Origin of the sequence: Streptomyces sp. NBC_01275 (assembly GCF_026340655.1) — a bacterium.
Taxonomy (GTDB): domain Bacteria; phylum Actinomycetota; class Actinomycetes; order Streptomycetales; family Streptomycetaceae; genus Streptomyces.
The window spans coordinates 9559534-9616758 of sequence record NZ_JAPEOZ010000001.1 but is presented as its reverse complement, the minus strand read 5'-3'; the positions used below and the strand labels follow the sequence as shown (position 1 = coordinate 9616758).

The window sequence follows — 57225 nt, the reverse complement described above, 5'->3', positions numbered from 1 at the left end:
GGCTCGTCGGGGCGGGCCGCGGTCAGGGCGGCGCGGCAGAGTTCCAGCAGGGTCGTGCCCGAGACGACGGTCCGGCCGAAGACGGCGTGGTCGGGCAGCCAGTCGGCGGTGGCCGGGGACCATTCGCCCCGGAAGGTCCAGCGGGTCTCGTCCGCCGACTGCAACTGGATGCCGAGCAACGGGTGCGCTGCGCGGTCGAAGAGCCCGCCGGTCCCGGTCGCGCCCTCGGGTTCGATCCAGTGGCGCTGTGCGTCCCAGGCGTAGGTCGGCAGGTCGACCGGGACCGTGGTGGCCGTGTCCGGGACCAGTCGGCGCCAGTCGAGATGCCGTCCATGGACGTGGAGTTCGGCCGCCGCGCGGTCCAGACAGGCGGGCCCGTCGGCGTCGCGGCGCAGGGAGCCGACGGCGACGAGGTCTTCGTCGATGGTGTGCAGGGCGGTCAACAGGGAGGGATGCGGGCTGAGTTCGACGAAAAAGCGGTATCCGTCGGCCGCCATGCGCGCGGCGGTGGGCGCGAACTGGACGGGCTCGCGCAGGTTGGCGTACCAGTAGTCGGCCTCGAGGTCCTCGGTGACGGGTTCGCCGGTGACCGTGGAGTACCAGGTGACGGAGGTCGGGGAGGCGATGACGCCGTCGAGTTCGTCGAGGAGTTCGGTGCGGACGCGTTCGACCTGGGCGCTGTGGGAGGCGTAGTCGACCTCGAGGCGGCGCACGAAGACCTGTTCGCGCTCGAGCGTGTCGAGCAGGGCCTGGAGCGGCTCCGCCTCGCCGGCGATCACCGTGGCGCGGTCGCTGTTCACGGCGGCGACGCAGACCCGGCCGTCGAGGCCGGCGAGGCGGTCCTCGACCTCGGTGCGGGGCAGGGCGACGAGGGCCATCGCGCCCGTGCCGGACAGCGCCGTCAGGGCCTGGCCGCGCAGGGCCACGACGGCGGCCGCGTCGTTGAGGCTGAGGGCGCCGGCGACGCAGGCCGCGGCGACCTCGCCCTGGCTGTGTCCGATCACCGCGTCCGGGCGGACCCCGCGGGCCCGCCACACGGCGGCGAGGGACACGGTCACCGCGAAGAGCACGGGCTGGACGACGTCCACCCGGTCCAGGGAAGGGGCGTCGGCGTCGCCGCGCAGCACGGCCGCGACGGACCACTCGGTGAAGGGGCGCAGGGCGCCGTCGCAACGGTCGAGTTCGTCCGCGAACACCGGGTCGGCGGCGAGCAGGTCGCGGGCCATGCCGGCCCACTGCGCTCCCTGGCCGGGGAAGACGAAGGCCACCTTGCCGGACGCGGGCGTCCGCTCGGGCCCGACGGTGTGCTCGGCATCGGGCCGTCCCCCGGCCAACGCGCTGAGGGCGGCGAGGAGTTCGGCGCGGTCGGCGGCCTGGACGACGGTCCGGTGCGCGAAGTGGGTGCGGTGCCGGGCGAGGGTCGCGGCGACGGCGGGGAGGGACGACTCGGGCCGCTCGGCCAGACGCTCGGCGAGCCGCGCGGCCTGCCCGCGCAGGGCGGGGAGGCTGCGGGCGGAGAGCGGGAAGAGGGTCGGGCCGGGCAGCTCGCCCCCTGGGGAGACGGGCGGCTCGCCCCCTGGGGAGACGGGCGGCTCGCCTTCGTCGGAGCCGGGGGTCTGCCCCGAGACCAGGTCCTCGGGCGCCTCCTCCAGGACCACATGCGCGTTGGTCCCACTGATGCCGAACGCGCTCACGCCGGCCCGTCGTACCCGGTCGGCGCGGCGCGGCCACGGTTCGGCGGCGGTGGGCACACGCAGTCCGCTGCCGTCCCAGGCGATGTGCTCGGTCAGGGTGTGCGCGTGCAGGGACGCCGGGATGCGCTCGTGGGCGAGGGCGAGCACGGTCTTGATGACCCCGCCGATGCCGGCGGCGGCCTGGGTGTGTCCGATGTTCGACTTCACGGAGCCGACGACCAGCGGCCGGTCGGCGGGGCGGCCCGGCCCGAAGACGGCGGCGAGCGCGCCGCCCTCGATCGGGTCGCCGAGCCGGGTGCCGGTGCCGTGCGCCTCGACGTGGTCGATGTCGTCCGGCCGGAGCCCGGCGGCGTCCAGGGCGGCCCGCACCACCCGCTCCTGCGCGGGGCCGTTGGGGGCGCTGAGCCCCTGGCTGCGGCCGTCCTGGTTGAGCGCCGAGCCCCTGACGACGGCGAGGACCCGGTCGCCGTCCCGGCGGGCGTCGGCGAGCCGCTTGAGCAGCACCAGACCGCAGCCCTCGGCCCACACCACGCCGTCCGCGTCGGCGGAGAACGGGCTGCACCGCCCCGACGGCGACAGCCCGCGCAGCCGGCTGAACTCGACATGGCCGCGCGGGGTCACCAGCAGGGTCGCGCCGCCCGCCAGGGCGAGGTCGCACTCGCCTGCGGCGAGCGCCCGCGCCGCGAGATGCAGGGCGACCAGAGAGGAGGAGCAGGCGGTGTCGACGGTGACCGCGGGCCCCTGGAGGCCCAGGGTGTAGGCGATGCGTCCGGAGGCCACGCTGGAGGCGGAGCCGGTGCCGACGTGTCCGTCGAGCTGCCCGAGGGAGGCCGCGGCGAGGTATCCGCTGTCGTACAGGCCGACGTACACGCCCGTGTCGGTGCCGTTCAGCGTGTCCGGGACGATGCCGGCGCGTTCCAGGGTCTCCCAGGCGGTGTGCAACAGCAGGCGCTGCTGCGGGTCCATGGCGGCGGCCTCGCGCGGGGAGACGCCGAAGAAGGGCGCGTCGAAGCGGTCGATGCCGTCGAGGAAGCCGCCGCGCAGGGTGTAGGCCTTGCCCGTGGCGTCCGGGTCCGGGTCGAGCAGGCCGTGGGTGTCCCATCGGCCCGCCGGGACGTCGGAGACGACGTCCAGTCCGGCGTCCAGGAGCCGCCACAGCGCCTCGGGGTCGTCGGCTCCGCCGGGGAGGCGGCACGCCATGGAGACGATGGCGATGTCGTCGCCGGCCGGACGCTCCGGCTGCCGCGCGGGGGCGCGGTCGGCGGGCCGTTCCTCGAAGAGGGCGGCGGCGATCGCCGCGATCGTCGGGTGGTTGAAGACGAGGGACGGGTCCAGCGGGCGGCCGACCTGCTCGGCGAGTCCGTTGCCCAGGGTCACCAACTGGCGGGATCCCAGGCCGAATTCGGCGATCGGACGGTGTGGGTCGACGGCCGACGGGTCGAGGTCGGCCGTCTCGGCCACGGCCGAGGCCAGCCAGGCGCGCACGCCCTCGACGGTCGTCACGGACGGCTCGGAGGTCTGGTGAGGGGACGCGTTCGCAGGCATCTGTCAGGGAGTCCTCGGAAGAGAAGAACAGAGGAAGAAGGCGGCGGGCGGCGCCGCCGGTCCCGAACGAGGGGACCGGCGGCGGCCGTTGTCATCCGCCGACGGCCGCGCCGACCACGCGGAGGGCGCCGTCGAGGTAGGCCGCGCGGGAGGCGTGGCGCTGGATCTTGCCGCTGGAGGTCTTGGGGATGGTGCCGGGGTCGACCAGGACGACGTCGTGCACGGACAGTCCGTGCGCCTCGCCGATCGCGGCCCGGATCAGGTCCGTGACCTGCTCGGCCTCGCCGACCGCGTCGGGGGCCAACTCGGCGACCAGCACCGGCTGTTCGCCCTCCACCCCGCTGTCGACGCAGAACGCGGCGGTGCAGCCGGGCCGCAGTGCGGGGTGGGCCGTCTCGGCGGACAGTTCGAGGTCCTGCGGGTAGTGGTTGCGTCCGTCGACGACCATCAGGTCCTTCAGCCGGCCGGTGACGAACAGCTCGCCGTCGCGCAGGAATCCGAGGTCGCCGGTGCGCAGGAAGCGTCCCTCGTGGCCGGGGAGGGTGGCGCGGAAGTGCTCGCGGGTGGCGAGGGCGTTGCGCCAGTAGCCCCGGGCGACGCTCGCGCCCTGGACCCAGATCTCGCCGACCTCGCCCTCGGGCCGCTCGCGGCGGAGTTCGGGGTCGGCTATGACGAGGGTGACGCCGTCGGCGGGTCGCCCGCAGCCGACGGCGGCCACGTCCTCGTTCCGGCCGCCGTGTCCCTCCGCGTTCCCGCCCCTGTCCACCTCCCCGTTCCCGTGCCCGTTCCCGCCGTGCAGGACCGGTGGTGCGCCCACCGTGCCGCCGGTGACCAGGAGGGTGGCCTCGGCCAGCCCGTAGCAGGGGTAGAGGGCTTCGCGGCGGAAGCCGGCGGGGGCGAAGGTCTCGGCGAACCGGCGCAGGGTGGCGGCGCGCACCGGTTCGGCGCCGTTGAAGGCGACCTTCCACGAGCCGAGGTCGAGGCCGTCGAGGAGTTCGGGGGTGGCGTGCTTGAGGGCGAGTTCGTAGGCGAAGTTGGGGCCGCCGCTGGTGTGCGGGCGGTAGCGGCTGATCGCGGTGAGCCAGCGGTCGGGCCGCTGGAGGAAGTGCAGCGGGGAGAACAGGGTGGCGGTGACGCCGAGGTACACCGTGTTCAGGACCGGCCCGATGAGGCCCATGTCGTGGTACACGGGCAGCCAGCTGACGAACATCTCGCCGTCGTGGGCGGCGATGACGTCCGGGGTGTGCCCCATGCGTGCGGCGATGATCCGCTCGTTGTCCGTCAGGTTGCCGTGGGTGACGACGACGCCGCGCGGGGCGGAGGTGGAGCCCGAGGTGTACTGGAGGAAGGCGACCGAGTCGTCGGCGAGGTCCGGCTCGCGCCAGGACGCGGCCGCCTCGTCGGGTATGTCCTCCGTGACCACGCAGGTGATCTCGTCGAGTTCGGGCAGGTGCTCGGCCGTCTCGCCGAGGGCGGCGATCACTTCGCGGCCGCCGAGGATCACCTTGGCGTCCGCGTCGGCGATCAGGCGCTTCATCCGGGTCAGCGCCCGGTGGTTGTGCGAGCGGCCCTGCGGGGGCACGCCGGGCACGGCGACGACTCCGGCCGCGAGGCAGCCGAGGTAGCCGCAGACGAACTCCAGGCCCGGCGGGTAGAGCAGCATCGCCCGGGAGCCGGCGAGGCCGCGTTCCTGGAGCCAGGCGGCGACGGCCCGGGAACGGACGGCCAGGCGGGCGTAGGAGATCTCCTGGATCTCGCCGTCACAGTCCCCCGTGGCGAGATAGCGGTAGGCGGTTCGGTCGGGCTGGTGCGTCGCGTGCATGGTCAGCAGATCGACCAGGGAACGAGCCATAGGAACGAGTCTCACCTGTCTGGATGCGGAGGCGAGGGGAACTGGAGTTCGATATTCAACCAACACGTCCGGCCGAACCCCGGGACGGTCGGCCACCGGGCCCTTCCCCCCACACGGCTTGCCGCCGGCCCAGCTTGCTACCGACGAGTAACAACATAGCAGCCGATCCGCGCAAAAGGTCGAGCGCGAGTAAACCCTATGTATCCAAATGGAGTTGAACCGACGACACGACGCCGTCGACCGACTGTCGACCTTGCCCCGCTCGCACCAAATGCCCGAAGGGTGAATCAGGCCTATCGTGCTGCTATGGAGCACGCACTCAGCCAGGCGACCCTCTCCGAACTACGCCGACCGCGCCCCTACCCCGCGGTGTCCGTGCTGACGCCGACGCACCGCCGCGAACCCGAGAACACCCAGGACCGGGTCCGGCTGCGCAACGTCGTGGCCGAGGCGAAGAAACAGCTGGAGTCCGATCCGGCGGTCACCCGCGAACGGCGCGCCGACGTCGCCGCCCAACTCGACCGGGCCCTGGCCGAGGTGGACCTGGCGCACACCGAGGACGGCCTGGCGATCTTCGCCGCGCCGGGCGAGCACCAGGTGTGGTCGCTGGCCCGCCCGGTGCCGGAGCGGGTCGTGCTCTCGGACACCTTCCTCACCCGCAACCTCGTCTCCGCGCAGGCCGCCGAGCGGCCGTTCTGGGTGCTGTCGGTCTCCGCCGACCACGTCACCCTGTGGAACGGCGGCGCGGACCGGGTCGCCGAGAGGCGCACCGGCGGCTTCCCGATGACCCTGAGCCGGGAGAACTTCGACGCCGAGCGCCAGGAACGCGTCGGCGACCAGCCCAGCACCTTCCGCGACGAGGACACCCGCCACTTCCTGCGCGAGGCCGACACCGCGATGGGCCGACTGCTGCGCGAGGACCCGCGGCCGCTGTACGTCACCGGCGAGCAGGCCGCCCTGTCCCTGCTGGACGAGTTCGGCGGGGTCACCCGGGACGCGGTGCACGTCCCGCACGGCGGTCTCACCCACGCCGCCCCCGACGCCGTCTGGCAGGCGATGCTCCCGCTGCTGGACGCGCAGGCCCGCCGGGACACCACGGCCGTGAGGCGGGAACTCGACTCCGCCCGCGGACACCGGGTGTTCGCGGCCGGCGTCGACGAGCTCTGGCAGAGCGCCCGGGAGGGCCGGGTCCGGCTGCTGGCCGTCGAGGAGAACTACCGCACCACCGTGCGCGACGACGGCGACCACCTCGTCCCGGCCGCGAGCGGCGACCTCGACGCCCGCGACGACATCGTGGACGAGATCGTCGAGCAGTGCCTGGAGACGGGGGCCGACGTGCGCTTCGTCCCGGACGGCTCGCTGGGCGACGCGGAACGGATCGCGGGCGTGCTGCGGTACTGACCCCGCCCGCCGTCAGGGGCTCCGACCGTCAGGGACCCCCGACCGTCAAGGGCTCCCGCCCTCGGCTGCTTCCGCCCACCGGCGTACGCTTCGGCGTGATCGTCGGCGTGGAGGGAGAGACGCACGTGGGTGACCTGCTGGGCGTGGCCGTACTGGGCGCCGGACACATGGGCGCCGATCACGTCCGCCGCCTCGATCGCGTGGTGAACGGAGCGAGAGTCGCCGCCGTGGCCGACCTCGACGCGACCCGCGCGAAGGACGCCGCCGCCGGGATCGAGGACGTGCGCATCCACACGGAGGCGGCGGCCGCGCTGGACGCCCCCGGCGTCGAGGCCGTCCTGATCGCCTCCCCCGGCCCCGCGCACGAGGAGGCGCTGCTCGCGGCCTTCGCGCGCGGACTCCCGGTGCTCTGCGAGAAGCCGATGGCGCCGGACTCCGCCGGGGCGCTGCGCGTGGTCGAGGCCGAGGCCCGGCTGGGCAGGCGGCTGGCGCAGATCGGGTTCATGCGGCGCTACGATGCCGAGTACCGTCGGCTCAAGGCTCTGCTGGACGAAGGACGGTTGGGCCGACCCCTGATGCTCCACTGCACGCACCGCAACGTCTCCTCGCCGCCGGACTTCACCAGCGCGATGCTGATCGACAGCTCGGTGTCGCACGAGATCGACGCGGCCCGCTGGCTGCTCGGCCAGGAGCTGACCGCGGTCACCGTGCTGCGGCCGCGCCCCTCCTCAGGCGCGCCGCAGGGCCTGCTCGACCCGCAGTTCGTGGTCTTCGAGACCGACGGGGGCGCCCTGGTCGACGTGGAGGTCTTCGTCAACTGCGGCTTCGGCTACCAGGTGCGCTGCGAGGCCGTGTGCGAGTCGGGCAGCGCGCGCATCGGCGACGACCACGGCATGCTCGTGAGCGCGCGGGGCACGGCCGGCGCGGAGGTCCCCCAGGACTACCTGGTCCGGTTCGCGGACGCCTACGACCGCGAGGTGCAGGCCTGGGTCGACGCCACCCGCCGGGGCCGGGTCACCGGCCCGACCGCGTGGGACGGCTACGCGGCCTCCGTCGTCGCCGAGGCCGGCGTGCGGGCACTGGAGTCCGGCGCGCGCGTCGCCGTCGAACTCGCCCCGCGGCCCGACCTGTTCGCCGCAGACGGCGACTGACCCCGGGCGTACCGGGGCAGGGCGCACCGCAACCGGGGCACTGCGACCGCGCGCCTCAGACGTTGCCGAGCAGCGCCTGCAGCCCCTTGTCGACGGCGGCGCCGACGTCCTCCTGCCCGGACGCGACCACGGCGTAGCTGCGCAGCAGGAACCGGCGCAGGGCGGGGGTGTCGAACTGGAGCAGGGCCAGCCCGAGCGGCGAGTGGAACTCGATCACCGTACGGGCCCGGCCGCAGGGCCAGATGTGCACGTCACCGCTGCCGGCCGGGCCGCCCACCCCCTCCTCCAGCAGGGCGCGGGCGAACGTCCAGGTCACCGCCTCGCCCGCGAGGGAGACCTCCGGCGGGAAGTCGAGGTGCACGGCGAACGGGTCGACGGACGCGTAGCGAAGCGTTGCCGGGACGGGCAGCTCCTGGTCCTCCGCCATGATCAGGCGGGCGCGGACGGGCTGTTCGAGAGTGATGTCCATGGTCGGTCTCCGCTGCGGTGAGAGGTCGGCCGTTTTCGGCGTGGTGCTTGTACGACCTCGCAGGGGCCCTTTGCATTACGCCAAACCGGGAACGAATTCCTGTGACCTGCGTCACGATGCCCGATCGCGGGAACAGAATGTCGTCGAACACGCGACTGACAGTCACCTCAGCCCCCTCCCCAGTCCCCCAAGTCACGTACGTCACCTACGACTTGATCCTCCGATCGACGTACGGTCACCAGCCCCGCGACCCCGCCGTGAAGACTGTGGCATATGCCAGAAGCACCACCGGATCGTGTGTTGCCAAATCCCTTACACGGCGTCGCGGGCTGTGCAACAGTCGTAACGCCCCTGCCGTCAGCCCTAGTCGCCATCGTTCCCGCATCGGAGTGCGTCATGCCGTCCCATCTCTCCGCGGACCGCTCGGCCGCCCAGCCGCCCGGGCGCGGCTCGGTCGACGAGCTGATCACGCGGACGCGACGGCTCAAGGGCGACGTGGACGCCGTACGACGGGACACGCAGGGGGACGCGGCGGACCCGCAGGGGCGCTGGCAGCGCGCGCTCTACGAGTTGGCGCTGCATCAACTCAACGACCTCGGCTCCCACTTGACCCAGTTGCGGGACGGCCCGCCGCCGGCGCCCTCCGCGCAGGCCCCCGCCCGGCCCGCCGCCGCGCCCCCTCCCCGGCGCGGCTCGCTGCTCAGCCGCGTCGGCAGCGCGGAGTGGAACCTGCTGACGGACGAGGCCGTGTGGTCCGACGAGTTGTACGGGATCCTCGGCCGCAACCCGGCCGCTCCCCCGCTGACCCTCGACGAGCTGCCGTCGGTCGTCCTCGACGAGGACCGGCCGAAGCTGACGGCGATGGTCACCGACTGCCTCGTCGACGCCCGGCCCATCGACGGGGAGTTCCGCGTCGTCCGCCCGGACGGCGAGGTGCGGACCGTGCACATGATGGGCGAGCCCGTGCTCGCCTCCGACGGCACCACCGCCACGATGTGGGCCGTGCTGCGAGACGTCAGCGAAGTGCGCCGCAGCCAGCGGGAGGTGCGCGAGACCCGTGACTCGCTACAGCGTCACCGGCACCGGGCGCAGACCGAGCACCGGCTCGCGGTCGAGCTGCAGGAAGCCGTACTGCCACCCGGGCGCGGCTCCCTTCGCCTCCCCCGCCAGGGCCCCCGCTCCCTCGACCTCGCCGCCCGCTATCTGCCCGCCCGGGCGAGCTCCCTGATCGGCGGCGACTGGTACGACGCACTCGAACTCCCCGACGGACAGACGCTGTTGAGCGTCGGCGACCTCACCGGGCACGGCCCGACCGTCACCACGAACATGGCGATGATGCTGGGCGCCCTGCGCGGCATGGCCATGGCGGGCGCCCAGCCCGCCCAGCTGATGGCCTGGCTGAACCAGTTACTCGACGCTACCGATCAACCGGCCCTGGGCAGCTCGGTCTGCTGCCGCTACCGGCCCGACACCCGCACCCTGACCTGGGCGCAGGCCGGACACCCCGCCCCGCTGCTGTTCCGCGACGGGACGGGACTCCGGCTGGACGCACCCGACGGCGTCCTCCTCGGAGCCACCGCCCGCGCCGCCTACGGACAGGCCGAGGAGTCCCTCGAAGAAGGCGACCTGCTCCTGCTGCACACCGACGGACTGACGCCCGGGCACGGCGACGACGCCGAGAGAGAGCGCCGTCTCCTCGACCTCGCCCCCCGCTTCCACGAGGCGCGCACCGCACAGGACTGTGTACGGGCGGTCGTGGAGGAGTTCGGCGAGGCCGATCGCGAGGACGACGCCTGTGTGCTCGTCGCCCGGGTGACCCCGTAGCGACTCCGGAATCCGCTGTCACCTTCCCGTGCCCCCGTGCCCCTACGCCTGGGCGCTGTTGCCGCTCCGGCCCCCCTTCGGCTTGGGCAGCGCCTGGCGGATCTCCTCGCGCAGCTCGCTGATCCTCGGGTAGCCCGCGTACTCCGCGGTGAGCCGGTACATCTGGCGCAGCCGGTCCCAGGTGCGGCGGGAGGAGTTCGACCCCATCGACATCAGGGCCAACCGGGCGTAACGGTCGGCCTGTTCGGGGTCGTCCGCGATGAAGCAGGCGGAGGCCATGGAGAGATGGTCGAAGATCTTCGACCGCTCCCGTCCGTCGACGCGCAGCGCCAGGGCCTTCTCCGCGTAGTGCTGGGCGTGCACGGCCGCCTGGGGATCGAACTCGGCCAGCGTGCGGTAGGCCAGGGCCTGCATGCCGTACAGGTCCTCGTCCTTGAAGGTCTGCATCCAGGACGGCGGCTTCACGTCGCCCCGGTCGGAGACGAAGAGGTCCTCCGCCTGACCGAGGGTGCGGCGCATGGCCTGGCCCTTGCCCATCGACGCCTGCGCCCAGGCCTCGACGGTGTGGAACATGGCCCGGGTGCGGGGCAGCACCTCGCCGCCGGAGCCGGACTGGGCGAGTTTCATCAGGTCGAGGGCGTCGTCGGGACGGCCGAGGTGCACCATCTGACGGGCCGCCCGGGAGAGCGCCTCGCCGGCCCGCGGCCGGTCACCGCCCTCCCGGGCGGCATGGGCGGCGATGACGAAGTACTTCTGGGCCGTGGGCTCCAGGCCGACGTCGTGCGACATCCAGCCGGCGAGGACGGCGAGGTTGGCGGCGACGCCCCACAGGCGCCGCTGGAGGTGGGTGGGGTGATGGTAGGCGAGCATGCCGCCCACTTCGTTGAGCTGCCCCACGACGGCCTTGCGTTGCAGCCCGCCCCCGCGGGCCGCGTCCCAGGCACGGAACACCTCGACCGAGCGCTCCAGTTCGTCGACCTCCTCCGTTCCGATGGGAGCGGCCTCATAGCGGTCGAACCCAGCGGGGTCGGCATGGTGGAGGAGAGGATGGTCGATGACGGGAGCGTCGGCGGAGAGGGTCGGATCGGTGTGCAGCCACTCGTACATGGCGCTGCTGAGTGCGGAGCCCGCCGTGAGCGCGACACCCGCGCCCACCAAGCCGCGTCGGTTGAGCATGAGGTCCATTCCCGTGAATTCGGTGAGGACCGCAGCCGTCCGTTCGGGCGCCCATGGCATGCCGTCGGGATGTTCAGCACTCCCGCCGCCGGGCCGTTTCCCGGGACGCCCGTGCCGGACCAGACCGAGGTCCTCTATGGTCACGACACGGCCGAGACGCTCGGTGAACAGGGCCGCCAGCACCCGAGGCACCGGATCGCGCGGGATCTCTCCCGTGTCGATCCACCGCCGCACCCTGGAGGTGTCGGTCGACAGCTGGGGGTGGCCCATGGCCGCCGCCTGCCGGTTGACCAGCCTCGCGAGTTCACCCTTGGACCAGCCGGCCAGGCCGAACAGGTCCGCAAGGCGGGTGTTGGGTTGTCCGCTCACGTCAAGCCCCCAGGTTCTCGGCTGAGTTGACAGTAGCCCCGGGACAGTTGCCGGGCGACTATTCGCCAGGGTTCGCCAGGGTGCGCCAGATGGTGTGCCAGTGGCCGACGGGTGTCAGGTAGGAACGCGCCACCCCGACCCGGTCGCCGAGGGACATTCCCCAGGGTGCACCCGGGGGGACCGGTCGGGGCAGCGTTCTGACGTCCGGCACACGAAGGGATCTGTTTCTCCCATGTACGCAGCATCGTCCTCCGTGTCCGCCCCGCCCCGGTCGCTGCACTCCCGCCCGGGCGGCGGCGGCCCCTATCTCGACCCGGCGCGGTCGGCTGCCCCCGCGCTCGGCACGGGTCCGACCCGGCGTCCCGCGGGGCTCGGCACACAACAGCTCAGCGGGAGACTCGACCTGTCCGGCCCTCAGGGCGCGCAGCTGCGCACGGCGATCGCCTCGGTGCACCGGATCTGTCCGGAGTTCGCCCCGGTCCAGGTGCTGCGCCGCAGCGGTCGCTCCGTGCTCCTGGTCGGCACGACAGGACGCAGCACCGCTGTCGCCAAGTGTTTACTGGACCAGTCGCCCGCGTGGGCCGAGCGGATCCGCCACGAAATAGCGGCGTACCGCACGTTCGTCCGACAGCGCCCCCCGGTACGGGCGCCGAGGCTGATCGCGGCGGATCCGGAGAACTGCACGCTGGTGATCGAGCGGATGCCGGGGCGGGTGGCGGCACTGCAGCGGCACCCGACCGAGGCCCCGCCCCGCGCGGACATCCGGGCTGCGCTGGGCGCGATCTGCCGGCTCAACGCCTGGCGGCCGCCGGCCGGCGCCTTCGACGCCCCGCTGGACTACGCGGCCCGGATCGCCCGCTACCACGAACTGGGTCTGCTCACCGACCGGGACATGGGCGACCTGCAGAAGCTGCTGCACGGGATCGCGGCCGGCGCGGGCCGACACGGCATGGGCCAGTTCAACCACGGCGACGCACTGCTCTCGAACATCCTGCTCTCACCGGCCGGTCCAGTGCTGGTGGACTGGGAGCACGCGGGCTGGTATCTGCCGGGCTACGACCTGGCCACGCTGTGGTCGGTCCTCGGCGACGCGCCGGTGGCGCGCCGCAACATCAGCCAGATCGCCCAGTCGGCGGGACCGGCCTCCCGGGACGCCTTCCTGGTGAACCTGATGCTGGTCCTGACCCGTGAGATCCGTACCTACGAGACGGCCGTGCAGCGTTCGATGCACGACACGACCCCGACGGCCCCGGGTGCGGCTCACCCGGGCGCCGCGCCGTCCGGCGAGGAACAGCGCCTGCTGCTGCGGCGGCTGCACGACGACTGCCAGCTGGCCCGCCGGGCCGTGCGCGCGGCGGTCGGCACTCGCTGAGGGGACGAAGGCCCGCGGTGCGCCAGAACGGCGGCGCACCGCGGGCCTTCGCACGTCCGCCGGGACAAGAGCCGGCAGGACGGGACGCGGCCGGAACCCCAAGACTCGCCGGACCCCTGTTGACATGGGAAATCGCCTCCCTGTGGGCATGATTGACGGATCGTCGGCAAGCCGTACCACGTGACTTACGTCCGGCCCCGCACGCTCCGGTCCGCTCGCTCGTCCCAGGAGGCTGCATTGCGAGGATCCGTCACCGACCCCAGACAACTGCACAGAGCCGCCGGCGCCGTCGCGTCGGCGGCTCTGCTGTTCCCGCTGCTCGGCGCGGCGCCCGCGCACGCCGCGGATCCCCCGGCGAGCCGCCTCCAGCGGGCCTTCGCCGCCGCGGCCGCCGAGTTCCACGTCCCGCAGAGCGTCCTGCTGGGCGTCTCCTATCTCCAGTCCCGCTGGGACACGCACGGCGCGGCCCCGAGCGTGACCGGCGGCTTCGGCCCGATGCACCTCACCGACGCCCGCAGCGCGCTCGCCTCGGCGGCGCACCACAGCGAGGGCACGGAGGACGCCCGGGGCGACTCCGCCCGGGCCCCGCTGCACCCCGAGGTGAAGGTCCCGCAGGACGCCGAGGTCCCCGCCCGGCTGAAGACGCTCCCGAGGGCCGCCGAGCTGACCGGGCTGCACCCCGAGATGCTGCGCACCGACCCCGCGTCCAACGTGGCGGGCGGCGCCGCCCTGCTCGCCGCCGCCCAGCAGGATCTGGGCGAGCCGCTGAGCGCCGACCCGGCGCAGTGGTACGGCGCGGTGGCGCGTTTCTCGGGCGCGGACGACACCGCCACGGCCGCCGCCTACGCCGACGACGTGTTCGACGTGCTGCGCACCGGCGAGCGGCGCACGACGGACGCCGGTCAGCTGGTCACCCTGGCCGCGCAGCCTGGGCTTGCCCCGAAGACGGCCCAGCTGGCGCGGACCGGCCTGCGCACGGTGTCCGCCGCGGGCACCGAGTGTCCGACCACCGTCTCCTGCGAGTGGATCGCGGCGCCGTACGAGGAGTTCGGCGACGACGACTACGGCAATCACGACGTGGCGGACCGGCCGACGTCCGCGTCGATCCGGTACATCGTCGTGCATGACACGGAGGGCGGCTGGGAGGGCGTCCTCAACATGGTCCAGGACCCCACGTACGTCTCCTGGAACTACACGCTGCGCTCCACCGACGGGCACATCGCCCAGCATGTGAAGGCCAAGGACGTCGCCTGGCACTCGGGCAACTGGTACGTCAACTCCAAGTCGATCGGCCTGGAGCACGAGGGCTTCCTGGCGGCTCCGGACTCCTGGTACACCGAGGCGATGTACCGGTCCTCGGCGCGTCTGGTGACGTATCTGGCGGCGAAGTACGGCATCCCGCTGGACCGGCAGCACATCCTGGGCCACGACACCGTGCCCGGCCCGACCACGGCGACCGTCCCGGGGATGCACACGGATCCGGGCCCGTACTGGGACTGGCGGCACTACTTCGAGCTGCTGGACCACCCCTTCAAGGCTGCGGCGCGGGCGGCCGGCGGTCTGGTGACGATCCTGCCGGACTACACGGCGAACCAGCCGGTGTACACGGGCTGCGTCAGCAAGGGCACGCCGTGCGCGGCGCACGGTTCCAGCGAGGTCCGGCTGTACTCCGACCACGACGAGAAGTCGGCCCTGATCAAGGACGTGGGCATCGGTTCCAGTCCGACCACCGGCGTCAACGACATCTCCTCACGGGCCTCCACCGGCCAGCAGTACGCGGTCGCCGACGAGTGGGGCGACTGGACGGCGATCTGGTACCTGGGGCAGAAGGCGTGGTTCAGGAACCCCAAGGCCAAGCCGACGGCGGTGCCCGCGACGGGCCAGGTCATCACCCCCAAGGACGGCTTGACCAGCGTCCCGGTATACGGGCGCGCCTACCCGGAGGCGTCCGCGTACCCGACGGGGGTCCCGGTCCAGGCGGTGTCCGCACTGCCGTACACGCTGCCCAAGGGCCAGAAGTACGTGACCGGGGACCGGGTGCCGGGCGAGTACTACTACGCGGTCACCTTCAGCACCGGCTCGCACCAGGTAGTACGCGGCACGAACCAGTACTACGAGATCCAGTACGGCCACCGGGTGGCGTTCGTCCGGGCCGCCGACGTACAGCTGGTCCCGGCCGTGTGACGCTCCGCGGGCCTCAGCCCTGCTGGAACAGCTCCGCCGGGAGCGGCTTCAGCAGGGCGTACAGGTCGTCCGTGATGGGGCGGTCCCAGGCCGCGATGGTCACCAGGACGTTGTCGCTGCGGTCGAACTGCACACAGGCGATCCGGCTCTCGGAGAGCTTCAGCCGGCGGACGATCAGGAGGTTGTCGCCCTGCATCACCGGCATGTCCTCGGTGCCCACGACCGTCACCTCCTCGTCGTTCTCCAGCGCGACCAGCAGCTGGGCGACCTCGAAGGGGACCTCGTCGTCGGCGACCTCGCGGGCCGGGGAGCCCTCGGGCAGATTGCCGATGATCATCGCGGGGCCGCGGCCGCCGAACAGGTCGTAGCGCAGGAAGACGCCCTGGCAGCTGCCGTCGGGGGCGGGCAGCAGACCGGCGCCCAGATTGCCGGGCCAGTCGCCCGGATCCATGGCCAGGACGTCGAAGTCGGGCCCGGCGGGAGTGGCGCTGCGGCGGCGGAGGAACGACATGCCGCCATGGTACGTGTCCGGGAGCGCTCGGCGACGCCCGGGAGCCCCCATCGGCGACCCCTTCCGCACACTGGTTCCCGGGGCCGCCACGCCCTGCGGGGTCGTCGGTTTCGGGCCGACGCCGGGGCCGGTGCGCAACGGGGACGGCGGGCGTCCGGGCGGGCGGCGCGCTGAGACGCCGCAGGGCCTGCGGCACGGGCGGGAGGCGGGCGGGCAGGCGGGTCACGGCGAGGGGCGTCGCGTCGGCCGCACACCCGGCGGGGCCCGGAACGGTCCCGGGGCCGGCCGCCACCCGGGCAGCGCGGCCGGCCGGGTCGGCGGGTCGGCCGGTCGGCGGGTCGGCGGGTCGGCGGGTCGGCGGGTCGGCCAGGATCCTCAGCGACCCAGTAGCGGGAAATGCGCCCACCAGCCGGTGCGCCCGGCGCTCCGCACGCCCGCGAGCCCGTATGCCCGTGCCAACGCCCGCTCGCTCCCGCGCCCCGGCAGGCCTCCGCCCGGACGCCGCCGGCCGACGGTCGGGCGGCGGCCGGCGGTTCGGCGCGCGGGGCTCAGGTCAGGTCGAACTCCCCTTCCCGCGCCCCCGACACGAACGCGCCCCACTCCGCGGGGGTGAAGATCAGGGAAGGGCTCTGGGGGCGGCCGCTGTTGCGCATCGCGATGAATCCCTCGACGAAGGCGATCTGGACATCCCCCCGCCCCCGGCTGCTGGACTGCCACTCCGCGTTGCTGAGGTCCAGCTCGGGCTTGTCCCAGCCCCTGAGCGGCTGCTGCTGGATGGTGGTCTCGGCCACGTCCGTGCTCCTCCCGGTTCGTCGTCCGCGGCCAGCCTAGCGATCGGTCCCGGACGCCGACAGAGCACGTGTGGAGGACCTTTCAGGACTACGGGGCCGCGGCTCCCACGAGCCACATGGAGAAGAACTGGGAGCCGCCGCCGTAGGCGTGGCCGAGGACCGTACGAGCCCGCTCCACCTGGTGTTCTCCGGCCTGGCCGCGCACCTGGAGCGCCGCCTCCGCGAAGCGGATCATGCCGGAGGCGCCGATGGGATTGGTGGACAGGACGCCGCCCGACATATTGACGGGGAGGTCGCCGTCGAGCTCGGTGACCCCGGACTCGGTGAGCTTCCAGCCCTCGCCCTCGTCGGCGAAGCCGAGGTTTTCCAGCCACATGGGCTCGTACCAGGAGAACGGCACGTACATCTCGACGGCGTCGATGTCCCGGCGCGGGTCGGTGACGCCGGCCTGCCGGTAGACGTCGGCGGCGCAGTCCTTGCCGGCCTGGGGCGACACGGCGTCCTTGCCGGCGAAGAGGGTCGGTTCGCTGCGCATCGCGCCGCCGAGCACCCAGGCGGGCGGCCGGGGGGCGCGGGCGGCTCCGGCGCGGTCGGTGAGGACCATCGCGCAGGCGCCGTCGGAGGAGGGGCAGGTCTCCGAGTAGCGGATCGGGTCCCAGAGCATGGGCGAGGCCTGGACCTTCTCCAGCGTGATGTCGTGCTCGTGGAGATGGGCGTAGGGGTTCTTCAGCGCGTTGCGCCGGTCCTTGTACGCCACGAGGGAGCCGACGGTGTCGGGCGCCCCGCTGCGACGCATGTACGCGCGCACATGCGGGGCGAAGAAGCCGCCCGCCCCGGCCAGCAGGGGCTGCTGGAAGGGGATCGGCAGGGACAGGCCCCACATGGCGTTGGACTCGGACTGTTTTTCGAAGGCGAGGGTGAGCACGGTGCCGTGGACGCGGGCCGCGACGAGGTTGGCGGCGACCAGCGCCGTCGATCCGCCGACCGAGCCCGCCGTGTGCACACGCAGCATGGGCTTGCCGACCGCGCCGAGGGCGTCGGCGAGGTACAGCTCGGGCATCATCACGCCCTCGAAGAAGTCGGGCGCCTTGCCGATGACGACGGCGTCGACGTCGGACCAGGTCAACTCGGCGTCGTCGAGGGCGCGTCGGGCCGCCTCCCGCACCAGTCCGGCGATCGAGACGTCCCGTCGGGCGGCGACGTGCTTGGTCTGGCCGATCCCGACGACGGCCACGGGCTCCTTGCTCATCGCGGATCCCCTTCGAGTACGGCGACCAGGTTCTGTTGCAGACACGGGCCGGAGGTGGCGTGGGCGAGGGCGCGGTCGGACTCGCCCCGGTGGATGCGGGCGGCGGCCTCGCCGATGCGGACGAGGCCGGCGGCCATCATCGGGTTGGCGGCGAGGGCGCCGCCGGACAGGTTCACCCGCACGCTGTCGTCCAGCCGCAGCGCCTTGCGCAGAACGACCTCCTGCGCGCTGAACGGCGCATGCAGCTCGGCGGTGTCGACGGGCCGTTCGAAGGCTCCGGCGTGCTCCGCGGCGAGGCGGGTCGAGGGGGAGTCGGTCAGGTCGCGCACGCCGAGCGCGTGGGCCTCGATGCGGTGGTCGACGCCCCGGATCCAGGCGGGTCGGGAGCACAGCTCGCGGGCCCTCTCTCCCGCCGCGAGGATCACGGCGGCGGCCCCGTCGCCGACGGGCGGACAGTCGCCGACGCGCAGCGGCCGCACGACATACTCGCCTTGGGGCACCGAACCTCGCCGCTGTGCATGGGGGTTGAGGGTCGCGACCCGGCGGCTGCGGGCGCCGATCGCGGCGAGCGCGGGCTCGTCGGTGTCGCCCGCGTCGATCAGGGCCTGCGCCTGGAGGGCGGCGAGGGCGACGGAGTCGGGCCACAGGGGGGCGACGTAGTAGGGGTCCAGCTGGCGGGTCAGCACATCGCGCACGGAGCCGGGCGAGGACTTGCCGTAGGAGTAGACGAGGGCGGTGTCCGCGTCGCCGGTGAGCAGTTTGGTCCAGGCCTCGTACAGGGCCCAGGCCCCGTCCATCTCGACGTGGGACTCGGAGATCGGCGGCCAGGCGCCGACGCCGTCGAGGGCGAGGGTGAAGGAGAAGGCGCGGCCGGCCAGGTAGTCGCTGGAGCCGGAGCAGGTGAAGCCGATGTCGGCGGTCTTGAGGCCGGTGCGGTCGAGGACCTGGTGCAGAACCGGCATGAGCATCTCCACCTCGGAGATCTCGTCGGTGGTGCGCAGCACGTCGGTCTGCGCGAAGGCGACGACGGCGATGTCACGGGGACCCGAGGCTTCCTCGCTGGTCACAGCAGCTCCTTGTAGGCGTCGTAGTCGGCGTCGGGCTCCCCGGTCGGCCGGTAGTGGTCCGGATAGCGGCCGCCCTCGGTCCACACCGCCTCGACGCGCAGTCCCATGCGCACCTGGTCGTAGGGGATCCCGCCGATACGTCCGTGCAGCGCGAGGTCGGCTCCGTCGAGGGCGATGTGGGCGTAGACGTAGGGGACTTCGATGTCGAGGTTCTTCGCCTTGATGTTGACGATGCAGAAGGTGGTGACGGTGCCGCGCGGACCCACTTCGACCTGTTCGGAGGTGGCCACCCCACAGGTGGGGCACGCACCCCGCGGCGGGACGTACACCTTGCGGCAGGACGGGCAGCGTTCGCCGACGTTCCGCTGTTCGGCGAGCGCGTGGATGTAGGCGGACTGGGCACGGCCGGGCGAGTAGACGTAGTCGAGTCGCGCGGGCGCCACGATGCCGGTGACCGCGTTCTCGAACTCGCCGCTGTGGCCCGCGGGTCGGTGGGCTTCGTCGCCGTCGTACGGCTCGAAGCAGGCGATGTCCGTGATGGCGCCGGTGCGTTCCTCGGCCCAGCGGACGCGGACGCGCAGGCCGGTGTGCACGGCGTCGGGGCCGGGGGCGTCGAGGGCGTGCAGCAGGGCGGTGTCGGCGCCGTCGAGGCGGACCAGGACCCAGGCGAAGGGGGTGGCGAGGGGCTGGCCGCGGCGCGGGGCGTGGTTCCAGGCCCAGGTGGTCACGGTGCCGGTGGGGGCGACCTCGACGAGGTCGTGGAGCTCGTCGGCGGTGACGGGGTCGTACTCGACGGGCGGGACGAGGGTGCGGCCGTCGGTGGTCGTCACGCCGAGGACGACCCGTTCGCGCAGGCCGGTGAGGAAGGCGCTCTGGACGGGGCCGAGGGACCGGGTGAACGGGAACTCGAGGACAAGTGGGGCTTTGAGGACTTCGGGCATGGAGGGCAGCCTCCTCGGAGAGTCAGCGTCAATGGGGGGGCGCCCCCGAAGGGGCGCGGGGCGGGTTACCTGTGCGGCTCCGCCGCGTGGGCGCGACCAGCCACAGCAGACCGCGGCCGTGCGACGGGCGCTTGCCAGCCGCTCACCCGGCGGAGCGTCACGCTCGCTTGTAGAGGGGCGGCCGCTTCTCCGCGAAGGCCCGGGCTCCCTCCTTGGCGTCGGCGGTGTCGAAGACGGGCCAGCCGCGGGCGAGTTCGGCGGCGAGGCCGTCGGTCTCGGTCAGCTCGGCGGTCTCGTACACCGACGCCTTGACGGCCTCGACGGCCAACGGCCCGCAGGCGTTGACGCGTTCGGCGATCTCCAGGGCCTTCTCCAGGGCCGTGCCGTCCGGGACGACGTGTCCGATCAGCCCGATGTCCGCGGCCTCCCGCGCGCTGTACGACCGTCCGGTGAGCAGCATCTCCAGGGCGTGGGTGCGCGGGATCTGGCGCTGCAGGCGGACCGTGGAGCCGCCGATCGGGAACAGACCGCGTCTGACCTCGAAGAGGCCGAACGACGCGGACTCGCCCGCGACGCGGATGTCGGTGCCCTGGAGCATCTCGGTGCCGCCCGCCACACAGTGGCCCTCGACGGCGGCGATCACCGGCTTGCGGGGGCGGTGATGGCGCAGCATCGCCTTCCAGTGCAGGTCCGGATCGGCCTTGAGCCGGTCGCGGTACTGCTCGCCCTCCATGCCCTTTCCGGCGAGGGCCTTGAGGTCCATGCCGGCGCAGAACGAGCCGCCGGCGCCGGTGAACACGACCGAGCGGACCGAGTCGTCCTCGTCGGCCTCGATCCAGCCGTCGTACAGACCGACGAGCATGCCCAGCGAGAGCGCGTTCTTCGCCTCGGGCCTGTTGAGCGTGAGCACCAGGGTGGCGCCCTCGCGGTGCACGGTGAGGTGTTCCGTTCCGCCCATCGACCGTCTCCCCTCTGTGAGAACGAGAACAGGTTGCAGGAGGCGTGATGGCACTTCAAGGGTTTTCTGACAGGTAGTCAGATTTCTTCGCGCGAACCCTTCCCACTTGCCGCGCGCTTTGCTCTGATGACCGGCGAGCCGTCAGGGGCCGGACCGTCGTGAACCGTCAACGGGCCAGACCGTCGTGAGGTCAGGAGGAACGGTGGAGTACAACCTTGCCGACCTGTTCGAGTCGGTCGTCGATGTGGCGGCGGACCGCGAGGCACTCGTGTTCGTCGACCATCCCGGCACGGGTGCGGAGCGCCGGCTGGCCTACGCGGAGCTGGACGCGGCGGCCAACCGCCTCGGCCACCACCTCCTGGACAGCGGGATCCGGCCGGGCGAGCACGTCGGCCTCCACCTCTACAACGGCGTCGAGTACCTACAGACGGTGCTCGGCTGCCTCAAGGCCCGGATCGTGCCGGTGAACGTCAACTACCGCTATGTGGAAGACGAGTTGGTCTACCTCTACCGGGACGCCGACCTGGTCGGGCTGGTCTTCGACGCGGAGTTCACCGACCGGGTGGCGGCGGCCCTGCCACAGGCCCCGGCGCTCCGCCATCTCGTGCGCGTCGGACCGGTGGACGACGGGCAGCCGCTCGGACCGACGGGCGACGGGAAGCCGCGGGGCGACGGTGTCACCGCCTTCGCGGACGCCGAGGCGGGCGGATCGCCGGAGCGTGGGTTCCCGCAACGCTCCGGCGACGACCAGTTCATCATCTACACCGGCGGCACGACGGGCATGCCCAAGGGTGTGATGTGGCGTCAAGAGGACCTGTTCTTCTCGGGGTTGGGAGGCGGGGCACCCACCGGGGAGCCGGTGAGCAAGCCCGAGGAGCTCGCCGAGCGGGTCGCGGCGGGCGGCTCGGGGATCACCTTCTTCCCCACTCCCCCGCTGATGCACGGCACCTCGACCCTCACCGCCTTCATCGGCTTCAACTTCGGCCAACGGGTCGTCCTGCACCGGAAGTTCGTGCCCGAGGAGGTGCTGCGGACCGTCGAGAAGGAGAAGGTCAACGCGATCTCCCTGGTGGGCGACGCGATGCTGCGGCCGCTGATCGACGCGCTCGAAGGCCCACTGAAGGGCACGGACTGCTCGACGCTGTTCAGCGTGTCCTCGTCCGGGGCGATCATGTCGGACACGGTCCGCCGCCAGTTCGCGGCGCTGCTGCCGAACGCGATGCTGCTGAACAACTTCGGCTCCTCCGAGTCCGGCTTCAACGGCACGGCCACGGCGGACTCGGGCCCCGAGCGCGGCTTCCGCATCCGGGTGAACTCCCGTACCCAGGTGGTCGATCCGGCGACGTACGAGCCGATCGCCGTGGGCGAGGTGGGCCGGGTCGCCCAGCACGGCCATGTGCCGCTCGGCTACTACAACGACCCGGTGAAATCGGCCGAGACGTTCTTCGAGAAGGACGGCGTGCGCTGGGTGCTGCTCGGGGACATGGCGACGGTCGACGAGGACGGCGTGGTCACCGTCCTCGGCCGGGGCTCGCAGTGCATCAACACCGGGGGCGAGAAGGTGTACCCGGAGGAGGTCGAGCAGGCGCTGAAGTCGCACCCCGACGTGTACGACGCCCTGGTGGCCGGCGTCCCGGACGCCACGTGGGGCAACCATGTCGCGGCGGTGGTGCAGCTCCGCACAGGAGCCCCGCACCCCTCCCTCACCGAGATCCAGACCCACTGCCGCGCCCGCCTCGCCGGCTACAAGATCCCCCGCCAGCTGGTCATCTCCGAGTCCATCCACCGCTCGCCCAGCGGGAAGGCGGACTACCGGTGGGCGCGGGAGATCGCGGTGGCCGAGGACCGGTGACGAGAGCCGCTCCGACACGGCCGCACTACCCGAGAAAGCCCTCAACACGGCGGACGAACCACCCCGGGTCGTCCCGCCACGGGTAGTGCCCCGCGCCGGGCTGCACGGCGAACTCGGCGTTCGGGAAGGCGTCGGCGACCAGCCGGGCGAGCTCGGGCCGGGGACCGCCGTCCACCTCCCCGGCGAGCACGAGGACCGGGGCGGTCACCTCCGCGAGGGCGGCGCGCAGCGCGGGCGGGTCGTAGCCGGCCGGGTCGTGGAAACGCTCGCCCCCCTCGGGGTTGGTCTGCTCGTCCGCGGCGGCCAGGTGCGCGCGAGCGGTGTCGTCCCAGCGGCCGTAGAAGAACCCGCCGAAACCCGTCCAGTCGTCGGCGTCGGAATCGGACCCGGCGTCCCCCTCGCTCTCACCCTCACCCTCACCCGTCAGCCACGCCTCGAACGCCGGGTACGCCGTCGCGAACCACGGCTCGTCCGCGCGCAGCCGCGCCGCCGTCAGCCGGTCCGCGACGGTGGCCGACCGGCCCAGGGCCCACGGGATCACGGTGATCAGCGCGAGCCGGCCCACCCGGTGCGGGTACCGGCCCGCGTACAGCATCGCCAGGCTGCCGCCCGCCGAGTGCGCGAGCACGTCGACGCGCTCCAGACCCAGGTGGACGCGCAGCGCCTCGACGTCGTCGACCTGCCGGTCGCAGCGGTACGTCGCCGGATCCGCCGGAAGTGCGGAGTCGCCGGTGCCGCGCAGGTCCAGGAGGATCAGCCGGCGGTGGGCGGCGAGGCCTCCGAGGTCGCCGAGATGGACGGAGGCCCGCATGGGCCCGCCGGGCAGGACGACGAGCGGCTCGCCCTCGCCCCGCACGTGGTAGGCGAGTCGGGTTCCGTCGGGCGCGGTGAAGAACGGCATGGCCCCGATCCTCGACGCCCGCCGCACCCGCCCGCAACGGAGTTCTCCCGGCCGAAAGTCCCCGCCGACCTCTTGCCCGACGCCCGTAGCCCTGGATTACGATCACGAGCGCGTCTACCGAATGATCGGTCGCCCGAATCGGCCTTGATTGGTACGTTTCAGTGAACGAGGGAGAAAGCCCATGACGGATGCGAGGGGCCTGCTGGACGAGGGCGAGCGTCTCGACGTGGACGCCCTGCGGGCGCTCCAACTGGAGCGGCTGCGAGCCTCGTTGCGGCACGCGTACGCCCATGTGCCCTTCTACCGCGACGCGTTCGACAAGGCCGGGGTCCACCCCGACGACTGCCGCGACCTCGCCGACCTGTCCCGCTTCCCCTTCACCGTCAAGGCGGACCTGCGCGCGCACTATCCGTACGGCATGTTCGCCGTGCCCCGCGACCGCATCCGCCGGCTGCACGCCTCCAGCGGCACGACCGGCCGCCCCACGGTCGTCGGCTACACGGACGGCGACCTCTCCCTGTGGGCGGACATGGTGGCCCGTTCGATCCGCGCGGCGGGCGGCCGACCGGGCGACACGGTCCATGTGGCCTACGGCTACGGCCTGTTCACCGGCGGCCTGGGCGCCCACTACGGCGCCGAACGCCTCGGCTGTACGGTGATCCCCGCGTCCGGCGGCATGACGTCCCGTCAGGTCCAGCTGATCCAGGACCTGAGGCCCGGGGTCATCATGGTGACGCCCTCCTACATGCTCACCCTGCTCGACGAGTTCGAGCGGCAGGGCGTCGACCCGCGCTCCACCTCCCTGCGGGTGGGGATCTTCGGCGCCGAGCCGTGGACGGAGCGGATGCGTCAGGAGATCGAGGAGCGGTTCGCGATCGACGCGGTCGACATCTACGGGCTGTCGGAGGTGATCGGCCCGGGGGTGGCGCAGGAGTGCGTGGAGACCAAGGACGGGCTGCACATCTGGGAGGACCACTTCTATCCGGAGGTCGTCGACCCGATCACCGGGGAGGTCCTTCCGGAGGGCGAGGAGGGGGAGCTGGTCTTCACCTCGCTCACCAAGGAGGCCATGCCGATCGTCCGCTACCGGACGCGTGACCTCACGCGGCTGCTGCCGGGCACGGCACGGGTCTTCCGGCGGATGCGGAAGGTGACGGGCCGCAGCGACGACCTGGTCATCCTGCGCGGGGTGAACCTCTTCCCCACCCAGATCGAGGAGATCGTCCTGCGCACCCCGGCCGTCGCCCCGCACTTCCAGCTCCGGCTGACCCGCGAGGGCCGCCTCGACGCCCTCACGGTCCGCGCGGAGGCCCGCGCCGGCGCCACGCCCGAGGACCGCGACACGGCCGCACGCGCCATCGCGGCGGCCGTGAAGGACGGCATCGGCGTGTCGGTCGCCGTCGAGATCGTCGACCCGGAGTCGCTGGAGCGCTCGGTGGGCAAGATCAGGCGGATCGTGGACCTACGGCCGAAGTAGGCCGCCGAACCGGTCCCGCAGCTCACGCTTCAGGATCTTCCCGCTGGCGTTGCGCGGCAGCGCGTCCACGAAGACCACCCGCTTCGGGGCCTTGAAGGAGGCGAGCTTCTCCCGGGCGTGGGCGATGAGTTCGTCCTCCTGGACCTCGCCCGCCCCCTCGCGCCGCACGACGACCGCCGTGACCGCCTCGATCCACTTCTCGTCGGGCAGGCCGATCACCGCGACCTCGGCGACGGCCTCGTGCGTGTACAGCGCGTCCTCGACCTGGCGCGAGGCGACCAGGACGCCGCCGGAGTTGATGACGTCCTTCACCCGGTCGACGATCGTGAAGTAGCCGTGGGCGTCGCGGACGGCGAGGTCGCCGGAGTGGAACCAGCCGTCGCGGAAGGCCTCGGCGGTCTCCTCGGGCTTGTCCCAGTAGCCCTCGCACAACTGCGGGGAGCGGTAGACGATCTCGCCGGCGGTCCCGTCGGGGACGTCCTTGCCGTTCTCGTCGACGACCCGCGCGTCCACGAACAGGACGGTCCGTCCACAGGAGTCCATGCGGCCCTTGTGCTCGTCGGGGGCGAGGACGGTGGCGAGCGGGCCGATCTCGCTCTGGCCGAAGCAGTTGTAGAAGCCGAGCTTCGGCAGACGGGCGCGCAGCCGTTCGAGGACGGGCACCGGCATGATGGACGCCCCGTAGTACGCCTTGCGCAGCCCGCTGAGGTCGCGCGTCTCGAAGTCGGGGCGGCCCGCGAGGCCGATCCACACGGTGGGCGGGGCGAAGAGGCTGTCCACGCGGCCCTCCTCGATCAGGTCGAGGAGCAGGTCGCCGTCGGGGGCGTCGAGGATGACGTTCGTGGCGCCGACCGCGAGGTAGGGCAGCAGGAACACGTGCAGCTGCGCCGAGTGGTACAGCGGGAGGGAGTGCGCGGGGCGGTCGCCGGCGCTCAGGTCCAGGGCGGTGATCGCGCTCAGGTACTCGTGCACCAGGGAGCGGTGGGTCATCATCGCGCCCTTGGGCAGGGCCGTCGTGCCCGAGGTGTACAGCAGCTGCACCAGGTCCTCGGAGCGCGGCTCGGGACCGTCGTACGGCGGGGCGGCGGCCAGCAGGGCGAGGAGCGAGTCGTCGGCGTCGCGCAGCGGCAACGCCCTTACGCCGTCCGGGAGTCGGGCGGCGAGGTCCGGGTCGGTCAGGACCAGGGTGCTCCCCGACTGGTCGACGAGATAGGCGAGGTCGTCGCCGGTGAGGTGCTGGTTCACGGGGACGTGCACCAGGCCGGCGCGGGCGCAGGCGAGGAAGGCGATGAGGTAGGCGTCGGAGTTGTGGCCGTAGGCGCCGACCCGGTCGCCGGGGGCGAGCCCCTGGCCGAGCAGGACGCCGGCCGCGCGGGAGACCGCCTCGTCGAGTTCTTCGTAGGTCCAGGTGCGGTCGCGGTACTCCACCGCGACGCGCGCCGGGGTGCGCCGCGCACTGCGCCGCAGCACCCCGTCGACGGTACTGCCGTGTCCGGGCGTCATGACACATGATCCTCGACGGGGCGCCGGGACAGGTCAAGTCGCGCGCACCTCGCAGGGCAGGTCACACCGGGCGGGTGCGGCCCTCCCAGTACGGCTCCCGCAGCCGTCGCTTGTACAGCTTGCCGTTGGGGTCGCGGGGCATCTCGGCGATGAAGTCGATGCTCTTGGGGCGCTTGTAGCCGGCCAGGCGGTCGGCGCAGTGGGCGAGAAGGGCGGCGGCGAGGGCGGGTCCCGGCTCCTGCCCGGCGGCCGGTTCGACGACCGCCTTGACCTCCTCGCCCCAGTCGTCGTGCGGGATCCCGAAGGCGGCGGCGTCGGCGACGGCGGGATGGGCGAGCAGGGCGGACTCGATCTCCGCCGGATAGATGTTCACCCCGCCCGAGATGATCATGTCGATCTTGCGGTCGCGCAGGAACAGATAGCCGTCCTCGTCGAGCACGCCCAGGTCGCCGACGGTGAAGAAGTCGCCGATGCGGTTCTTCTGCGTCTTCGCCTCGTCCTTGTGGTAGGCGAAGCCGCCGGTGGTCATCTTCATGTACACGGTGCCGAGTTCGCCGGGCGGGAGGCGGTTGCCGTCGTCGTCGAAGATCGCCAGTTCGCTGATGGGCCAGGCCTTGCCGACCGTGCCGGGCTTCTTCAGCCAGTCCTCGGCCGTCGCGAACGCCCCGCCGCCCTCGCTGGCCGCGTAGTACTCCTCCACGCAGTCGCCCCACCAGTCGATCATCGCCCGCTTGACGTGGTCGGGGCAGGGGGCGGCGCCGTGGATGGCGTGCCGCATGGCCGAGACGTCGTAGCGCGCCCGTACGTCCTCGGGGAGGGCCAGCAGGCGGTGGAACTGGGTCGGGACCATGTGGGTGTGCGTACAGCGGTGGGCGTCGATGAGGCGGAGCATCTCCTCGGGCGTCCACTTGTCCATCAGGACGAGCTGGTGGCCGATGTGCAGGGACGCGCCCGCGAACTGGAGCACGGCGGTGTGGTAGAGCGGCGAGCAGACCAGGTGCACGTTGTCGTCGAACGGCCGCACGCCGAAGATGCCGAGGAAGCCGCCGAGGTACGCCTCTTCGGGGAGCTTGCCGGGCAGCGGGCGCCGGATGCCGCGCGGGCGGCCCGTGGTGCCCGAGGTGTAGTTCATGACCCAGCCGAGGGTACGGTCGGCGGGCGCCGACTCCGGCTGTCCGTCGAGGAGTTCGGCGTACGGCCGGAAGCCCTCGATCGTCCCGACGGCGTACCGGTGGGTGGCGGGGAGTCCGGCCTCGTCGGCCGCGCGGGACGCCTGGTCGCCGTAACGCTCGTGCGCGAGCAGCACCTTGGCGCCGGAGTCGGAGACGATCCAGGCGATCTCGGGGCCCACCAGGTGGTGGTTGACGGGGACGAGGTAGAAGCCGGCCTGGGTCGCGGCGAGGTGGGCGGTGAAGAACTCGGCCGAGTTGGGCAGGACGACGGCGAACGCGTCGCCGCGTTCCATCCCGGCCGCGCGCAGCCCGTGGACCAGCCGGTTCGCGGCGGCGTGCAGGCGTCCGGCGGTCCACTCCTCGCCGTCGGGCGCGATCAGGACCGTGCGGTCGGGGTGCTCGGCAGCCTGGGCCCAGAAGCCCGCGGGGGGTGTGGTCGTCACTGGCCGCTCCTTCCGGCGATGCGGTTGACGCGGTCCACGGCCTGTTCGAAACCCCGGGTGAGGTCGTCGAAGACGGCCTGGACGCTGCGGACGTCGTTCATCCGGCCGACGATCTGGCCGACGGGCGTGCCGAGCAGGGGGTCGACCTCGTACTTCTGGATGCGGGAGACGGCCTCGGCGACGAGCAGGCCCTGCAGGGGCATGGGAAGCGTGCCGGGCCCGTCCCGGTCGTCCCAGGCGTCGGTCCATTCGGTACGGAGCTGGCGAGCGGGTTTCCCGGTGAGGGCGCGGGAGCGGACGGTGTCGCCGGAACCGGCCGCGAGGAGCTTGCGGATCAGGGCCGCCGAGTGCAGATCGGCCTCGGCGGTGGTCAGCCAGAGCGAGCCGAGCCAGACGCCCTGGGCGCCGAGCGCGAGGGCGGCGGCGATCTGCCGTCCGCTGCCGATGCCGCCGGCGGCCAGCACGGGCAGCGGGTCCACGGCGTCGACGACCTCGGGCGTGAGCACCATGGAGGCGATCTCGCCGGTGTGCCCGCCGGCCTCGTAGCCCTGCGCCACGACGATGTCGATGCCCCCCTCCTGGTGCTTGCGGGCGTGCCGGGCGCTGCCGGCCAGCGCGGCGACGAGCACGCCCTGGTCGTGGGCGCGGGCGACGACGTCGGCGGGCGGGGAGCCGAGGGCGTTGGCGAGCAGCCGGATCGGGTAGTCGAAGGCCACGTCGAGCTGGCTGCGGGCGACCTGCTCCATCCAGCCGGTGATGCGCCAGCCGGACGCCTCGCCCTCGGCCAGCTCCGGGACCCCGTACTTGGCGAGGGTGTCCCGCACGAACTGCCGGTGCCCCTCGGGGATCATCGCCTCGACGTCGGCCTCCGTCAGTGTCTGATTCTCCGGGGCTTCCACCTTCTTCGCGGGCATCACGACGTCGAGCCCGTACGGCCGTCCGTCGACGTGCGCCTCGATCCAGTCGAGGTCGCGTTTGAGGTCGTCGGGGGCGGTGTAGCGGACCGCGCCGAGCACGCCGAAGCCGCCGGCCCGGCTGATGGCCGCGGCGACGGCGGGGAACGGCGTGAAGCCGAAGACGGCGTGCTCGACTCCCAGTTGATTGCTCAGCTCCGTCTGCATGGGCGCAGGATGCCGCAGTCCTCCCGACGACGGAAGGCCTTTTCTGATACACCGTCAGATTGCTGGGAGGAATGCGGACCCGAGCCCCTAGGAGGCCGACGCCTCCAGCACCGCCATCGCCGCGTTGTGTCCCGGCACCCCGCTGACCCCTCCCCCGCGCACCGCGCCCGCGCCGCACAGCAGGACGTTGGGGTGTCGGGTCTCCACGCCCCAACGGCCGGCGCCCTCCTGGGCGTAGGGCCAGGACAGGTCGCGGTGGAAGATGTTTCCGCCGGGCAGGCCGAGGTCGTGCTCCAGGTCCAGCGGGGTCCGCGCCTCGATGCAGGGGCGGCCGTCGGCGTCGAGGGCCAGGCAGTCGGCGAGGGGTTCGGCGAGGTGCGCGTCGAGCTGGGCGAGGGTCGACTTCAGCAGTTCCTCGCGGACGGCGTCGTTGTCCCGTGCGAAGAGCCGGGCGGGAGTGTGCAGGCCGAACAGGGTCAGCGTCTGGTAGCCCTGTGCGACCAGGTCGGGGCCGAGGATGCTCGGGTCGGTCAGGGAGTGGCAGTAGATCTCGGAGGGCGGGGCGGCGGGGAGGTCACCGGCGGCGGCCTGGGCGTGGGCGGCGGCGAGCTGGTCGTAGCCCTCGGCGATGTGGAAGGTTCCGGCGAACGCCTCGCGCGGGTCGACGGAGCCGTCCCGGAGCCGGGGCAGCCGCTTGAGCAGCATGTTCACCTTGAGCTGGGCGCCCTCGGCGGGGGCGGGCGGCTGGTCGTCGGTGAGGGCGGCGAGCGCTTGCGGGGAGGCGTTGACCAGGACGTGGCGGGCCGTGGCGACGCCCTCGCCGTCGGCGGTGCGGTACGTGACCTCGGCGGTACGGCCGTCGGTGGCGATGCGCAGGGCCTCGTGCCCGGTGGCGAGGACGGCGCCCGCGTCCCGGGCCGCGGCGGCCAGCGCGTCGGTCAGGGCGCCCATGCCGCCGACGGGCACGTCCCAGGCGCCGGTGCCGCCGCCGATGACGTGGTAGAGGAAGCAGCGGTTCTGCTTGAGGGAGGGGTCGTGGGCGTCGGCGAAGGTGCCGATGAGGGCGTCGGTGAGGACCACGCCCCGGACCAGGTCGTCCGCGAAGCGCTCCTCGACGGCCACGCCGATCGGCTCCTCGAAGAGGGTGCGCCAGGCCTCCTCGTCGTCGACCCTCCGGCGCAGCTCGTCCCGGGTGGGCAGGGGCTCGGTGAGCGTCGGGAAGATCCGCTGGGCGACGCGGCCCGTCATGCCGTAGAACCGCTCCCAGGCCGTGTACTCGCGCTCGCCGCCCGTCAGCCGGGCGAACGCCTCCCGGGTGCGCGCCTCGCCGCCGCCCACGAGCAGTCCGGTCGGCCGCCCGTCGCGCTCCGCGGGGGTGTACGAGGAGATGGTGCGGCCCTGGACGCGGAAGTCGAGCCCCAGATCCCGCACGATCTTCTGCGGGAGCAGGCTGACCAGGTACGAGTAGCGCGACAGCCGGGCGTCGACGCCGGTGAAGGGGCGGGTGGAGACGGCGGCGCCCCCGGTGTGGTCCAGCCGCTCCAGCACCAGCACGGACCGGCCGGCCCGGGCCAGATAGGCGGCGGCGACCAGCCCGTTGTGGCCGCCGCCGACGATGACGGCGTCGTAGGTGTGGTGTCCCTCGTGTGCGCGCATGGTTCTTCGTAACACGATCCACTGCACGACGGACACGAGGGGGATCCCGTGGACGCCGAACCGAGCCGGACGGCCGCGCTCCTGGTCAACCGGCGCGGGCCGCCGTCGACGGCATCCGCACCGGCCGTCCGTACCCGGAGCTGGGCTGGGACTGATGCGGTCGGGCTACGCCCCGCCGGCGGCCCGTCCTTGTCGCAGGGCCGCCACCCGCCGGTACAGCGCGACCGCCTCCGGGCCCCGCCCGAGCCGTTCCAGGCAGTGGGCCTCGTCGCCTCGGGCGGCGAGGGTGTCGGGGTGGTCGGGGCCCAGCATGCGCTCGCGGGCCTCGGCCACCCGGCGGTACTCCGTGCGGGCGTCCGCCCAGCGGCCCAGCCAGCCCAGGCCGACGGCGACCTCGCGGCGGCTGACGAGGGTGTCGGGATGGTCGGGGCCCAGGACCCGCTCGCGGATCGCGCACACGTCCCGGGACTCGGCGAGGGCCTCCTCCCAGCGGCCCAGCCGGCCGAGGTTGACGCCGAGGCCGTGGCGGGCGCGCAGCGTCTCGGGGTCGGCGCCGCCGTGCACGCGGGTGCGGTCCTCGACGAGATCGCGGTAGAGGCGGAGCGCCTCCGTGCTGCGGCCGAGGCGGCCCAGGCTGATGCCGGTCTCGTAGCGGGCGGCGAGGGTGTCGGGGTGGTCCGGGCCGAGGGCGCGGGCGCGGGCCTCGGCGACCTCGCGGTAGGCCTGGAGAGCTTCCGGCCAGCGGCCCAACTGGCCCAGGGCGTAGGCCACTTCGCAGCGGGTGACGAGCGTGTCCGGGTGTTCCCCGCCCAGCACGCGGGTCCGGGCGACGGCCACCTCGCACGCCATCCGGTAGGACTCCTCCAGGCGGCCGAGCCTGCTGAGGTTGAAGGCGAGGTTGTGGCGGCAGCGCAGGGTGTCGGGATGGTCGGGGCCGGCCGTGCCCTCCCGGGCGGCGAGGACCGAGGCGTACACCTGGTGAGCGTCGAGGTGACGGCCCAGCCGGCCCAGGACGTAGGCCGTCTCCTGGCGGGTGGCGAGGGTGTCCGGGTGGTCGGCGCCCAGGACCCGGATGCGGGCCGCGGCCACCTGCTGGTACTCGCGCAGGGCGTCGGCGGCGCGGCCGGTCCGGCTGAGGGTGAAGGCGACCTCGTAGCGGCTGGCGAGGGTGTCGGGGTGGTCCGGGCCGAGCAGATGCGCGCGTTCGGCGGCGACCGCGCGGTGCACCTCTCCGGCCTCGGTCCAGCGGCCGAGCCGCCCGAGACTCAGGCCGGCGTTGTGGCGTCCGGCGAGCGCGGCGAGCGTCCGCGGGGACGGGGCGTCCGGTGCGGGCGGCGCGGGGACGGCGCCGAGGACGGGCCGGGGGATCCACTCGCCGGTCAGCGCCGCCCCGGCGTCCGGGGGCGTGGCCGGCAGTCCGGCGCCGGTCGCCTTGTGGCCGGTGGTCATGGACCGGGTCCAGTCCGGCAGGCGCCGCTCGCGCACGGCGGAGGCGGCCGGCCGCGGCTCGGGCCGGTCCGTCACCGGCGTCGGCACGTACGCCGCGGCGGTACGGCCCGCGGTGATCCGGCGCCCCACCTCCCGTGCGTCGGGCGGGCGTTGTCCGGGCTCTTTGGCGAGCAGGTCCAGGATGATCCGGTCGAGGTAGTCGGGCAGGTCGGTGCGGTGCTCGCGGGCCGGCCGGGGCGCGGTGTCGCGGTGGCCGACGAGGATCGCCCAGGGGTCGCCGAGGTCGAACGGCGGTGCCCCGGTGGCGAGTTCGTAGAGCACGCAGCCCAGTGAGTACAGGTCGCTGCGCTGGTCGACCTCGTCGCCGCCGATCTGCTCCGGGGACATGTAGTGCGGGGTGCCCAGCGCGACGCCGGTGCCGGTGAGGCGGGAGGTGAAGCCGATGTCGTGGCCGAGCCTGGCGATGCCGAAGTCGCAGATCTTCACGGTGCCGTCGGTCAGCCGCACGATGTTCGCCGGTTTCAGGTCGCGGTGCACGATGCCCTGCCGGTGGGTGTAGGCGAGGGCGGCGGCGACCTGGTCGGCGATCTCCTCGACGTCGGGCACGGGCAGCGGGCGGCGTGCGTTGTCGTCGAGGAGTCGGCACAGGTCGCGGCCGTCCAGGAGCTCCATCACCAGGAAGAGGACGCCGTCGGACTCGCCGAAGTCATGCACGACGGTCACCCCGCGGTGCTGGAGCGCGGCGGCCACCCGGGCCTCGCGCCGGAACCGTTCGCGCAGCACGCGCGCGAAGGCCGGATCGTGGTGCGAGCCGAGGGGTTTGAGGCACTTCACGGCGACCTGCCGGCCGAGGGACTCGTCACGTGCGCTCCACACCTCGCCCATGCCGCCGCGCCCGATCAGCTCCAACAGCCGGTATCGGCCCTGGATCAGCCTGGTCTCCGCCATAGTGCGCCGCCGCCCCCGTACCTGTCCGGCCCTCCCCTGGCTCGTCCAGTATGGCGGTCTATAGCCCGACTTTGTATGGTGCCGGGCGGGCGTCCGGGCCGAGTCTCGCCATGGCCCGCAGGATGTGTTTGGGCGGGAGTTGCCAGCGCACCCGTGCGGGAACACAGCGCAGCAGGGTGCCCGTGGCGCGCAACTCGCGGGTGACGGCTGCGGGTCGCGGCGCCCGTCTGCCGTACAGCTCGTGGGCGTACGGCGGCAGGGAGGCGTACGCCAGGTGCGCCACGCGCTGCCACAGCAGGGCGCGCGCCGGAACGAGCAGGGGTGCGTCGGCGGGCAGAGCAGGAAGCCGTCCACCTCGCGCGCTTCTTCTCCCACGGCGAGTTCGGGCCGCACCTTCTCGAAGTAGGCCGCCATGTCGGCTCTGTTGGCGGGTACGGCGTCGGGGCCGAGGCCGACCAGGCGGGCGCTGACCCGGTGTTCGGCCAGGTAGCGGTCGGCGGCCGTCGGTGAGGGGGTAGCCGGAGCGGTGCAGGACGTGCAGGTAGGAGTCGATCTCGGCGCAGTGCACCCACAGCAGCAGCCCGGGTTCGTCGACGCCGTACCGCTCCCCGGTGTCCGGGTCGGTCGCGGACAGCATGCGGTGGATCTTCCGGACCCGGGCGCCGGCCCTCTCTGCGGCCTCGCTCGTCCCGTACGTGGTCGTGCCGACGAAGCTCACCGTGCGCATCAGCCGGCCCCAGGCGTCGCGCCGGAAGTCGGAGTTCTGCGTGACGCCGCGCACCGCGCGCGGGTGCAGCGCCTGGAGGTAGAGCGCGCGGATTCCGGCGATCCACATCATGGGGTCGCCGTACAGCTGCCAGGTGACGGAGTCCGGGCCGAACAGCCCGGGGTCACCCACGGCGACGTGGTCCGTCCGGCCGTCCGTCATACCGGCAGTCTGACAAGGACCGTCAGTTGGCGCCAGGAAACGTTCGTTGCCTCGATCGCTACGGGGGCCTGCGGACCGCGCGTCGCCTCGGGCACAGCCGGCCCCCACCAGACAGGGACCGCCGATCCATGGATAAACCTTCCTCTCCCGCCCCTGCGCGGGTGCTCCTACGGTCGATACCGCGGGCGCTCACCGGCCCGCCGTAACGAAGGAGAGAGACCCCCCCATGAAGATGACCGGCAACACGATCCTGATCACCGGCGGCACCTCGGGCATCGGCCGCGGACTCGCCGTACGCCTGCACGAGGCGGGCAACAAGGTGATCGTCGCCGGCCGACGCAAGGAGCTCCTCGACGAGATCACGGCCGAGCACCCGGGCATCGACGCGCTCGTCCTCGACGTCGCCGACCCCGACTCGATCGCCCGGGCCCGAGAGACCCTGGCGGCGAGTCACCCGGAGCTGAACGTCCTGGTCAACAACGCCGGCATCATGCTGCGGGAGAACCTCCTCGACCCGGCCGACCTTCAGATCGCCGAGGACCACGTCACGGTCAACCTGCTCGGCGCGATCCGGGTGACGTACGCCTTCCTCCCCCTCCTGATCGGCAAGGACGACGCGGCCGTCATGAACATCACCTCCGCGCTGGCCTTCGTCCCGCTGCCGATCACCCCCACCTACAACGCGACCAAGGCCGCCCTGCGCTCCTTCTCCGAGAGCCTGCGTGTCCAGCTCGCCGGAGCCGACGCCGGCGTCCAGGTCATCGAGGTGGCCCCGCCCGGCGTGCGCACGACCCTGCTGGGCCAGGAGGACAGCGAGGCGGCCATGCCGCTGGACGACTTCCTCGACGAGACCCTCGACCTTCTGCGCGAGCAGCCCGACGCCAAGGAACTCGTCGTCGAGCGCGCCAAGTTCGTCCGTTACGCGGAGGCCAACGGCGCATACGACCAGGTCCTCGCCATGCTCAGCGGCGCCTGAACCTGTTCGTGACGCACAGAAGGGAAGCGACGACGTGAAGCCCACGAACGAGGACACCGTCGAAATAGCACGGGTGCTGGCCCTGTGGGGCCACATCATGGACGATCACGAGCTGGACCGCCTCGGCGAAGTCCTCACCGAAGACGCGGTGTGGGACGCGAGCGCCTTCGGCCTCGAACCGGCCGTCGGACTGGAAGCGGTCACCGCCGTCCTGGGGGCCGAGGGGCACGCGCGCGCTCATCACACGACGAACATCGTCGTGTCGGAGGGCCCGGGCGACGAGGCGCGGGTCCGGTCCAAGGGCCTGGGCGTCGTGGACGGCGGCACCGTCATCAGCGCCGTGTACACGGACGAACTGCGGCGCACCGCCGACGGCTGGCGCATTTCCCAGCGGGTCATACGCCTGAACTGACCATCGGGGTCGTCTGCCGCGGCCCCGATCCGGAGCCCTGGCTCCTTCCGCGCGCAGGCCGACGGCCCGTACGACGACGGCCCGGCCGTTCTCGGCGGCGTCGTCCTAGCGGGTTGGCGGGCTCGCTTCCCGCCGCCCCGGGGACGGCGGACGTCGTCCCAGCAGCCCTGCCGGCCAAGGTCCGGGACCACTCACTCCGTGGTCCCGGACCTTGCTGCCGTGGGCGGACAACGTGGTGCGTTCCGGCTCGGCACAGCCGCGCCCGGCCGTGATCAGACGCCGTCGACGGCTGCGCGATGCCGGTTCCCGGCAGTCGCTACCGAACCGGGGAGACCAGTCCCTTCGCGAAGTCGAGCTGTTCCTTGTGGAAGGCCGCGCCGACATAGTGGTGATCGATGTTGTGGCCACCGCCCAGGATGCGCCGAGCAGTCACCGAGGGTGCAGCGGTGAAGGCCTTCCCGAAGGCGGCGACCGATTCGTCGCTGCTGTGCCAGAACCCTTCATGCTCGGCCAGCCCGTAGTGGACGGGTACCTCGATCCTCGCGGCGACCGCTGCGAAATCCGTGCCCCACCGACCCGCCACCTCCACCAACTCCGCTAGGGGAACCGGCGATTCGGCGTGCTTCGCGATGTCGAGCACCGCCGGATCGTACGTGTCCTCAGGTCCGTACATGAACCGCAGGAGGTGCTCACGGCTGAACTCGATCGAGCTGGCCGGCGGCTGGGACCTCAACGCGTCGTTCGACCGCTGCGACCTGTCATGGATTCCGGTGACGGAGACACCGAGGAGCGGCCAGGTACGGTCGCCGGCTGCCAGGTGCAGCGTGATCGCACCGCCTATCGAGTGTCCGACGAGGACGACTCCAGGGGCGTTCGAGAGGTGCCGGCGCCAGAGTTCGGCGATGGCCTCCTGGAGCACCTGGGCGTTTCGGCGGAACGAGATCTCCCCCTTCAGAGCGGTGCTGCCGCCCTGGCCCGGACGGTCGAGGGACACCACTGGAAAGCCTTCGCGCCGCGCGGCGTCCATCAGCGAATAACCGGCCACGTCGAAGTACGACGCGTTGTAACCGCCCCCGGGAAGGCAGACCAGCAACGGCATTCCGGGACGGCCTGGTTCCCCTATGCCGGTGATCCGGGTGTCCCCCAGGTCGAGTGTGATGCTGTGCGCAGTCATGAATGGTTTCCTTCGGTGGTGCGGTCTGCTTGTCGCTCCCGGAATACGTGCCGGGCCACGCGCTTTCGCCATGGCCGCGTTATGTGAGGGCCAGGACGTGATAGTGCTCGGCGAGGAAGCTCGCGATCTCGTCCCAGTCCCGCGCGTCGTACAGGAGACCGTGCAGCAGAACGACTGGCGGCGCATCCGGATCGCCCGCCTCGCGATAGTGGAAAGCCAATTGCGAAATCTCGATGCTGTGAGCGCCCTCGGAGCCGACCGTATGAGCGTCTCCGCGCGGGCGGGAGAGGACTGCTCATCCAGGGATTGGCGGTCTCTGGATAGCCGGGCGGGATTCGGCGAGGATGGGGGCATGGACAAGAAGGAACTGGCGGAATTCCTGCGCCGGCGGCGTGAGATGTTGCGCCCCCGCGACGTCGGAATGGTCGAGGGGCCGCGCAGGCGTACGCAGGGGCTGCGCCGCGAGGAGGTCGCTCAGCTCGCCGGCATGTCCACCGACTACTACGCCCGCCTGGAACAGCAGCGTGCCCCGCAGCCCTCCATCCAGATCACCACGGCCCTCGCCCGGGCCCTGCGGCTGACCCTGGACGAGCGCGACCACCTCTTCGTCCTCATCGGCCACAACGCCCCGGCCCGCCTCCAGCGCTCCGAGCACGTCAGCCCGACCCTGATGCGGGTCCTGGACCGCCTGGACGACTCCCCGGCCCTGGTCCTGACCGACATGGCCGACACCCTCGCGATGAACCCGCTGGCCATCGCCCTGCTCGGTGACCAGACCCGCCGCACCGGCCTGGCCCGCAGCGCCTACTACCGCTGGTTCATGGACCCCGCCGAGCGTCTGGTCTACCCCGAGGAAGACCACGCACACCACAGCCGCACCCAGGCAGCCCGTCTGCGGGTCGCGCTGACAGCCGGCAGCGACACCCCCCGGGCCGCTCGCATCCTTGCCGAACTCCAGGAACACAGCCCCGAGTTCGTCCGCGCGTGGGAACTCCAGGAAGTCGCCCAGCGCTACGACGAGAGCAAGACCATCGTCCATCCCGAACTCGGCCGCATCGAGGTCGACGGCCAGGTCCTCTTCACCGAGAACCGCGCCCAGACCCTGGTGGTGCTGACTACCCGCCCCGGCACGGAGAGCCACAGCAAGCTGGAACTCCTCTCCGTCATAGGGCACCAGCAGCTCACTTCCTGACGTCCTGGACCCGGGGGGGGCCGCTCCGGCGCAGGTTCGACATGTCGGAGGAGTGCGCCCCGCGGCGCTTCGAGGTGCAGGGCGTGCCCGTTTCACTCGTCGTGGACACTCCCACCGTCGAGTGCCGACTGAACACCTCCCCCTTCGACCTGTGCACAGCCCGCCCCCTCGACCCGCCGGCGCCCCGTCCCGTCCCCGCGCACCCGGCGTGGATCGAGGACGGAAGTGTGTACGCGCAAATGACAGGAACACCCTGATGGACGCACCGGACGACACGGCCGCCGAGCGGGCCGATGCCGCCCGCAACCGTGCCCGGCTGCTGGAGGCGGCGGCCGGGCTGGTGGCCGAGCGTGGGGCCGAGCACGTGACGATGCAGGAGGTCGCGGAGGCGGCCGGGGTGGGGAAGGGCACGCTCTTCCGCCGGTTCGGCGACCGCGACGGGCTCCTGCTCGCCCTCCTCGGTGAGGCGGAGGCCGAGTTCCATACGGCCTACACCGAGGGTCCCCCGCCGTTGGGGCCGGGCGCACCCGCGAGGGACCGGCTGGAGGCGTTCGGCTGTGCGCTGATCGAACGCATCGCCGCCGACGCGGACCTGGGCGCCGCGCTGGGACGCCAGGTGCTCCACGAGCGTCGCCACGCCTCCGACACCGGCCGTGCGTTCCACCAGCACGTCTCGACTCTCCTGCGAGAGAGCGGAGTTGACGGGGACTGCGACATGCTCGCCCACGCCCTGCTCGCCTTCGTGAACTTCGAGACGACGGACTACCTGCACGCCGGGTGCGGGTTCCCCGTCGGACGCCTCCAGGCCACGTGGGTGGACCTGGTGCGGCGGATGGTCCGAGCCGACGGAGTGTGAACCTGAAGATCCGCATCGTCGAGAGCCTGTCCGACGACTCCGCGGGCCGGAGGGCGGTCCCCCACGTGCGGCGGTTGCTCAGCAGGCGGCCGGGGCTGCGCTCCGATCCACCTCCGGGAGATGCCTCTCCGCCCAGGCGGCCAGTTCCTTGAGAGCCGGCTCAAGCGCCCCGCCGGCTTCCGTCAAGCGGTACGAGACGCGCAGCGGCGGCCCCTCGTCCACCTCGCGCACGACCAGCCCTGCCGCGCCCAGCTCGGTCAGCCGGTCCGAGAGCATGCGCTCGCTGATGCCCGGGATGGCGCGGTGCAGGTCGGCGAAGTGCACGGGGTGCTCCATCAGGACGGCCACGATCGGGCCGGTCCAGCGCTTTCCGAGCAGCGCGAAGACGCGCGTGATCGCGCCGTCGACCGTCTTGCAGGGCTCTGCGACCGGTTCAGTCATGCCTGAAGTCTACTGTGAGACCTGTAGCAGGTGAGAAAAAGTAAGCCCCTATGCTATCAATAGGAACGCACGGAATTACAGCTCGTCTCTTCCGGGCGTCCCTGTCGCATACCGCTTTCCTTGGAGACCCCTCATGGCAACGCTGCTGCACCTGGACTCGGCCCTGTGGCCGGAGCACAACTCCGCCTCCCGCGCGGTCACGGCCGCCTTCCGTCAGGCATGGGAGGCGCAGCACCCCGACGGCACGGTGATCTATCGGGACCTCAACGCCGAACCGGTGCCGCACCTGGACACGCTCACCGCCTCCGCGGCCTTCACCGACCCCGCCGAACACACCCCGGAGCAGGCGGCCGCGTTCGCCGAACAGCTCAAGCTGGTCGAGGAGCTGGAGAGCGCGGACGCCGTGCTCATCGGCGCACCGATGTACAACTTCACGATTCCCTCCACGCTGAAGGCGTGGATCGACCAGGTGATACTCGTGGGCCGTACCGCGCTCGTCGAGGAGTCCGCGGTCAAGGGCACCCCGGTGTACATCGTGGCGAGCCGTGGCGGCTCCTACGCCCCCGGCACCCCCCGCGAACCCTTCGAGTACGTGCAGAACTACCTGGAGGGAGTCCTCACCGAGATGATGGGCGTGAAGGTCGACTTCATCGTCCCCGAGCTCACGCTGGCACACTCCAACCCGGCCATGGCCGAGCTGATCCCGCTCGCCGACGCGTCCAAGGCCAGGGCCCTCGAGGACGCGACCAGCAAGGGCAAGCACGCAGCCCTCAAGGCTTCCTGACTCCCTGCGGCGTCCAGGGCGACTCACCTGGACCACCCTGCGGACCGGGGCTCCCTTCGGGGGCCCCGGTTGTGTGCTGACGGGCGGGGGAATGGTCAGAGACCGGGCGACTGACCGTTCACGATCGCGCTGACGGTCTCGTCGTACGCCGTGAGAACACCGAGGAATCCGGTCCTGCCCCACAGGGCCAGCCCCAGAGCGGCAACGAACACGGCCGTCACGTGCACGGCCCCCAGGGGGTCCCTGCCCGGCAGCGCGCTCAGTGCCGACGGGTCCCCGCGGGCCCATGCCCGCGCCGCCTCGGCAATCGCGAACTCGTAGTGGGGCGGGGCCGCGGCGGCGACCTCGTCGGCATGTCCGACCAGTTGGCCGGCCGTCCAGCGCTCGCCGGTCACCTCGATGATGCTGACGGTGGAGCGCAGCAGGCCGCTCAGAACGGCGTACATCTCCCTCCACGCGACTACGTCCAGACCGGCCAGCGCATCCCGCACCGCGATGGCGTCGCGGTGCGCGTAGCCGCGGACGACGTCCACCGCGCGGTAGCCGGGGGATTTCTGCGCTCCGTCGCTCATGCGGTTGACACTAGGTTCCGGCCGACGGGGCGGGAATCGGTCTCCCGGCCCAACGCGTCTCGGAACAAAGCACTAGGACCAATGACCCGCCCCCCCCCTGAGCCCGGGATGATCCGGGCCGTCGGGCTTGCCGTAGGTCACCCCATGTCCGTTCCGCACGCCGAACGCCGATGCGCCGGATCGGGTCGTCACGCAGGCGGCGCGTCACTGACGTCGGAAGACCGGGGCACCACTACGACGATCGGGCCGACGCTGCAAACCGTACGCCGCGAGCGCCTCGTCCAGCACAGCCAGCTGGCGCTCCGGCGGCCAGGCGTCATGGTGCTCCACCGCCGTCAGGACCAGACCGTCGGCCAGCTCGGCTCCTGCTCGCGTTGGGCGATGAGGACTATGCGGCCCTTCTCCGCCGCCCACTCGTCCTCGGCCAGCGGGAGCATCCAGCGCAGCAGGATCCGCAGTCGCGCCGGCGCGTCCGCGTCTTCTTCGAGCGCCGCGAGTTCGGTGTCGTAGCTCTCGAGCATCTCGGCCACGACGGCGCGCATCAGCTCCGGGCGCGCCGGAAGGAAGTGCGTGACGAGGACGTCCCGACGGCGCCCTCATCACCGGCATCCTGACCGATCCGGCCTCCACCGAGGTCCACCTGTGCGGGTCCGCCTCGTTCGTGGCCGACATGAGGGCGGCCCTCCAGGCGGCGGGAGTGCCGGCGAAATCGATCCGGCACGACGCCTTCCACTCGCCGAGGACCGTGGACGTCACCCCCCGGCCGGCACCGCACGACGGACCGTTCCAGGTGACCTATCGTCATCGGGATCCACCGACAAGTGGACTCCCGAGGCAGGAACACTCCTCGAACTGGCGCAGTCCCAGGGACTGACGCTCCCCGCCGGTTGCCGGCATCGCCGGGCCAGGGCATACGGCCTTCGACACCCACGTGGAGATGTGCGCGCGAGGACCGCCACTTCCTCGCGGCGAAGACCTGGTGTGCGGCGTCGCGGTCCGGAGGGGAGGCCGACGTCCTGCGGGCAGAGCCGCTCGCGGCGGCTGCGGAGGAACGCCCCGAGTTCCTGTTTGTCCATACGCCCAGGTGAGACGACGTGCCGGACTTCCGGACGTCGCAGTTGCGGAGATGCGTAAGCCGTAAGGGCGGCGAGATTTCCTGACGGGTCGTGCCGGTGGGCGGATCAGTGGGTGAAGGCGACAGATTCAGCGAGATCCTTCTGGGTCTCGAGCGCGGTGAGACGTTCGGTGAGTGCCGCGTGGATTGCGCTATAGGTGTCGGAGCCGAGAGTCAGGCGCAGCGGCGGGCTCGGGTGGCGGGTGGTGTCGTAGATGGCGGCGGCGAGTTTGGCCGGGTCGCCGGTGAAGACGCTCTCGTCTGCGGTTTCCAGGTAGTGCCGGGTCTGACCGACGGCATTGTCGCGGTAGACGGTCGTTTCGGTGGTGTATTGCAGCGCCGAAGCGAAGCCCGTGCGGGTGGCGCCGGGCTCGACCAGAGTGAGGTGAATGTTGAAGTCGCAGACCTCGCGGCTGACGCTCTCGGTGAAGCCCTCCAGCCCCCACTTGCCCGCGTGATAGGAGCTGTGAGTGGGGATGCCGACCTGGCCGCCCACGCTGGAGATCTGGATGATCCGGCCACCGCCCTGCTCACGCATCGGCTGCAGGAAAGCACGGGTGATCACCATCGGCGCGAGCAGGAGGACCTCGATCTGGTCGCGAATCTGCTCGACGGTCATTTCCTCGGCGGCGCCCACAACCGCGTATCCGGCATTGTTGACCACAATGTCCACCGGCCCGGACCGGAGAGTCCTGCCGACCACCTCGTCCACGTCGGCCGGCCGCGTGAGGTCGAGGATCTCGACGGTCAGCCGGTCGCCGTACGTCTCGCGCAGGTCTTCCAGAGCCGCCGGGCGGCGGACCGTCGCCGTAACGCGGTCGCCGGTGCGGAGGGCGTGCTCGGTGAGATGGCGGCCCAGCCCACCGGAGGCTCCGGTGACGAACCAGTGACGTGAGGCCTTGCCGGAGGGAGCGGGCATGGGAGTCTCCTGAAGTAGAGTGGTACCGGAACTCGTTCCGCTTAAAGTTAAGCGGAACGGATTCCGGAAAGCAATTGGAGACCGACACCGAAGGAACCCGTATGCCCGCCACGCCCCGCCGCACCAGGAGTGACGCGCTGCAGAACCGGGAGCGCCTGCTGGAGGTCGCCGCGCAGGCCTTCGCCGAGCAGGGGCTGGACACCGCGCCCGCCGCCATCGCCAAGCAGGCGGGCGTCGGTGTCGGCACGCTCTACCGGCACTTCCCGACTCGGGAAGTCCTCATCGACGCCGCCTACCGACGCCAACTCACCCAGGTGTGCGAGAAGGTGAACGACCTTCTCAGCCAGCACCCGGCCGCCGAGGCCACCCGGATGTGGATGGAACACTTCATCCACTACGCCACGGCAAAGAGCGGAATGTCCGAAGCCCTCAACGCGGTCATCGCCTCCGGCATCGATCCATACTCCGACAGCCGCGCACTCCTCACCGACGCCGTCGCCACCCTCCTCACGGCCGGCGCCTCAGACGGAAGCCTGCGAACGGACGTCGCCCCGGACAATGTCCTGCTCCTCATGGGCGGCATCGCCTACTCCGTGCAGCACGGCACCAAAGAGCAAGCCCGTCCGCTCGTCGACCTCTTCATGGACGCGCTGACCAAGGACTCGACCGCGAGCTGAGCCCAAGCTCCCGGACCGGCACGCCAACGCGAGCGCAGCCACGGTCAATTCACCGAGTGGCCCTGTCGGCACTCACGAGGTTCTGGACACATGCCGCGCACCGAGCTCCGAGCGCATTCCGTCAGGAGTTCTCAGAAGCTGTATCAGATCCGGTGATCTGTGACGTTCTGTGACCGGTGGACGGTCGGTGATGCCGGTGTGACGGAGTGCTTCAATTGGCCGATTCGGCAGTGTCCGGCTGTCTCGCCTGTGCCGATAGGACGTCGCGGAGAGCGAGGGGGAGGCGGCCGGTCAGCCGGGTGTAGTCGTCGCAGACTCGATCCCAGCGCTGCTCGCGCACCGAGGCGAACATGGACGAGAAGGCGTAGAGCCACCAGGGGTCCAGGCCGGTCGCCGCTGTCTCGGCGCAGTAGGTGCCAGTGGGGATGTCCACGTAGGCGACAGGCGTCTGCCACGCCCCCGCCGTGACTGAGGCGATGCCTGCCAGGTCCGCCGACTCGGGTCCGGTGATGTCATGGTGACGCCCGGTCGGCTCGCCTACCGCGAGCGCGACGAGAGCGCGGGCCACATCGTCGCGAGCCACCAGAGAGATCCGGCCGTCCGCAGCCGGGAGCCGCAGCAGTCCGGTCGCGCGCGCCCTGGTGAGCCAGTCTTGGAAGAACTCGATGTACAGCGAAGCCCTGGCGAACGAGCACGGGACACCGGAGGCCAGGAGCAGATCCTCGGTGAGCCGGTTGACCACCGCGTAGCAGAACGGGGACGCCGTGTCGGCGTCGACGCTGCTCAGCGCCGCGACATGGCTGACGCGCTCGGCCGCCACGGCGGCGACGACGTTGCGGTGGTGCAGCAGCATCCGTGCATCGGGCCCGTCACTGGAGACGAAGACCAGGGTGTCCACACCCTTCAGCGCGGCGCGCAGAGCGGGCGGATCGGTGTAGTCGGCGACGGCGACCTTCACCTGCGGCGGCAATGCCGCGGTAGGCAGCTTCCGCCTGGTCATCGCTACGACGTCCACGCCGTCCCGGCCCGCGAGCAACTGCACCACCCGCCCGCCCAGGTGGCCCGCTGCCCCGGTCACCGCGATGCGCATCGTTGCCCCCGTCGCCTCATCAGTGGACGAGCGTCACACTATCCGACGCCTGCCGGCTCTCTGCGAAGTCCTATGGGCACAGGTGAGGGAGCTGGACGCTGACAAGCGCCAACAGCAACGCCCAGGGGGCAATTAGAGGTCATCTCATTTGGCGAGTCTGCGGTAGCAGATGAGGGTGCGGGGGCCGGGCTGGTGAAGGCGAGGAAGCGTTCGGCCTTGCGTTCGTCGCGGCGGTGGAGTCGGCGGTAGCCGGCGAGCCAGGCCATGGTCGTTCTATGGTCCAGCGGTGGCGTCCGAGCCGCTGCGAGGACTCGATTCCCCTGCGGGCGATGCGGTGGCGGATGCCGCGCTGGCGCAACCTCGCGGGCGCACCTTCTGGTGCTGCCGTACATCCTCGCCCGGGCCGCGACCGGCAGTCAGGCCGGAGGCGGACCGGGCCGCGGCCGGTACTCGGCACCTCGGTGCAGGGTGACTGCCGACGGCCCGCCACGTGGTCATGGACGGAGCGCGGGCCCGGTCAGAACACGTCGGTGGTCCACAGGAGGTGCATATCCCATGCGATGTCCAGGGATTCCTTCGCTCCCTGATACCACGCACGTTGCGCGGTGTCGTCCGGCACGGTGTGAAGGGCCGCGAGCACATCGGCCGGCATCCATGCTCCACCCCAGTGGCCCAGCCAGGTCCCAGGCGTCTCGGCGGGTTCCGGGGTCCGCGGTATGGCGTAGCCCTCGCTCCGGAGAATCTCCAGAGCGGTATCCCGTTGATTCCTCATCAGATGCTGCGGGGAGAAGATCCCGTAGGCATCCAGACTGATTCTGTTCCCGTTCAGGTAGGCCTCCCATGCCGCCTCCGCCGTGGGCTGATCGCGCCAATCGACCACGGGGATCTCCACGGAGGGCCGCGCCGCCCACGGGCCGCCGCCGGTACTCGCGCGCACCTCCTGCGGTGCGGATCCCACCACGCCGAATGCGAGCTCGTGGCACGGGACAGGGAGCTCGATGCTCTGTCCCGTCCCGCTGTCCCAGCTGGTCGTCATTCCCGCCGCGATCCGGACGATGTACTCGCCATCGTCAAGCCCCTCATGCGCGTCGAACAGAGCGCCCTCGCGTGTCTCGGCCGGCACGCCGTCCCAGTTGAAGAACCTCCGGATCGGAGGGCCCCCCGTCGCAGAAGCGATCTCGAAGTCGTAGTTGCCCGGGCTGCCCAGGTCGCGGCCGAGTGCGTAGGACGAAACCCGACAGGCAATACCGTCTTCCACCACGTACGTCTTCCGGGCCAGACCGCAGGTGATGAACTTGCGACCCTCAGACGTAGGAACTCTCACCTCCAAGCGCGTCTGCATCAGGTGCAGGCCGTCCTGAGACACCGTCTCCACCCAGTCGGTGTGGATCCTCCCGTTGGTCATGCTGCCCTCCCTGCCGTTCGGTGCGAGTGGATTCGATGCCCGGCCGCGGGCAGGGCCCGATGCCGCCCGGCCCGGAGGTGGGCGATCACGGCGTGCCGGACGTCGGTCTCCGGGGTGAGGGACAACGCGACGGTGGCCTTGCCGCTGCTCAAGGCACATCTACGGGCTCGTAGAGCACGTCGGTTCTGAGTATTGTTTTCGTACCCTCAAGAAGCGGGGCCGAGTCGTGAAGCGTCCGATGCCAGAAGAGGAGCGCATCGCCCGGTTCGGGGTGGTGGGCACTCAATATTTCCTCAGGCTTCGCGAGCCGCGGCCAGTCAGAGAAGTCACGTTGCGCAAAGGGAAGATCGTTCTGCTTATCGGCGATGAACCGCGTTTCTCCGCCCACGGCCTCATAAGACAGGTAGACGACGACCGTCAGAAGAGTGCGCCTTCCGTCGGGGGCGAAATAGGGCGAATCGTAGTGCGGGACAATGAATCCGCCGTGTTCGTACGTGATGAAGCGCATACGCGGATTGACGGCCGCCGGCCTCCAGGGCCTTCCGTCCGAATCCGTCGGATCGTCCGATCCCACTTCAAGCGATAGAAGCGTCCGCAGCCTGCGGTAGAATTCTGCCGCCAGGGATGTGGATTCGGCCGTGGCGCGGAGATGAGCGACCGGATCTCCCTCTGCATAGTTGGCGGCAATGCCGTCTCGGCCCACCGGGGCAAAGCGCTGGGCGGCCAGTTCGGTCGCGAACGCCTCCACTTCGGCCGGAGTGAGGAAATGGCGAATCACCTTGGCGTTGGCCTTTGGGATCTCCGATTCGATCGGGGTCCATGAGTCATCGGCAGATATTCGGCTCAGCGCTTCTTCGGAGAGCTCAAAGGGATTTACCGGCATTTCGAACATGATCACTTCTCCGTGCTGAGGCCGTCGTCGATCCCAACGTGGCCGTGGGCCCCACAGCCCGGAACGGCCGCGGGCAGCGCATCGAGGTGGATGGCGGGACCGCGGGCCACGTACTTGTGCGCTTCGAGTCCGTGGAGGGACTCGAAGCCCCTGGAGTCATTGCCTGCAGGGAGCGGGGACCACCGGGCGATTATCGTCACGATGACGATATTAGGTCGGGGTGAGCCCACAAAGCAAGCAGGACGTACCCAACGCGGCGGAGAGGGCCGGGAGACGGGGCGGGGACCGGCTCAGGGGACTACCGAGGCGAGGTAGTCCCACGCGGCGCTGGGCTGCTCCGTACCGCAGCGGCTGACGCCATCGAGGGCGTCGACCTTGCCGGGCACCGACCAGGTGCGAGTTCCCTCCGCGGGCGCCCTTCGCGCGCTAGGGTCGTAATGCCCGCAGGGCCACGGGAGTTGAAAGAGGCGGCATGCTGGACGAGTTGGTATCGGCGGCAGCGGCGGCGGGCGGATCTGCAGTGGTCCAGGCAGCGGGGACTGACCTGTGGAACGGTTTTCGGGGCCGGGTCGCCGAGTGGTTCGGGCGTGGGGACGCGGTGCGGGAGAGCCGTGAGCTGGAGCGGCTGGACCGCAGCGCGTCCGAACTGTCGACGGCCGGCCAGGACGAGGTGGAACGGCTCCGGGTGCGGCACGAGGCCGTCTGGCAGAGCCGGATCGAGACCCTGCTGGAGGACCTGGACGGGGTCGAGCGCGACCAGGCGGTGGCGGAGCTCGGCAAACTCATGGCCCAGGCCCGCCCATAGCCCGGCCCCGCGGACGCCGGCCCCGCCGAAGTGTCCGGCAACACGTGCAACGGCCCCGCCGCCTTCCAGATCGGCGGCGAGCAGCACGTCCACTTCACTTCCGGCTCCCAACCTCCATACTGTAGGAATCATCTCATTTGGCCAGCCGGCGGTAGCAGATGAGGGTGCAGGCAAGGCTGGTGAAGGCGAGGAAGTGCTCGGCTTTGCGTTCGTAGCGGCGGTGGAGTCGTCGGCAGCCGGCGAGCCAGGACATGGTCCTTTCGACGACCCATCGGTCGCGGCCGAGCCGTTGTGAGGACTCGATGCCTCTGCGGGCGATGCGGTGTTTGATACCGCGTCCGCGTAACCATCGTCGCAGGTGGGCATAGTCGTAGCCCTTGTCCGCGTGGAGCTTGCCGGGCTTGCGTCGCCGGCGTCCACGACGGGAACGGATGGGCGGTATGCCGCGGACAAGGGGCTTGAGGGCCTGGCTGTCGTGCAGGTTGGCGCCCGAGATTGCGACGGACAGGGGCAGACCGGTCCGCTCGGTGATCAAGTGGATCTTCGAGCCGTACTTACCCCGATCGACAAGATTCGGACCTGTCAGATCCCCCTTTTCAAGGCCCTCATGTTCACCGAGTCGATCGCGCAGCGGGCCCAATCGAGCTCGCCGCGGGCACCGAGTTCGTCGAGGACCAGGCGGTGGAGCTTGGCCCACACCCGGGCCTTGCTCCACTCGGAGAACCGTCGGTGGGCTGTCGCCCCCGAAGGGCCGAACGACGCCGTGGGCAGCTGCTGCCAGGTACAACCCGACGTGGCCACGAACACGATCGCGGCCAGTACTTCACGGTCGCAGTGCCGGCGCCGCCCACCGCCCTGAGGCCGCGACGGCGCCTCCGGCACCACCCGCTGGAACAGCACCCACAACTCGTCTGGCACCAGCCGCTCAACGATCCCCACCACGACCAACAGCCCACCCGCGAACACCAAATGAGATGACTTCTTAGGCACTCAAGGGCCAACTGGAGCGCTCGGTCAGCGCGCCGCGAGACGCAATGAGAGGCCAGATTCAGCCATGTTGGCTCGTTGCCTGGTGATGTTGGTGGTGCGGGGTGGACTCTGGGCGCATCGCCGGGCCGGGGTTCCGCAGCCGACGCAGGACGCCGACGCTTCGGCCCGCGCCGGATGGTGCGCCATGGCCCCAACGGTGGAGATGGTCGGGAAGGTCACGCAGAGCCGTTACGGTGAACTGGTGGCCGAGTCTCTGGACATGGCGGAGGAGGAAACCCGCCGCCAATTCGCTCTCGGGGACGTGGCTCTGGAACTGGAGCCACTTCGCGGGCACGGCGGTCACCTGCCGCTCGACGACGGTGACCAGGGTGTGGAGGAGTCGCTGCGGCGGTTCGCCGAGGAGATCGGGCTGTCCTTCTACACGGTTCGCACGCACCGGGGGGTGGCCGCGCAGTGGCCTGCCGAGCACCGGCAGGCGGGGGTCTCCTACGAGGTGCACCGGATCCTGGCCTCCGTCCCGGACAGGTTCGAGCTGATCGGGAACCCGCCGCTGAGCGAGCGCACCGGCCGGCGCCGGTGGAGTGCGGAGGTGGCCAAGAAGTTGGTGGGCTGGAAGACCGAAGAGATCCAGGTCCCGGTCACCGCCCAGGAGAAGGTCGAGGCGATCCGTGAACTGGCGCGCGATGACGAAGCGGTGGCGGCGCAGGTGGCCACCGACTTGCTGCGCCGGCCGGAGGCGGCGTTCAGGGCCACGCGCGATGCCGAGGCCCGGGAGAACGTGAACGAGGCCCAGTTCGAGCAGGCCGGCCTGGACGACGACGAGTTCGATGAGGAGTACGAGGAAGCCTGCGCCGAAGAGGGCGAGCCGTTCGAGGACCCGGCCCGCATCGTCCACGGCTGGCGGAAGTCGATGGAGTTCAACGACCTGATCGCCGTCTGTCAAGGGTTCATCGCCGGGGCCGCCCGGCTGGTCCCGAAGCTGCGGGGGCATGAGTTCACCGACACCCAGACGAAGGTGTTGGAAAATCATTTGGAGAAGATCCGCGCGACGGCCGACTGGATCGAGACCGCGGCCGCGACCGGGCAGGTCGATCTGGACGAACAGCTCGCCCAGCTGCTGCGGGGCCAGTAGTCATGGGGCGGGTCTGCCCGCCCACGTCCACGGCCAGGCGGTACGCAACGCCTTGCAGGAGGCGCGACCGGCGGGGCTGACGCTCCCACAGCTGTGCAGGGCGACCAAGCGCACACCCTCGCAGGTCTGGGCGGGTCTGCGGTGGTCTGCGGTTCCTGCGGAAGGTCGCGGTCAGGGAGGGACTCCCGCCGGTGACCTACAGCAGACGGGACGGCTTTCAGATGTCGGAGGAGAGCGAGGTCTGGATCTCCTACGAACGGGCGATCTTCCAGGCGGAACTGCACCGGACCACCAACTTCATCACCGGGATCATCGCCCCGCACGCCAAGAGTCCCCGGACGACGAATGGGTGCAAGTGGCGGGCGGTTCCCGTCGACTTCGGGATCCCCTGGCGCACGGTCTACGGGTTTTTCCAACGATGGCGGGCGAGCGGGGACCTGGCCCGCATCCATGCCGAGCTGCACCAGATGGTCCGTGTTCATGACGGCCTCAATGCCCGCACCGTCGCGGTGATCCTGGACTCCCAGTCCGTCAAGGGCGCCGAGACGGTGAGTCAGGACACCCGGGGATTTGACGGCGGGAAGCTGATCAACGGCAGGAAGCGCCACCTGGCGGTCGACATGCGCGGCATGGCTCTGACAGTCATGGTCACCAAGGCCTCGCCGCACGACAGGCTCCCCGCCCGCGACCAGCTGTTCCGCCTGCGCCTGACCCATCCCGAACTCGCCGTCGCCTGGGCGGACTCCGCCTACGGCGGAACCCTCGTCGGCTGGTCCCACTCCTTCCTCGGCATCACCCTCAAGACGGTGCCCCGCCGCAAGGACCAGGACGGCTTCGCCGTCCTCGCGAAGAGACGGCGGGTCGAGCGGGCCATCTCGTGGATCATGAGAGCCAGGAGAAACGTACGCGACTACGAACGGCTCATCTCCCACAGCGAGGCCCACATCACCTGGACCTTCATCACCCTCATGGTCCGCCGTCTCACCAAGCCTCCCCGCCCACCCCGCACATCACCGCACCCCGTCGAACCGGTGAAAACGGACGGCAAGCCCAAGCCCATATGCATCCGGATGCAGCAGCCACAGACGATCCGCCTGACCCCCAGAGCCTTGTCCTAGGGTGCGAATGCAAGTAGTCGAGGCACAGGAAGCCCAGGTGAAATCGATTTTGCTGGGTTTCCCTGCTCCGCAGGGCGTTCGGCTTGGCGGGGCTTGGGCTCGGTGACTCCCCGCGGCTGCGCGGCCGTCTGCGCTACGGTCGATTACCGTGGAGAACACTGCGAAACTGGCCGTACTGATCGACGCCGACAACGCCAAGCCCTCGGCCCTGGAAGAGCTGCTGGCGGAGGTCGCCAAGTATGGAACCGCCCACGTCAAGCGTGCCTACGGCGACTGGACCGGAACACATCTGAAGGGATGGAAGGACCAACTGCTCGCCCAGTCCATCCAGCCGATCCAGCAGTTCGCCTACACCACCGGCAAGAACGCCACCGACTCCGCCATGGTCATCGACGCCATGGACCTGCTCTACACGGGGCGCTTCGAAGGGTTCTGCATCGTCTCCAGCGACAGCGACTTCACCCGTCTCGCGGCACGTATCCGCGAGTCCGGCCTGACCGTCTACGGATTCGGCGAACGAAAGACCCCCAAGCCGTTCGTCGCCGCATGCGACAAGTTCATCTACATCGAGAACCTCACGAGCGCCACCACCCCGGCCGAGGCAAAGCCGGCCGCGCGGGCCACAGCGGTCAAGCTGAAGGGCGACACCACGCTGGTCAACCTGCTCCGCCATGCAGTGGAGGCGGCCTCCGACGACGACGGCTGGGCCCACCTCGCGAACGTCGGCCACATCATCACCAAGCAGCGCTCCGACTTCGACTCCCGCACATACGGTTACACCAAGCTCAGTGACCTTCTCGCCGCCACCTCTCTGTTCGAGCTGGACCGCCGCGCTCCCGGCGGCGGAAAGGCAACCGTCATCTACGCCCGCGACAAGCGCCACACCGGCAACAGTCCTAAGCAGGCCATGCCAGAGGGCTGATTTCGGCGCTGCGGGACGCTGACCAGTGAGACGTTCGAGCCTGACGCCGGCGTCCTGGAGCTGCCCCGAGAGGGGCAGCGGGGCCAACATGGCCGATTCCGGCGCCTGCTGCGACCCGCGGCACCGGATCCATCGACCGGCACCCGCCACAGAACGTCACAGATCACCGGATCTGACACAGCTTCTCAGCTTGGCGTTTAACGTTGCAGGTCACCCGACCTGCTGATCTGCGGTTCTTTCCGGGACAGCGGAGGCGGCCGTTCTCCACGCTTCGAGATGTCGAGTCACGAAGTACAAGAGAACGGCCGCTGTGTATGAGTCTGTCTGCTGATGCGCCCGCGGGTGAGGCGTTGGACGTGTTGTCCCGCTTTCGGGTCGAGTTCTACGAATGCCTCTACGCTCGCGCGGATGCGCTCTTCGAGCTCACTGACGCGGTGCTGTGCGCGGACGGGCCGGTGAAGACGCTGGTCGAGCTGTCGCTGGCGGTCGAGCACCGGCGCGGGCACGGTGCGCTGTACGCGGCTTTGGACCGCGGTTGGCTGGAGCCGACGCGCCTACGTCGCACGCTGGCCGGCCTGCCGCTGCCGAAGGCGGCCGACGGGCGGATCGTGTTGGCCGTGGACGTGAGCAACTGGCTCCGTCCTGATGCCCCGACCAGCGACGATCGGCTGTTCTGCCACGTCTACGGACGTGGTGACCGCAAGACGGACCAGTTCGTGCCGGGCTGGCCGTACTCCTTCGTTGCCGCGCTGGAGTCCGGCCGCACCTCCTGGGTCGCGCTGCTGGACGCCGTGCGCCTGGGACCCGCCGACGACGCGACGCTCGTCACTGCCGCCCAACTGCGCGATGTCGTTCAGCGGTTGACGCAGGCCGGGCACTGGCGGCCGGGCGACCCGGAGATCCTCATCGTGATGGATGCCGGCTACGACGTCGCCTACCTCACCCACGCCTTGGCCGACCTGCCGGTGATGCTGCTCGGGCGCCTGCGCTCGGACCGGGTCATGCTCCGCGACCCGGGCCCGACCCGTTCCGGCCCGAAGGGCGGGCGACCCCGTCGGCACGGCGGTGTCCTTACTTTCGCCAAGCCTGACAGCTGGCACGAGCCCGACGTCACCACAGTCACGGACACCACCCGCTACGGCAAGGCCGAGACGATCGCCTGGGACCGCATGCACCCCAGGCTCACCCACCGCGGCCCGTGGCTGAACCACGCCAAAGAGGAACTGCCCATCCTGCACGGCATGTTGATCCGCCTCCAGGTCGAGCGCCTGCCGGGCGACCGCGACCCGAAACCGGTCTGGCTGTGGTGCTCCGCCAACGCCGCAACACCGGCGGACGTGGACCGCTGGTGGCAGTCCTTTCTCCGCAGATTCGACCTGGAGCACACCTTCAGACTCCTGAAGCAGACCCTCGGCTGGACGGCACCGAAGGTCCGCCACGCCGACAGCGCCGATCTGTGGACCTGGCTCATCATCGCCGCCCACACCCAGCTCCGCCTCGCCCGCCCACTCACCGAGGACCTGCGCCGCCCCTGGGAGCGACCCGCCGCACCCCGCCGCCTCACCCCCGCCCGCGTCCGCCGGGGGTTTCGCAACGTCCGCGCGACGGCGGCCCGTCCGTCGGCCGCACCGAAACCGTCCAAGCCGGGACCGGGACGGCCTCCCGGCTCGAAGAACAGGCAGCGGGCCACACGTCACGACGTCGGCAAGACGGTCAAACGTGCTGAATCGATCAAGGAACACCAAGCCCGCCGAGGATAAACGCCAAGCTCAGCGCACGTGAGCCGGCCACGCTGGCAGCCGTCGGCGACGGCTGAAAAGTGGACCGGTAGCGACGATCACGCGAATCCACCGCGGCGTAGCCACTTCTCGGTGTGCAGGCAAGACCAACGAAGTGTGGACCAAGCGCCAACGACAGCCGCGCAGGACCTGGCAATCTTGATCACGCCCAGTCGCCGGTGACGGCGACAGTCGGTGCGCAGCTGTCAGGACTGACGGGAGTGGACTTGCGGACAAGGCAGATGATCACCGCTTCGCTACGGTCACCTTCAGCAGCGCACCAGCTACACATACGTCAGGAGAAGACACATGAAGTTTCGTCAGACCGTTCGCGCCGCGGGCATAGTGACCGCTGGGCTGCTGGGTGTGGCGGCCGCCGCCGCGCCGGCGAGCGCTGCCACCGTCAACTGGAAGGTACTCGATCCGAACATCGGCATGCTCTGCTCGCCGGCTATCTCGCACGTCACCTACCCCGGCGTGCATTTCCAGGGATGCGTGGTGGTCAACGCGAACTACGACGCTCAAATCGTCATGGTCGTCATCAACCAGGGCCCGAAGGCCGTCAATATCGGCGGCTGGACCTCGTCCCAGTTCGGCAGCAACGTGACCTGCGCCGACTCTGTCCTGAACCCGAACATCGAGGTGGCCTGCTTCGGCCCGACCGTCCACATTCCCGCGGACGGCGTCAAGTACGACAACTCGGTGCACCTCACGGTGAACGGCTCGACCAAGATCGCACCGGCGCCCAGCGTCACCCACAACTGAGTCTGAACCAAGCTTGAGGTTCGACCCAGCGGATTCGAACATCTCTGACCGGCGCTTTCAGGCGCGCTCAACACACCCACGGCAGAGTCGAATCGGACGGAAACGCCCAGTCGGCACGGCGGAGGGCGGAGAGGAAGGTGTCGGCCGACTGGGCGCCCGAGAGACCGTACGCCCGGTTGATGACGGAGAACGGCACGCCCGTCGCGCCGGATCCGCGTGCCTCGCGGACCGCTCGTGCATCCGGTCGCCCAGGCCGTGGGCGGCGGCCAGGTGACTGGAGGCGGTGGGCGTCGATCGTGTTGACCGCCGAAACCCTGCCCCCACCGGCCCCCGGCCGACAGGACAGCGGCTGCTCAGAACATGGTGTTGTCGTTCGCGGACGTCTCCGGGACATCCTGGATGACGTCCCAGTGCTCGACGATCTTGCCCTTCTCGAACCGGAAGATGTCCATCACCGCGGCGCCGCGGTCGGTCGCGTCGTAGGTTCTCTTGTAGTGCACCGCCACCAGGTTCTTCTCGCCGAACACCCGCTTGAAGTCGAACTTCAGCTCCGGGGACAGGGTGGTCCGCCAGGTCACGTACTCGACGAACGGCTTCGTGCCGTCGGCGGACAGCGGGTTGTGCTGGATGAACTCCGCGCCCACGTAGCGGTCCGCGGCCGCCTGGGGCTGCTTCTTGTTGAAGGCCAGGTCCAGGAAGGCGACGGCGACACGCTCGTTGTGCTGCACCTGGCTCTCCGGCCGGTGATGGCCGCCGCCTCCCTCCGGACTGGCCGAGGCCGTACCCGCGACGGTGAGCGTGACTGCGGTGATCGCGCCGACAGCAGCCAGGGCGGCTTGGCGGCGAGAGACAGAGGTCTTCATGGTCATCTCCTGGGGTTGGACACAATGGGTTCGCGCCACCGAGGTGGTCCGCCCGGATGCACGGACATCCGGCAACGACATGGGCGACGCTGAGTCGTTGAAGAACGGGTATCGGCTGCGGAGCGTCATGGGGATGTCCCCGTTCCTTCGCTCCTGCGGGCCGGTGAACCGCCCGCAGTACCGACCGTAAAAGCATCTCTGCAAGGGCGGGAGAGGAGAGTCTGTCCATGGATCGGCGATCCCTACTTGCGGCAACGCTCCCGCAGCCGCCATCCCGCGTCAGCCGCCGAGCGGCAGCCGACGCGGTCTTCCGGCGTACCCGCGGGGAATCCCGTACAGCACGTCGTCACGCGACTCGGTGAACCACGCGCGCTCGCGCACCAGCACGACGTCATTGGCCAAGCAGCCGGTCGTGGGCGTCGGTTGACAGGCGGCGACGAGTCTGCCGGTGCGGGTGTCGAGGACTGCCGAAGGCCCACCTGCCACACCTCGCGGGGGCACCGTCTCTCTTCGATCAGGGCATCGCCGGCCGACGGGCTTTGAGGAGGGCGGGGATTGGTACCGCGGTACTAACGGGCTCCGCCTGATTCGGTTCCGTCGTACCGGATGGTCGCCCGGTACCGCTCCTAGGTTGAGATCGCGGGTCAGTCAGGCCCAGCTCACCCAATGATCTCTGTCTCCTGGTGGGAGTAATCCGTGGCCACCTTCCTCTATCGGCTCGGCCGGCTGTCGTTCCGGCGACGACGCATCGTCGTGATGCTGTGGGTCGCCGTCCTGGCCGCCATCGGCATCGGCGCCATGAGTGCGCCCGGCACATCCTCCGGGGCCCTGAGCGTTCCGGGCACGCAATCGCAGCGGGCGATCGACCTGCTGCAGAAGGAGTTTCCGCAGGCCTCCGCCGACGGCGCCACCGCGCGCGTGGTGTTCGAGGCGCCCAGCGGGCAGAAGCTCACCTCCACCGCCAACAAGGCCGAGGTCGAGTCCCTGGTGGCGAAGCTGGAGAAGTCGCCGCAGGTGTCGGGCGTCACCGATCCCTTCACCAGCGGCCTGGTCAGCAGGTCCGGCGCCATCGCCTACGCCCAGGTGTCCTACAAGGTCGCCCAGGCCGACGTCAGCGGCGCGGCCCACGCCGTCCAGACCGACGTCGTCCGGCAGGGCGAGAAGGCCGGCCTGAAAGTGAGCCTGGGCGGCAACGCCGTCAAGGACAAGGCCACGAACAAGGCGGCCGAGCTGATCGGCGTCGGGGTCGCCGCCGTCGTCCTGGTGATCACCTTCGGCTCGCTGATCGCGGCCGGACTGCCCCTGCTCACCGCGATCCTCGGGGTGGCCGCGGCCGTCCTGTCGATCACGCTCACCACGCATTTCTTCGACCTGGCCTCGGCCTCCACGACCCTGGCACTGATGCTGGGCCTGGCCGTCGCCATCGACTACGCCCTGTTCATCGTCTCCCGCTACCGCAACGAGATCCGCGACGGCCACGAACCGGAGGAAGCCTGCGGACGTGCCCTGGGCACCGCCGGGTCCGCGGTCGTCTTCGCCGGTCTGACCGTGATCGTCGCGCTGAGCGGCCTGAGCGTCATCGGCATCGGCACGCTCACCTCCATGGGGCTGGCCTCCGCCTTCGCCGTGGCCGTCGCCGTGGTCATCGCGCTGACCCTGCTGCCCGCCATGCTCGGCTTCGCCGGTATGCAGATCATGAAGAGCAGGATGCTGACCCGCCGTATGAAGGCGCTGGAGCGCGGCGAGGGCGAGTCGACGGGCGTGCGCTGGGCAAGGTTCGTCACCCGCAACCCGGTCAAGGTGCTCGCGGTCTCGGTGGTCGGCCTGGCCGTGCTGGCCATCCCCGCGATGTCCCTGCAGATGGCCCTGAACGACGACTCCGGAAAGCCCCCCGGCAGCACCCAGCGCATCGCCTACGACACCCTCAGCAAGGGCTTCGGGCCGGGCTTCAACGGACCGCTCACCGTGGTCGTCGACGCCCGGGACAGCGACGATCCCGAGGCGGCCGCCCAGGACGCGTACACCATGCTGAGCAAGCTGGACGATGTCGCGGCCGTTCGTCCTCCCTCCTTCAACCAGGCCGGCGACGTGGCCCTGCTCGGCGCCGTCCCCAAGAGCGCCGCCACCAGTGAGGCCACCAAGGACCTCGTGGGCGAGATCCGCGACCACGGCGCCGCCCTGCACCAGGACACCGGCGCCGACCTGATGGTCACCGGCCTGACCGCCGTCAACATCGACGTCAGCACCAAGCTCTCCGACGCCCTCGTCCCCTACCTGGCCATCGTCGTCGGCCTGGCCCTGGTCCTGCTCCTGCTGGTCTTCCGGTCGATCGTGATCCCGCTCA

The 57225-nt window shown here is 71.1% G+C and carries 48 protein-coding genes and 3 pseudogenes (2 of these 51 cut by a window edge); 20 read left to right on the top strand and 31 right to left on the bottom strand.

Features of this window, described 5'->3' with window-relative positions:
• Nucleotides 1-3239 carry the 5' end (the start) of a type I polyketide synthase gene (locus tag OG562_RS42280; RefSeq protein WP_266407595.1) on the bottom strand. 10795 nt of this gene lie to the left of the window's left edge, so the window shows 3239 of its 14034 coding nt (coding positions 1-3239); it begins with the start codon at nucleotides 3237-3239; its stop codon lies off the left edge, out of view.
• Nucleotides 3240-3330: 91 nt separating this feature from the next.
• On the bottom strand, nucleotides 3331-5091 hold the full coding sequence (locus tag OG562_RS42275; protein WP_266407592.1) for a fatty acyl-AMP ligase: 1761 nt from the start codon (nucleotides 5089-5091) through the stop codon (nucleotides 3331-3333).
• Nucleotides 5092-5397: 306 nt separating this feature from the next.
• Here OG562_RS42275 and OG562_RS42270 point away from each other — a divergent pair, with 306 nt between their 5' ends.
• Together OG562_RS42270 and OG562_RS42265 are read left to right on the top strand one after the other, a co-directional pair.
• Entirely contained in the window at nucleotides 5398-6492 is a 1095-nt protein-coding gene (locus OG562_RS42270) for a chemotaxis protein (protein ID WP_266407589.1), read from the top strand.
• Between the two features lie 125 nt (nucleotides 6493-6617).
• Nucleotides 6618-7643 carry a Gfo/Idh/MocA family protein gene (locus OG562_RS42265; RefSeq protein WP_266407586.1) on the top strand — a complete coding sequence of 342 codons (1026 nt, stop codon included), beginning with the start codon at nucleotides 6618-6620 and terminating at the stop codon, nucleotides 7641-7643.
• A 55-nt stretch (nucleotides 7644-7698) separates the two neighbouring features.
• Here OG562_RS42265 and OG562_RS42260 read toward each other — a convergent pair whose 3' ends face one another.
• Complete coding sequence (locus OG562_RS42260; protein ID WP_266407583.1) at nucleotides 7699-8112, bottom strand: SsgA family sporulation/cell division regulator; 414 nt, start codon at nucleotides 8110-8112, stop codon at nucleotides 7699-7701.
• A 396-nt stretch (nucleotides 8113-8508) separates the two neighbouring features.
• Here OG562_RS42260 and OG562_RS42255 point away from each other — a divergent pair, with 396 nt between their 5' ends.
• Nucleotides 8509-9936: a PP2C family protein-serine/threonine phosphatase gene (locus OG562_RS42255; RefSeq protein ID WP_266407580.1), complete on the top strand. Its 1428-nt coding sequence runs from the start codon at nucleotides 8509-8511 to the stop codon at nucleotides 9934-9936.
• Between the two features lie 42 nt (nucleotides 9937-9978).
• Here OG562_RS42255 and OG562_RS42250 read toward each other — a convergent pair whose 3' ends face one another.
• Nucleotides 9979-11481, bottom strand: a complete 1503-nt coding sequence (locus OG562_RS42250) for a hypothetical protein (RefSeq protein ID WP_266407578.1) — start codon at nucleotides 11479-11481, stop codon at nucleotides 9979-9981.
• 232 nt (nucleotides 11482-11713) lie between these two features.
• Between OG562_RS42250 and OG562_RS42245 the strand changes: the two genes are divergently transcribed.
• A complete protein-coding gene (locus tag OG562_RS42245) occupies nucleotides 11714-12853 on the top strand; it encodes an aminoglycoside phosphotransferase family protein (protein WP_266407576.1) in 1140 nt (379 codons plus the stop codon).
• 237 nt (nucleotides 12854-13090) lie between these two features.
• Nucleotides 13091-15037 carry an N-acetylmuramoyl-L-alanine amidase gene (locus OG562_RS42240; RefSeq protein WP_266407574.1) on the top strand — a complete coding sequence of 649 codons (1947 nt, stop codon included), beginning with the start codon at nucleotides 13091-13093 and terminating at the stop codon, nucleotides 15035-15037.
• Nucleotides 15038-15050: 13 nt separating this feature from the next.
• Here the strand turns inward: OG562_RS42240 and OG562_RS42235 are convergent, their stop codons facing one another.
• The 6 genes from OG562_RS42235 to OG562_RS42210 form a co-directional block, all read right to left on the bottom strand.
• A complete protein-coding gene (locus OG562_RS42235) occupies nucleotides 15051-15548 on the bottom strand; it encodes a hypothetical protein (protein ID WP_266407572.1) in 498 nt (165 codons plus the stop codon).
• 548 nt (nucleotides 15549-16096) lie between these two features.
• Nucleotides 16097-16339 carry a DUF397 domain-containing protein gene (locus OG562_RS42230; protein ID WP_266407569.1) on the bottom strand — a complete coding sequence of 81 codons (243 nt, stop codon included), beginning with the start codon at nucleotides 16337-16339 and terminating at the stop codon, nucleotides 16097-16099.
• A gap of 88 nt (nucleotides 16340-16427) precedes the next feature.
• Nucleotides 16428-17588, bottom strand: coding sequence for a thiolase domain-containing protein (locus OG562_RS42225; RefSeq protein WP_266407566.1), 1161 nt, complete (start codon nucleotides 17586-17588; stop codon nucleotides 16428-16430).
• Entirely contained in the window at nucleotides 17585-18655 is a 1071-nt protein-coding gene (locus OG562_RS42220; protein ID WP_266407564.1) for a thiolase domain-containing protein, read from the bottom strand. Before OG562_RS42220 ends, OG562_RS42225 begins: the two co-directional genes overlap by 4 nt.
• Complete coding sequence (locus tag OG562_RS42215) at nucleotides 18652-19596, bottom strand: Zn-ribbon domain-containing OB-fold protein (protein WP_266407561.1); 945 nt, start codon at nucleotides 19594-19596, stop codon at nucleotides 18652-18654. Before OG562_RS42215 ends, OG562_RS42220 begins: the two co-directional genes overlap by 4 nt.
• A 157-nt stretch (nucleotides 19597-19753) precedes the next feature.
• Nucleotides 19754-20554, bottom strand: coding sequence for a crotonase/enoyl-CoA hydratase family protein (locus tag OG562_RS42210; protein WP_266407559.1), 801 nt, complete (start codon nucleotides 20552-20554; stop codon nucleotides 19754-19756).
• A 202-nt stretch (nucleotides 20555-20756) separates the two neighbouring features.
• On the opposite strand from OG562_RS42210, the gene OG562_RS42205 reads away from it, so the two are divergent.
• The gene (locus OG562_RS42205; protein WP_266407556.1) at nucleotides 20757-22406 is read left to right on the top strand and encodes an acyl-CoA synthetase; all 1650 of its coding nucleotides are present in this window, start codon (nucleotides 20757-20759) and stop codon (nucleotides 22404-22406) included.
• A gap of 25 nt (nucleotides 22407-22431) precedes the next feature.
• Here OG562_RS42205 and OG562_RS42200 read toward each other — a convergent pair whose 3' ends face one another.
• Complete coding sequence (locus OG562_RS42200; protein WP_266407553.1) at nucleotides 22432-23307, bottom strand: alpha/beta fold hydrolase; 876 nt, start codon at nucleotides 23305-23307, stop codon at nucleotides 22432-22434.
• 181 nt (nucleotides 23308-23488) lie between these two features.
• Between OG562_RS42200 and paaK the strand changes: the two genes are divergently transcribed.
• Nucleotides 23489-24784, top strand: a complete 1296-nt coding sequence (gene paaK / locus OG562_RS42195; protein WP_266407550.1) for a phenylacetate--CoA ligase PaaK — start codon at nucleotides 23489-23491, stop codon at nucleotides 24782-24784.
• On the opposite strand, the gene OG562_RS42190 is transcribed toward paaK, so the two are convergent.
• The 6 genes and pseudogenes from OG562_RS42190 to OG562_RS42165 all read right to left on the bottom strand — a co-directional run bounded on the left by OG562_RS42190 (nucleotide 24770) and on the right by OG562_RS42165 (nucleotide 34004).
• On the bottom strand, nucleotides 24770-26287 hold the full coding sequence (locus OG562_RS42190) for an acyl-CoA synthetase (protein WP_266407547.1): 1518 nt from the start codon (nucleotides 26285-26287) through the stop codon (nucleotides 24770-24772). The genes paaK and OG562_RS42190 overlap by 15 nt on opposite strands.
• A 61-nt stretch (nucleotides 26288-26348) precedes the next feature.
• Entirely contained in the window at nucleotides 26349-27902 is a 1554-nt protein-coding gene (locus OG562_RS42185; RefSeq protein ID WP_266407544.1) for an acyl-CoA synthetase, read from the bottom strand.
• On the bottom strand, nucleotides 27899-29023 hold the full coding sequence (locus OG562_RS42180) for a nitronate monooxygenase family protein (protein ID WP_266407541.1): 1125 nt from the start codon (nucleotides 29021-29023) through the stop codon (nucleotides 27899-27901). The genes OG562_RS42185 and OG562_RS42180 overlap by 4 nt, the downstream gene beginning before the upstream one ends.
• A gap of 87 nt (nucleotides 29024-29110) precedes the next feature.
• Nucleotides 29111-30679, bottom strand: a complete 1569-nt coding sequence (locus tag OG562_RS42175) for an NAD(P)/FAD-dependent oxidoreductase (protein WP_266407539.1) — start codon at nucleotides 30677-30679, stop codon at nucleotides 29111-29113.
• 165 nt (nucleotides 30680-30844) lie between these two features.
• Nucleotides 30845-33076, bottom strand: a complete 2232-nt coding sequence (locus tag OG562_RS42170) for a serine/threonine-protein kinase (protein WP_266407538.1) — start codon at nucleotides 33074-33076, stop codon at nucleotides 30845-30847.
• Between the two features lie 58 nt (nucleotides 33077-33134).
• Nucleotides 33135-34004, bottom strand: a pseudogene (locus OG562_RS42165) (oxygenase MpaB family protein).
• Nucleotides 34005-34230: 226 nt separating this feature from the next.
• Here OG562_RS42165 and OG562_RS42160 point away from each other — a divergent pair.
• Together OG562_RS42160 and OG562_RS42155 are read left to right on the top strand one after the other, a co-directional pair.
• Nucleotides 34231-34980 (top strand): SDR family oxidoreductase, encoded by a 750-nt coding sequence (locus tag OG562_RS42160; protein ID WP_266407536.1) that lies wholly within the window; start codon nucleotides 34231-34233, stop codon nucleotides 34978-34980.
• 34 nt (nucleotides 34981-35014) lie between these two features.
• A complete protein-coding gene (locus OG562_RS42155; protein ID WP_266407535.1) occupies nucleotides 35015-35392 on the top strand; it encodes a nuclear transport factor 2 family protein in 378 nt (125 codons plus the stop codon).
• 316 nt (nucleotides 35393-35708) lie between these two features.
• Here the strand turns inward: OG562_RS42155 and OG562_RS42150 are convergent, their stop codons facing one another.
• Both OG562_RS42150 and OG562_RS42145 read right to left on the bottom strand, forming a co-directional pair.
• Nucleotides 35709-36491, bottom strand: a complete 783-nt coding sequence (locus OG562_RS42150) for an alpha/beta hydrolase family protein (protein WP_266407534.1) — start codon at nucleotides 36489-36491, stop codon at nucleotides 35709-35711.
• Nucleotides 36492-36645: 154 nt separating this feature from the next.
• A complete protein-coding gene (locus OG562_RS42145) occupies nucleotides 36646-36786 on the bottom strand; it encodes an alpha/beta fold hydrolase (RefSeq protein WP_266407531.1) in 141 nt (46 codons plus the stop codon).
• 132 nt (nucleotides 36787-36918) lie between these two features.
• Between OG562_RS42145 and OG562_RS42140 the strand changes: the two genes are divergently transcribed.
• Together OG562_RS42140 and OG562_RS42135 are read left to right on the top strand one after the other, a co-directional pair.
• Nucleotides 36919-37758: a helix-turn-helix transcriptional regulator gene (locus OG562_RS42140; RefSeq protein ID WP_266407528.1), complete on the top strand. Its 840-nt coding sequence runs from the start codon at nucleotides 36919-36921 to the stop codon at nucleotides 37756-37758.
• A gap of 256 nt (nucleotides 37759-38014) precedes the next feature.
• Nucleotides 38015-38614: a TetR/AcrR family transcriptional regulator gene (locus tag OG562_RS42135; protein WP_266407526.1), complete on the top strand. Its 600-nt coding sequence runs from the start codon at nucleotides 38015-38017 to the stop codon at nucleotides 38612-38614.
• A gap of 78 nt (nucleotides 38615-38692) precedes the next feature.
• On the opposite strand, the gene OG562_RS42130 is transcribed toward OG562_RS42135, so the two are convergent.
• Nucleotides 38693-39055, bottom strand: coding sequence for a helix-turn-helix domain-containing protein (locus tag OG562_RS42130; RefSeq protein WP_266407523.1), 363 nt, complete (start codon nucleotides 39053-39055; stop codon nucleotides 38693-38695).
• 133 nt (nucleotides 39056-39188) lie between these two features.
• Between OG562_RS42130 and OG562_RS42125 the strand changes: the two genes are divergently transcribed.
• The gene (locus OG562_RS42125) at nucleotides 39189-39839 is read left to right on the top strand and encodes an FMN-dependent NADH-azoreductase (protein WP_266407521.1); all 651 of its coding nucleotides are present in this window, start codon (nucleotides 39189-39191) and stop codon (nucleotides 39837-39839) included.
• Between the two features lie 95 nt (nucleotides 39840-39934).
• Here the strand turns inward: OG562_RS42125 and OG562_RS42120 are convergent, their stop codons facing one another.
• The 4 genes and pseudogenes from OG562_RS42120 to OG562_RS42105 form a co-directional block, all read right to left on the bottom strand.
• Entirely contained in the window at nucleotides 39935-40411 is a 477-nt protein-coding gene (locus OG562_RS42120; protein WP_266407517.1) for a hypothetical protein, read from the bottom strand.
• Between the two features lie 335 nt (nucleotides 40412-40746).
• Entirely contained in the window at nucleotides 40747-40953 is a 207-nt protein-coding gene (locus OG562_RS42115) for a hypothetical protein (protein WP_266407515.1), read from the bottom strand.
• A 402-nt stretch (nucleotides 40954-41355) separates the two neighbouring features.
• Nucleotides 41356-41487, bottom strand: a pseudogene (locus OG562_RS42110) (transcriptional regulator); the annotation flags it as partial.
• Nucleotides 41488-41592: 105 nt separating this feature from the next.
• Nucleotides 41593-42444 (bottom strand): SDR family oxidoreductase, encoded by an 852-nt coding sequence (locus OG562_RS42105; protein WP_266407513.1) that lies wholly within the window; start codon nucleotides 42442-42444, stop codon nucleotides 41593-41595.
• A gap of 101 nt (nucleotides 42445-42545) precedes the next feature.
• On the opposite strand from OG562_RS42105, the gene OG562_RS42100 reads away from it, so the two are divergent.
• Nucleotides 42546-43121, top strand: coding sequence for a TetR/AcrR family transcriptional regulator (locus tag OG562_RS42100; RefSeq protein ID WP_266407510.1), 576 nt, complete (start codon nucleotides 42546-42548; stop codon nucleotides 43119-43121).
• A 211-nt stretch (nucleotides 43122-43332) separates the two neighbouring features.
• Here OG562_RS42100 and OG562_RS42095 read toward each other — a convergent pair whose 3' ends face one another.
• From OG562_RS42095 to OG562_RS42080, 4 genes and pseudogenes are all read right to left on the bottom strand, one after another.
• Nucleotides 43333-44211, bottom strand: coding sequence for an NAD(P)H-binding protein (locus tag OG562_RS42095; protein WP_266407507.1), 879 nt, complete (start codon nucleotides 44209-44211; stop codon nucleotides 43333-43335).
• Between the two features lie 147 nt (nucleotides 44212-44358).
• Nucleotides 44359-44569 (bottom strand): annotated as a pseudogene (locus OG562_RS42090) (hypothetical protein); the annotation flags it as partial.
• Nucleotides 44570-44728: 159 nt separating this feature from the next.
• Nucleotides 44729-45616, bottom strand: a complete 888-nt coding sequence (locus OG562_RS42085) for a hypothetical protein (protein WP_266407505.1) — start codon at nucleotides 45614-45616, stop codon at nucleotides 44729-44731.
• 148 nt (nucleotides 45617-45764) lie between these two features.
• Complete coding sequence (locus OG562_RS42080; protein ID WP_266407503.1) at nucleotides 45765-46508, bottom strand: 2OG-Fe(II) oxygenase; 744 nt, start codon at nucleotides 46506-46508, stop codon at nucleotides 45765-45767.
• 472 nt (nucleotides 46509-46980) lie between these two features.
• Between OG562_RS42080 and OG562_RS42075 the strand changes: the two genes are divergently transcribed.
• On the top strand, nucleotides 46981-47313 hold the full coding sequence (locus OG562_RS42075; RefSeq protein WP_266407501.1) for a hypothetical protein: 333 nt from the start codon (nucleotides 46981-46983) through the stop codon (nucleotides 47311-47313).
• 133 nt (nucleotides 47314-47446) lie between these two features.
• Here the strand turns inward: OG562_RS42075 and OG562_RS42070 are convergent.
• A protein-coding gene (locus tag OG562_RS42070; RefSeq protein WP_266409819.1) for an IS5 family transposase occupies nucleotides 47447-48246 on the bottom strand; the annotation gives its coding sequence in 2 pieces (ribosomal slippage) (nucleotides 47447-47907 and nucleotides 47907-48246; 801 coding nt in all).
• A gap of 298 nt (nucleotides 48247-48544) precedes the next feature.
• On the opposite strand from OG562_RS42070, the gene OG562_RS42065 reads away from it, so the two are divergent.
• The 5 genes from OG562_RS42065 to OG562_RS42045 all read left to right on the top strand — a co-directional run bounded on the left by OG562_RS42065 (nucleotide 48545) and on the right by OG562_RS42045 (nucleotide 54018).
• A complete protein-coding gene (locus tag OG562_RS42065) occupies nucleotides 48545-49435 on the top strand; it encodes a DUF6192 family protein (protein WP_266407499.1) in 891 nt (296 codons plus the stop codon).
• 191 nt (nucleotides 49436-49626) lie between these two features.
• Entirely contained in the window at nucleotides 49627-50553 is a 927-nt protein-coding gene (locus OG562_RS42060; protein ID WP_266407497.1) for an IS5 family transposase, read from the top strand.
• Between the two features lie 148 nt (nucleotides 50554-50701).
• Nucleotides 50702-51475 (top strand): NYN domain-containing protein, encoded by a 774-nt coding sequence (locus OG562_RS42055; RefSeq protein ID WP_266407494.1) that lies wholly within the window; start codon nucleotides 50702-50704, stop codon nucleotides 51473-51475.
• A gap of 314 nt (nucleotides 51476-51789) precedes the next feature.
• Nucleotides 51790-53235: an NF041680 family putative transposase gene (locus OG562_RS42050; RefSeq protein WP_266404929.1), complete on the top strand. Its 1446-nt coding sequence runs from the start codon at nucleotides 51790-51792 to the stop codon at nucleotides 53233-53235.
• Nucleotides 53236-53562: 327 nt separating this feature from the next.
• Nucleotides 53563-54018, top strand: coding sequence for a hypothetical protein (locus OG562_RS42045; RefSeq protein WP_266407491.1), 456 nt, complete (start codon nucleotides 53563-53565; stop codon nucleotides 54016-54018).
• A gap of 353 nt (nucleotides 54019-54371) precedes the next feature.
• On the opposite strand, the gene OG562_RS42035 is transcribed toward OG562_RS42045, so the two are convergent.
• Nucleotides 54372-54881 (bottom strand): nuclear transport factor 2 family protein, encoded by a 510-nt coding sequence (locus OG562_RS42035; RefSeq protein WP_266407488.1) that lies wholly within the window; start codon nucleotides 54879-54881, stop codon nucleotides 54372-54374.
• 279 nt (nucleotides 54882-55160) lie between these two features.
• Nucleotides 55161-55283: a hypothetical protein gene (locus tag OG562_RS42030; protein ID WP_266407485.1), complete on the bottom strand. Its 123-nt coding sequence runs from the start codon at nucleotides 55281-55283 to the stop codon at nucleotides 55161-55163.
• 294 nt (nucleotides 55284-55577) lie between these two features.
• On the opposite strand from OG562_RS42030, the gene OG562_RS42025 reads away from it, so the two are divergent.
• On the top strand, nucleotides 55578-57225 hold the 5' portion of the coding sequence (locus OG562_RS42025) for an MMPL family transporter (protein ID WP_266407483.1). The gene runs 803 nt beyond the window's last position; 1648 of the gene's 2451 nt are visible here — the first part of the coding sequence; the start codon lies at nucleotides 55578-55580; the stop codon falls past the right edge of the window.

What these genes read in the sequence shown, in the direction of transcription:
- OG562_RS42275 (WP_266407592.1), bottom strand. Translation starts at nt 5,091, where the DNA reads ATGGCTCGTTCCCTGGTCGATCTGCTGACCATGCACGCGACGCACCAG.
- OG562_RS42270 (WP_266407589.1), top strand. Translation starts at nt 5,398, where the DNA reads ATGGAGCACGCACTCAGCCAGGCGACCCTCTCCGAACTACGCCGACCG.
- OG562_RS42260 (WP_266407583.1), bottom strand. Translation starts at nt 8,112, where the DNA reads ATGGACATCACTCTCGAACAGCCCGTCCGCGCCCGCCTGATCATGGCG.
- OG562_RS42255 (WP_266407580.1), top strand. Translation starts at nt 8,509, where the DNA reads ATGCCGTCCCATCTCTCCGCGGACCGCTCGGCCGCCCAGCCGCCCGGG.
- OG562_RS42245 (WP_266407576.1), top strand. Translation starts at nt 11,714, where the DNA reads ATGTACGCAGCATCGTCCTCCGTGTCCGCCCCGCCCCGGTCGCTGCAC.
- OG562_RS42235 (WP_266407572.1), bottom strand. Translation starts at nt 15,548, where the DNA reads ATGTCGTTCCTCCGCCGCCGCAGCGCCACTCCCGCCGGGCCCGACTTC.
- OG562_RS42225 (WP_266407566.1), bottom strand. Translation starts at nt 17,588, where the DNA reads ATGAGCAAGGAGCCCGTGGCCGTCGTCGGGATCGGCCAGACCAAGCAC.
- OG562_RS42215 (WP_266407561.1), bottom strand. Translation starts at nt 19,596, where the DNA reads ATGCCCGAAGTCCTCAAAGCCCCACTTGTCCTCGAGTTCCCGTTCACC.
- OG562_RS42210 (WP_266407559.1), bottom strand. Translation starts at nt 20,554, where the DNA reads ATGGGCGGAACGGAACACCTCACCGTGCACCGCGAGGGCGCCACCCTG.
- OG562_RS42200 (WP_266407553.1), bottom strand. Translation starts at nt 23,307, where the DNA reads ATGCCGTTCTTCACCGCGCCCGACGGAACCCGACTCGCCTACCACGTG.
- paaK (WP_266407550.1), top strand. Translation starts at nt 23,489, where the DNA reads ATGACGGATGCGAGGGGCCTGCTGGACGAGGGCGAGCGTCTCGACGTG.
- OG562_RS42190 (WP_266407547.1), bottom strand. Translation starts at nt 26,287, where the DNA reads ATGACGCCCGGACACGGCAGTACCGTCGACGGGGTGCTGCGGCGCAGT.
- OG562_RS42180 (WP_266407541.1), bottom strand. Translation starts at nt 29,023, where the DNA reads ATGCAGACGGAGCTGAGCAATCAACTGGGAGTCGAGCACGCCGTCTTC.
- OG562_RS42175 (WP_266407539.1), bottom strand. Translation starts at nt 30,679, where the DNA reads ATGCGCGCACACGAGGGACACCACACCTACGACGCCGTCATCGTCGGC.
- OG562_RS42170 (WP_266407538.1), bottom strand. Translation starts at nt 33,076, where the DNA reads ATGGCGGAGACCAGGCTGATCCAGGGCCGATACCGGCTGTTGGAGCTG.
- OG562_RS42160 (WP_266407536.1), top strand. Translation starts at nt 34,231, where the DNA reads ATGAAGATGACCGGCAACACGATCCTGATCACCGGCGGCACCTCGGGC.
- OG562_RS42150 (WP_266407534.1), bottom strand. Translation starts at nt 36,491, where the DNA reads ATGCCGTTGCTGGTCTGCCTTCCCGGGGGCGGTTACAACGCGTCGTAC.
- OG562_RS42140 (WP_266407528.1), top strand. Translation starts at nt 36,919, where the DNA reads ATGGACAAGAAGGAACTGGCGGAATTCCTGCGCCGGCGGCGTGAGATG.
- OG562_RS42135 (WP_266407526.1), top strand. Translation starts at nt 38,015, where the DNA reads ATGGACGCACCGGACGACACGGCCGCCGAGCGGGCCGATGCCGCCCGC.
- OG562_RS42130 (WP_266407523.1), bottom strand. Translation starts at nt 39,055, where the DNA reads ATGACTGAACCGGTCGCAGAGCCCTGCAAGACGGTCGACGGCGCGATC.
- OG562_RS42125 (WP_266407521.1), top strand. Translation starts at nt 39,189, where the DNA reads ATGGCAACGCTGCTGCACCTGGACTCGGCCCTGTGGCCGGAGCACAAC.
- OG562_RS42120 (WP_266407517.1), bottom strand. Translation starts at nt 40,411, where the DNA reads ATGAGCGACGGAGCGCAGAAATCCCCCGGCTACCGCGCGGTGGACGTC.
- OG562_RS42115 (WP_266407515.1), bottom strand. Translation starts at nt 40,953, where the DNA reads ATGCGCGCCGTCGTGGCCGAGATGCTCGAGAGCTACGACACCGAACTC.
- OG562_RS42105 (WP_266407513.1), bottom strand. Translation starts at nt 42,444, where the DNA reads ATGCCCGCTCCCTCCGGCAAGGCCTCACGTCACTGGTTCGTCACCGGA.
- OG562_RS42100 (WP_266407510.1), top strand. Translation starts at nt 42,546, where the DNA reads ATGCCCGCCACGCCCCGCCGCACCAGGAGTGACGCGCTGCAGAACCGG.
- OG562_RS42095 (WP_266407507.1), bottom strand. Translation starts at nt 44,211, where the DNA reads ATGCGCATCGCGGTGACCGGGGCAGCGGGCCACCTGGGCGGGCGGGTG.
- OG562_RS42085 (WP_266407505.1), bottom strand. Translation starts at nt 45,616, where the DNA reads ATGACCAACGGGAGGATCCACACCGACTGGGTGGAGACGGTGTCTCAG.
- OG562_RS42080 (WP_266407503.1), bottom strand. Translation starts at nt 46,508, where the DNA reads ATGTTCGAAATGCCGGTAAATCCCTTTGAGCTCTCCGAAGAAGCGCTG.
- OG562_RS42075 (WP_266407501.1), top strand. Translation starts at nt 46,981, where the DNA reads ATGCTGGACGAGTTGGTATCGGCGGCAGCGGCGGCGGGCGGATCTGCA.
- OG562_RS42050 (WP_266404929.1), top strand. Translation starts at nt 51,790, where the DNA reads ATGAGTCTGTCTGCTGATGCGCCCGCGGGTGAGGCGTTGGACGTGTTG.
- OG562_RS42045 (WP_266407491.1), top strand. Translation starts at nt 53,563, where the DNA reads ATGAAGTTTCGTCAGACCGTTCGCGCCGCGGGCATAGTGACCGCTGGG.
- OG562_RS42035 (WP_266407488.1), bottom strand. Translation starts at nt 54,881, where the DNA reads ATGAAGACCTCTGTCTCTCGCCGCCAAGCCGCCCTGGCTGCTGTCGGC.